Source organism: Floridaenema aerugineum BLCC-F46 (assembly GCF_041929345.1).
Classification (GTDB): Bacteria; Cyanobacteriota; Cyanobacteriia; order Cyanobacteriales; family Aerosakkonemataceae; genus Floridanema; species Floridanema aerugineum.
The window spans coordinates 57,672-112,299 of record NZ_JBHFNQ010000052.1; the positions used below are offsets into that span (position 1 = coordinate 57,672).

At 39.3% G+C, this 54,628-nt stretch carries 63 protein-coding genes and 3 pseudogenes (2 of these 66 only partly in view); 27 read left to right on the forward strand and 39 right to left on the reverse strand.

The annotated features are described in order from the left end of the window. From ACE1CC_RS06125 to ACE1CC_RS06140, 4 genes are all read right to left on the reverse strand, one after another. Window positions 1-1,554: the 5' portion of an ABC transporter ATP-binding/substrate-binding protein gene (locus ACE1CC_RS06125; protein WP_413269588.1), read on the reverse strand. Its footprint begins 480 nt before the window's first position; the window shows 1,554 of its 2,034 coding nt (coding positions 1-1,554); it begins with the start codon at window positions 1,552-1,554; its stop codon lies beyond the left edge, outside the window. 95 nt (window positions 1,555-1,649) lie between these two features. Continuing rightward, window positions 1,650-2,492 carry a nitrate ABC transporter permease gene (gene ntrB / locus ACE1CC_RS06130; protein ID WP_413269589.1) on the reverse strand — a complete coding sequence of 281 codons (843 nt, stop codon included), beginning with the start codon at window positions 2,490-2,492 and terminating at the stop codon, window positions 1,650-1,652. 101 nt (window positions 2,493-2,593) lie between these two features. Further along, window positions 2,594-3,964: a CmpA/NrtA family ABC transporter substrate-binding protein gene (locus ACE1CC_RS06135; protein WP_413269590.1), complete on the reverse strand. Its 1,371-nt coding sequence runs from the start codon at window positions 3,962-3,964 to the stop codon at window positions 2,594-2,596. Window positions 3,965-4,098: 134 nt separating this feature from the next. Continuing rightward, complete coding sequence (locus ACE1CC_RS06140; RefSeq protein WP_413269591.1) at window positions 4,099-5,646, reverse strand: ferredoxin--nitrite reductase; 1,548 nt, start codon at window positions 5,644-5,646, stop codon at window positions 4,099-4,101. 385 nt (window positions 5,647-6,031) lie between these two features. Between ACE1CC_RS06140 and ACE1CC_RS06145 the strand changes: the two are divergent. The 8 genes and pseudogenes from ACE1CC_RS06145 to ACE1CC_RS06180 form a co-directional block, all read left to right on the forward strand. Continuing rightward, window positions 6,032-6,253: pseudogene (locus ACE1CC_RS06145) on the forward strand (Mo-dependent nitrogenase C-terminal domain-containing protein); the annotation flags it as partial. 46 nt (window positions 6,254-6,299) lie between these two features. Next, the gene (locus ACE1CC_RS06150) at window positions 6,300-7,517 is read left to right on the forward strand and encodes a HEAT repeat domain-containing protein (RefSeq protein ID WP_413269592.1); all 1,218 of its coding nucleotides are present in this window, start codon (window positions 6,300-6,302) and stop codon (window positions 7,515-7,517) included. An 83-nt stretch (window positions 7,518-7,600) separates the two neighbouring features. Then, on the forward strand, window positions 7,601-7,981 hold the full coding sequence (locus ACE1CC_RS06155; protein WP_413269593.1) for a type II toxin-antitoxin system HicB family antitoxin: 381 nt from the start codon (window positions 7,601-7,603) through the stop codon (window positions 7,979-7,981). After that, window positions 7,978-8,253, forward strand: coding sequence for a hypothetical protein (locus ACE1CC_RS06160; protein WP_413269594.1), 276 nt, complete (start codon window positions 7,978-7,980; stop codon window positions 8,251-8,253). The genes ACE1CC_RS06155 and ACE1CC_RS06160 overlap by 4 nt, the downstream gene beginning before the upstream one ends. Window positions 8,254-8,299: 46 nt before the next feature. After that, the gene (locus ACE1CC_RS06165) at window positions 8,300-8,638 is read left to right on the forward strand and encodes a type II toxin-antitoxin system RelE/ParE family toxin (protein WP_413269595.1); all 339 of its coding nucleotides are present in this window, start codon (window positions 8,300-8,302) and stop codon (window positions 8,636-8,638) included. Then, window positions 8,631-9,254 (forward strand): hypothetical protein, encoded by a 624-nt coding sequence (locus ACE1CC_RS06170; protein ID WP_413269596.1) that lies wholly within the window; start codon window positions 8,631-8,633, stop codon window positions 9,252-9,254. Before ACE1CC_RS06165 ends, ACE1CC_RS06170 begins: the two co-directional genes overlap by 8 nt. Then, window positions 9,238-9,435, forward strand: a complete 198-nt coding sequence (locus tag ACE1CC_RS06175; protein ID WP_413269597.1) for a type II toxin-antitoxin system VapC family toxin — start codon at window positions 9,238-9,240, stop codon at window positions 9,433-9,435. Before ACE1CC_RS06170 ends, ACE1CC_RS06175 begins: the two co-directional genes overlap by 17 nt. A gap of 3 nt (window positions 9,436-9,438) precedes the next feature. Then, window positions 9,439-9,609 (forward strand): hypothetical protein, encoded by a 171-nt coding sequence (locus ACE1CC_RS06180; protein WP_413261907.1) that lies wholly within the window; start codon window positions 9,439-9,441, stop codon window positions 9,607-9,609. Between the two features lie 559 nt (window positions 9,610-10,168). Here ACE1CC_RS06180 and ACE1CC_RS06185 read toward each other — a convergent pair. From ACE1CC_RS06185 to ACE1CC_RS06215, 7 genes are read right to left on the reverse strand one after another with little or no spacing between them, the layout of a single operon-like run. Then, entirely contained in the window at window positions 10,169-10,756 is a 588-nt protein-coding gene (locus ACE1CC_RS06185) for a hypothetical protein (RefSeq protein ID WP_413269598.1), read from the reverse strand. 22 nt (window positions 10,757-10,778) lie between these two features. Then, the gene (locus ACE1CC_RS06190) at window positions 10,779-11,306 is read right to left on the reverse strand and encodes a hypothetical protein (protein ID WP_413269599.1); all 528 of its coding nucleotides are present in this window, start codon (window positions 11,304-11,306) and stop codon (window positions 10,779-10,781) included. Between the two features lie 14 nt (window positions 11,307-11,320). Further along, window positions 11,321-11,791 carry a hypothetical protein gene (locus ACE1CC_RS06195; protein WP_413269600.1) on the reverse strand — a complete coding sequence of 157 codons (471 nt, stop codon included), beginning with the start codon at window positions 11,789-11,791 and terminating at the stop codon, window positions 11,321-11,323. A 1-nt stretch (window position 11,792) separates the two neighbouring features. Next, entirely contained in the window at window positions 11,793-13,235 is a 1,443-nt protein-coding gene (locus ACE1CC_RS06200; RefSeq protein WP_413269601.1) for a M67 family metallopeptidase, read from the reverse strand. A gap of 10 nt (window positions 13,236-13,245) precedes the next feature. Continuing rightward, window positions 13,246-13,764 carry a ubiquitin-conjugating enzyme E2 gene (locus ACE1CC_RS06205; protein WP_413269602.1) on the reverse strand — a complete coding sequence of 173 codons (519 nt, stop codon included), beginning with the start codon at window positions 13,762-13,764 and terminating at the stop codon, window positions 13,246-13,248. Window positions 13,765-13,766: 2 nt separating this feature from the next. Beyond that, entirely contained in the window at window positions 13,767-14,021 is a 255-nt protein-coding gene (locus tag ACE1CC_RS06210; protein ID WP_413269603.1) for a ubiquitin family protein, read from the reverse strand. Between the two features lie 8 nt (window positions 14,022-14,029). Further along, entirely contained in the window at window positions 14,030-15,184 is a 1,155-nt protein-coding gene (locus ACE1CC_RS06215) for a ThiF family adenylyltransferase (protein WP_413269604.1), read from the reverse strand. A 149-nt stretch (window positions 15,185-15,333) separates the two neighbouring features. Here ACE1CC_RS06215 and ACE1CC_RS06220 point away from each other — a divergent pair, with 149 nt between their 5' ends. The 4 genes from ACE1CC_RS06220 to ACE1CC_RS06235 are packed head-to-tail and all read left to right on the forward strand — an operon-like array spanning window position 15,334 to window position 16,688. Next, the gene (locus ACE1CC_RS06220; RefSeq protein WP_413269605.1) at window positions 15,334-15,822 is read left to right on the forward strand and encodes a helix-turn-helix transcriptional regulator; all 489 of its coding nucleotides are present in this window, start codon (window positions 15,334-15,336) and stop codon (window positions 15,820-15,822) included. Beyond that, window positions 15,803-15,964: a hypothetical protein gene (locus tag ACE1CC_RS06225; RefSeq protein WP_413269606.1), complete on the forward strand. Its 162-nt coding sequence runs from the start codon at window positions 15,803-15,805 to the stop codon at window positions 15,962-15,964. Before ACE1CC_RS06220 ends, ACE1CC_RS06225 begins: the two co-directional genes overlap by 20 nt. Then, on the forward strand, window positions 15,961-16,206 hold the full coding sequence (locus ACE1CC_RS06230) for a UPF0175 family protein (RefSeq protein WP_413261899.1): 246 nt from the start codon (window positions 15,961-15,963) through the stop codon (window positions 16,204-16,206). The genes ACE1CC_RS06225 and ACE1CC_RS06230 overlap by 4 nt, the downstream gene beginning before the upstream one ends. Beyond that, window positions 16,203-16,688 (forward strand): DUF3368 domain-containing protein, encoded by a 486-nt coding sequence (locus ACE1CC_RS06235; RefSeq protein WP_413269607.1) that lies wholly within the window; start codon window positions 16,203-16,205, stop codon window positions 16,686-16,688. The genes ACE1CC_RS06230 and ACE1CC_RS06235 overlap by 4 nt, the downstream gene beginning before the upstream one ends. Before the next feature lie 290 nt (window positions 16,689-16,978). Here ACE1CC_RS06235 and ACE1CC_RS06240 read toward each other — a convergent pair whose 3' ends face one another. The 3 genes from ACE1CC_RS06240 to ACE1CC_RS06250 all read right to left on the reverse strand — a co-directional run bounded on the left by ACE1CC_RS06240 (window position 16,979) and on the right by ACE1CC_RS06250 (window position 18,854). Continuing rightward, complete coding sequence (locus ACE1CC_RS06240) at window positions 16,979-17,116, reverse strand: photosystem II reaction center protein K (protein ID WP_193983165.1); 138 nt, start codon at window positions 17,114-17,116, stop codon at window positions 16,979-16,981. A gap of 173 nt (window positions 17,117-17,289) precedes the next feature. Beyond that, on the reverse strand, window positions 17,290-18,405 hold the full coding sequence (tgt, locus tag ACE1CC_RS06245; RefSeq protein WP_413269608.1) for a tRNA guanosine(34) transglycosylase Tgt: 1,116 nt from the start codon (window positions 18,403-18,405) through the stop codon (window positions 17,290-17,292). Then, the gene (locus tag ACE1CC_RS06250; protein WP_413269609.1) at window positions 18,402-18,854 is read right to left on the reverse strand and encodes a hypothetical protein; all 453 of its coding nucleotides are present in this window, start codon (window positions 18,852-18,854) and stop codon (window positions 18,402-18,404) included. Before ACE1CC_RS06250 ends, tgt begins: the two co-directional genes overlap by 4 nt. A gap of 505 nt (window positions 18,855-19,359) precedes the next feature. Between ACE1CC_RS06250 and cobS the strand changes: the two genes are divergently transcribed. After that, window positions 19,360-20,163 carry an adenosylcobinamide-GDP ribazoletransferase gene (cobS, locus tag ACE1CC_RS06255; protein WP_413269610.1) on the forward strand — a complete coding sequence of 268 codons (804 nt, stop codon included), beginning with the start codon at window positions 19,360-19,362 and terminating at the stop codon, window positions 20,161-20,163. A 150-nt stretch (window positions 20,164-20,313) separates the two neighbouring features. Here the strand turns inward: cobS and ACE1CC_RS06260 are convergent, their stop codons facing one another. The 3 genes from ACE1CC_RS06260 to ACE1CC_RS06270 form a co-directional block, all read right to left on the reverse strand. After that, complete coding sequence (locus ACE1CC_RS06260; protein ID WP_413269611.1) at window positions 20,314-20,763, reverse strand: PPC domain-containing protein; 450 nt, start codon at window positions 20,761-20,763, stop codon at window positions 20,314-20,316. Window positions 20,764-20,898: 135 nt separating this feature from the next. Then, entirely contained in the window at window positions 20,899-21,594 is a 696-nt protein-coding gene (locus ACE1CC_RS06265; protein WP_413269612.1) for a ComF family protein, read from the reverse strand. Then, window positions 21,594-22,616: a tetratricopeptide repeat protein gene (locus ACE1CC_RS06270; RefSeq protein ID WP_413269613.1), complete on the reverse strand. Its 1,023-nt coding sequence runs from the start codon at window positions 22,614-22,616 to the stop codon at window positions 21,594-21,596. Before ACE1CC_RS06270 ends, ACE1CC_RS06265 begins: the two co-directional genes overlap by 1 nt. Before the next feature lie 287 nt (window positions 22,617-22,903). Between ACE1CC_RS06270 and ACE1CC_RS06275 the strand changes: the two genes are divergently transcribed. The 6 genes from ACE1CC_RS06275 to panD all read left to right on the forward strand — a co-directional run bounded on the left by ACE1CC_RS06275 (window position 22,904) and on the right by panD (window position 27,759). Further along, a complete protein-coding gene (locus ACE1CC_RS06275) occupies window positions 22,904-24,325 on the forward strand; it encodes an aspartate ammonia-lyase (RefSeq protein ID WP_413269614.1) in 1,422 nt (473 codons plus the stop codon). Window positions 24,326-24,510: 185 nt separating this feature from the next. After that, a complete protein-coding gene (locus ACE1CC_RS06280; RefSeq protein ID WP_413269615.1) occupies window positions 24,511-24,789 on the forward strand; it encodes a hypothetical protein in 279 nt (92 codons plus the stop codon). A 243-nt stretch (window positions 24,790-25,032) separates the two neighbouring features. After that, on the forward strand, window positions 25,033-25,995 hold the full coding sequence (locus ACE1CC_RS06285; protein ID WP_413269616.1) for an Npun_F2552 family protein: 963 nt from the start codon (window positions 25,033-25,035) through the stop codon (window positions 25,993-25,995). Between the two features lie 342 nt (window positions 25,996-26,337). Next, complete coding sequence (locus tag ACE1CC_RS06290) at window positions 26,338-26,520, forward strand: TLTLP motif-containing protein (RefSeq protein WP_413269617.1); 183 nt, start codon at window positions 26,338-26,340, stop codon at window positions 26,518-26,520. 194 nt (window positions 26,521-26,714) lie between these two features. Then, window positions 26,715-27,224 carry an inorganic diphosphatase gene (locus ACE1CC_RS06295; protein ID WP_193984409.1) on the forward strand — a complete coding sequence of 170 codons (510 nt, stop codon included), beginning with the start codon at window positions 26,715-26,717 and terminating at the stop codon, window positions 27,222-27,224. Between the two features lie 139 nt (window positions 27,225-27,363). After that, on the forward strand, window positions 27,364-27,759 hold the full coding sequence (panD, locus tag ACE1CC_RS06300) for an aspartate 1-decarboxylase (RefSeq protein ID WP_413269618.1): 396 nt from the start codon (window positions 27,364-27,366) through the stop codon (window positions 27,757-27,759). 2 nt (window positions 27,760-27,761) lie between these two features. Here the strand turns inward: panD and ACE1CC_RS06305 are convergent, their stop codons facing one another. From ACE1CC_RS06305 to ACE1CC_RS06320, 4 genes are all read right to left on the reverse strand, one after another. Next, the gene (locus tag ACE1CC_RS06305) at window positions 27,762-28,346 is read right to left on the reverse strand and encodes a molybdenum cofactor guanylyltransferase (RefSeq protein WP_413269619.1); all 585 of its coding nucleotides are present in this window, start codon (window positions 28,344-28,346) and stop codon (window positions 27,762-27,764) included. Between the two features lie 92 nt (window positions 28,347-28,438). Next, window positions 28,439-28,600, reverse strand: coding sequence for a hypothetical protein (locus ACE1CC_RS06310; protein WP_413269620.1), 162 nt, complete (start codon window positions 28,598-28,600; stop codon window positions 28,439-28,441). A gap of 28 nt (window positions 28,601-28,628) precedes the next feature. Then, window positions 28,629-29,702: an anthranilate phosphoribosyltransferase family protein gene (locus ACE1CC_RS06315; RefSeq protein WP_413269621.1), complete on the reverse strand. Its 1,074-nt coding sequence runs from the start codon at window positions 29,700-29,702 to the stop codon at window positions 28,629-28,631. 115 nt (window positions 29,703-29,817) lie between these two features. After that, a complete protein-coding gene (locus tag ACE1CC_RS06320) occupies window positions 29,818-30,783 on the reverse strand; it encodes a LysR family transcriptional regulator (RefSeq protein ID WP_413269622.1) in 966 nt (321 codons plus the stop codon). A gap of 322 nt (window positions 30,784-31,105) precedes the next feature. On the opposite strand from ACE1CC_RS06320, the gene ACE1CC_RS06325 reads away from it, so the two are divergent. Further along, window positions 31,106-31,669 (forward strand): HdeD family acid-resistance protein, encoded by a 564-nt coding sequence (locus tag ACE1CC_RS06325; protein ID WP_413269623.1) that lies wholly within the window; start codon window positions 31,106-31,108, stop codon window positions 31,667-31,669. Between the two features lie 308 nt (window positions 31,670-31,977). Here the strand turns inward: ACE1CC_RS06325 and ACE1CC_RS06330 are convergent, their stop codons facing one another. The 3 genes and pseudogenes from ACE1CC_RS06330 to ACE1CC_RS06340 form a co-directional block, all read right to left on the reverse strand. Next, window positions 31,978-32,553, reverse strand: coding sequence for a TMEM175 family protein (locus ACE1CC_RS06330; protein ID WP_459563811.1), 576 nt, complete (start codon window positions 32,551-32,553; stop codon window positions 31,978-31,980). Window positions 32,554-32,703: 150 nt separating this feature from the next. After that, window positions 32,704-33,051 (reverse strand): annotated as a pseudogene (locus tag ACE1CC_RS06335) (type II toxin-antitoxin system RelE/ParE family toxin). Window positions 33,052-33,147: 96 nt separating this feature from the next. Then, on the reverse strand, window positions 33,148-35,841 hold the full coding sequence (locus ACE1CC_RS06340) for a zinc-dependent metalloprotease (RefSeq protein ID WP_413269625.1): 2,694 nt from the start codon (window positions 35,839-35,841) through the stop codon (window positions 33,148-33,150). Between the two features lie 205 nt (window positions 35,842-36,046). Between ACE1CC_RS06340 and ACE1CC_RS06345 the strand changes: the two genes are divergently transcribed. Continuing rightward, the gene (locus tag ACE1CC_RS06345) at window positions 36,047-36,538 is read left to right on the forward strand and encodes a DinB family protein (RefSeq protein WP_413269626.1); all 492 of its coding nucleotides are present in this window, start codon (window positions 36,047-36,049) and stop codon (window positions 36,536-36,538) included. Window positions 36,539-36,617: 79 nt separating this feature from the next. Here ACE1CC_RS06345 and ACE1CC_RS06350 read toward each other — a convergent pair whose 3' ends face one another. The 3 genes from ACE1CC_RS06350 to ACE1CC_RS06360 form a co-directional block, all read right to left on the reverse strand. Continuing rightward, on the reverse strand, window positions 36,618-37,325 hold the full coding sequence (locus ACE1CC_RS06350) for an LmeA family phospholipid-binding protein (RefSeq protein ID WP_413269627.1): 708 nt from the start codon (window positions 37,323-37,325) through the stop codon (window positions 36,618-36,620). Between the two features lie 8 nt (window positions 37,326-37,333). Further along, window positions 37,334-37,852 (reverse strand): DUF29 family protein, encoded by a 519-nt coding sequence (locus ACE1CC_RS06355; RefSeq protein ID WP_413269685.1) that lies wholly within the window; start codon window positions 37,850-37,852, stop codon window positions 37,334-37,336. Between the two features lie 97 nt (window positions 37,853-37,949). After that, entirely contained in the window at window positions 37,950-39,923 is a 1,974-nt protein-coding gene (locus ACE1CC_RS06360; RefSeq protein ID WP_413269628.1) for an ABC transporter ATP-binding protein/permease, read from the reverse strand. Between the two features lie 51 nt (window positions 39,924-39,974). Here ACE1CC_RS06360 and ACE1CC_RS06365 point away from each other — a divergent pair, with 51 nt between their 5' ends. Further along, the gene (locus ACE1CC_RS06365; RefSeq protein ID WP_413269629.1) at window positions 39,975-40,355 is read left to right on the forward strand and encodes a hypothetical protein; all 381 of its coding nucleotides are present in this window, start codon (window positions 39,975-39,977) and stop codon (window positions 40,353-40,355) included. A gap of 113 nt (window positions 40,356-40,468) precedes the next feature. On the opposite strand, the gene ACE1CC_RS06370 is transcribed toward ACE1CC_RS06365, so the two are convergent. From ACE1CC_RS06370 to ACE1CC_RS06380, 3 genes are all read right to left on the reverse strand, one after another. Next, a complete protein-coding gene (locus tag ACE1CC_RS06370; RefSeq protein ID WP_413261869.1) occupies window positions 40,469-40,687 on the reverse strand; it encodes a type II toxin-antitoxin system HicB family antitoxin in 219 nt (72 codons plus the stop codon). Next, window positions 40,684-40,905 carry a type II toxin-antitoxin system HicA family toxin gene (locus tag ACE1CC_RS06375; RefSeq protein WP_413261868.1) on the reverse strand — a complete coding sequence of 74 codons (222 nt, stop codon included), beginning with the start codon at window positions 40,903-40,905 and terminating at the stop codon, window positions 40,684-40,686. Before ACE1CC_RS06375 ends, ACE1CC_RS06370 begins: the two co-directional genes overlap by 4 nt. Before the next feature lie 101 nt (window positions 40,906-41,006). Then, window positions 41,007-41,630 (reverse strand): class I SAM-dependent methyltransferase, encoded by a 624-nt coding sequence (locus ACE1CC_RS06380; RefSeq protein ID WP_413269630.1) that lies wholly within the window; start codon window positions 41,628-41,630, stop codon window positions 41,007-41,009. 112 nt (window positions 41,631-41,742) lie between these two features. Between ACE1CC_RS06380 and hemH the strand changes: the two genes are divergently transcribed. Then, window positions 41,743-42,906, forward strand: a complete 1,164-nt coding sequence (gene hemH, locus ACE1CC_RS06385) for a ferrochelatase (RefSeq protein WP_413269631.1) — start codon at window positions 41,743-41,745, stop codon at window positions 42,904-42,906. Window positions 42,907-42,971: 65 nt separating this feature from the next. Here the strand turns inward: hemH and ACE1CC_RS06390 are convergent, their stop codons facing one another. Next, window positions 42,972-44,621 carry a cyclic peptide export ABC transporter gene (locus tag ACE1CC_RS06390; RefSeq protein ID WP_413269632.1) on the reverse strand — a complete coding sequence of 550 codons (1,650 nt, stop codon included), beginning with the start codon at window positions 44,619-44,621 and terminating at the stop codon, window positions 42,972-42,974. A 38-nt stretch (window positions 44,622-44,659) separates the two neighbouring features. On the opposite strand from ACE1CC_RS06390, the gene ACE1CC_RS06395 reads away from it, so the two are divergent. Next, complete coding sequence (locus tag ACE1CC_RS06395) at window positions 44,660-45,667, forward strand: glycosyltransferase family 2 protein (protein WP_413269633.1); 1,008 nt, start codon at window positions 44,660-44,662, stop codon at window positions 45,665-45,667. A gap of 70 nt (window positions 45,668-45,737) precedes the next feature. Here the strand turns inward: ACE1CC_RS06395 and ACE1CC_RS06400 are convergent, their stop codons facing one another. Further along, the gene (locus ACE1CC_RS06400; protein ID WP_413269634.1) at window positions 45,738-46,877 is read right to left on the reverse strand and encodes a glycosyltransferase; all 1,140 of its coding nucleotides are present in this window, start codon (window positions 46,875-46,877) and stop codon (window positions 45,738-45,740) included. 142 nt (window positions 46,878-47,019) lie between these two features. Here ACE1CC_RS06400 and ACE1CC_RS06405 point away from each other — a divergent pair, with 142 nt between their 5' ends. After that, window positions 47,020-47,484: a SitI3 family protein gene (locus ACE1CC_RS06405; protein ID WP_413269635.1), complete on the forward strand. Its 465-nt coding sequence runs from the start codon at window positions 47,020-47,022 to the stop codon at window positions 47,482-47,484. Here ACE1CC_RS06405 and ACE1CC_RS06410 read toward each other — a convergent pair. Then, on the reverse strand, window positions 47,481-47,744 hold the full coding sequence (locus tag ACE1CC_RS06410) for a type II toxin-antitoxin system Phd/YefM family antitoxin (RefSeq protein ID WP_413269636.1): 264 nt from the start codon (window positions 47,742-47,744) through the stop codon (window positions 47,481-47,483). The genes ACE1CC_RS06405 and ACE1CC_RS06410 overlap by 4 nt on opposite strands. A gap of 76 nt (window positions 47,745-47,820) precedes the next feature. Beyond that, window positions 47,821-48,699: pseudogene (locus ACE1CC_RS06415) on the reverse strand (Glu/Leu/Phe/Val family dehydrogenase); the annotation flags it as partial. Window positions 48,700-48,795: 96 nt separating this feature from the next. Between ACE1CC_RS06415 and ACE1CC_RS06420 the strand changes: the two are divergent. Beyond that, complete coding sequence (locus ACE1CC_RS06420; protein WP_413269637.1) at window positions 48,796-49,368, forward strand: DUF4126 domain-containing protein; 573 nt, start codon at window positions 48,796-48,798, stop codon at window positions 49,366-49,368. A 47-nt stretch (window positions 49,369-49,415) separates the two neighbouring features. Here the strand turns inward: ACE1CC_RS06420 and ACE1CC_RS06425 are convergent, their stop codons facing one another. Together ACE1CC_RS06425 and ACE1CC_RS06430 are read right to left on the reverse strand one after the other, a co-directional pair. Continuing rightward, window positions 49,416-49,913, reverse strand: coding sequence for a NirD/YgiW/YdeI family stress tolerance protein (locus tag ACE1CC_RS06425; RefSeq protein ID WP_413269638.1), 498 nt, complete (start codon window positions 49,911-49,913; stop codon window positions 49,416-49,418). A 156-nt stretch (window positions 49,914-50,069) separates the two neighbouring features. After that, window positions 50,070-51,002: a hypothetical protein gene (locus ACE1CC_RS06430; protein WP_413269639.1), complete on the reverse strand. Its 933-nt coding sequence runs from the start codon at window positions 51,000-51,002 to the stop codon at window positions 50,070-50,072. Between the two features lie 202 nt (window positions 51,003-51,204). Here ACE1CC_RS06430 and ACE1CC_RS06435 point away from each other — a divergent pair, with 202 nt between their 5' ends. After that, window positions 51,205-52,029 (forward strand): nucleotidyltransferase, encoded by an 825-nt coding sequence (locus ACE1CC_RS06435; protein WP_413269640.1) that lies wholly within the window; start codon window positions 51,205-51,207, stop codon window positions 52,027-52,029. Window positions 52,030-52,326: 297 nt separating this feature from the next. On the opposite strand, the gene ACE1CC_RS06440 is transcribed toward ACE1CC_RS06435, so the two are convergent. The 3 genes from ACE1CC_RS06440 to ACE1CC_RS06450 form a co-directional block, all read right to left on the reverse strand. Further along, entirely contained in the window at window positions 52,327-53,556 is a 1,230-nt protein-coding gene (locus tag ACE1CC_RS06440) for a cupin domain-containing protein (RefSeq protein WP_413269641.1), read from the reverse strand. Between the two features lie 16 nt (window positions 53,557-53,572). Continuing rightward, window positions 53,573-53,824 carry a hypothetical protein gene (locus tag ACE1CC_RS06445; protein ID WP_413269642.1) on the reverse strand — a complete coding sequence of 84 codons (252 nt, stop codon included), beginning with the start codon at window positions 53,822-53,824 and terminating at the stop codon, window positions 53,573-53,575. Window positions 53,825-54,018: 194 nt separating this feature from the next. After that, window positions 54,019-54,628, reverse strand: the 3' portion of a protein-coding gene (locus ACE1CC_RS06450) for a CHASE3 domain-containing protein (RefSeq protein WP_413269643.1). It continues 953 nt past the right edge of the window; the window shows 610 of its 1,563 coding nt (coding positions 954-1,563); the start codon falls outside the window, past its right edge; it ends in the stop codon at window positions 54,019-54,021.

Below are 54,628 nucleotides of genomic sequence, written 5' to 3' on the forward strand. Positions count from 1 at the left end.
ACAAGCTTCTAACAAGGCTTTAACTAAAGCAATGTGAGTCTGAGGATTTTGATTTACCCAGTCTTCACGCATTCCTAAAACTTTCTCTGGATGTCCTGCCCAAATATCTAAATCAGTGGCAATTACATAACCCAATTTTTCATGAACTGCGCGAGAATTCCAAGGTTCACCTACACAATAACCATCAATATTTCCCGCTTTTAAATTAGCCACCATTTGCGGTGGGGGAATGACTGTTAAAGTCATGTCTAAGTCAGGATCGATGCCACCGGAAGCTAACCAATAACGCAGCATTAAGTTGTGCATAGAAGCATTATGCACCATACCCATCACATGACTTTTTTGCGGAGTTTCGGAAATTGCTTCTTTTAAATCTGCTAAAGTTCTTACTCCTTGGTCATAGAAACTTTTCTTCAATGTAATAGCATTGCCATTACGACTGAGAACTAAAGCAGTAACAATTGGTACTCCCGTTTCACCGCTTCCTAAAGTCATAGCTAAAGGCATTCCGGCAACCATTTGGGCTGCATCTAAACGGCGAGTAGCAACACCTTGGGCGATCGCTTTCCAACTAGGTTCTCTGACTAATTTGACTTCTTCAAATCCATGTTTTTTAAAGAAACCTTTCTCTTGGGCAACTACTAACGGCGCACAATCTGTTAAGGGAATAAAGCCAATTTCTAAAGTAGTTTTTTCTAAAGCTTTGCTAGAAATAAATGCTTTACCGGAAGCGGGTAATGCTGTTTTTTCTTTCTGTGTTGCCTTGCGTCTTTTATCCCGTTTCTGTTGATTTAAGAAGTAAATCATTTCGTTTCGCATCGAGTAGTAATTGGGATGATTTACAACTTCTAAACGATGGCGAGGACGGGGAATTGGTACTTCTAAAATTTGCCCAATGTGGGATTCTGGCCCATTGGTTAACATCACAATGCGATCGGACAACAACAAAGCTTCATCCACATCATGAGTTACCATTACGCAGGTAACGTGGCTTTCTTCACAAATTTGCATTAACTGTTCTTGTAAGCCACCCCTAGTTAAAGCATCTAATGCGCCAAAGGGTTCATCTAATAATAGTAATTTAGGACGAATTGCTAGGGCACGGGCGATCGCAACTCTTTGTTTCATCCCCCCAGATAATTCCCCAGGGCGTTTATCTGCGGCATTTCTTAAACCTACTAAATCAATGTGGTGTTGAACAGTTTCTTTGCGTTCAACCGCAGTTTTATCTTTTAAAACTTTGTTCACTGCGAGGGCAATATTTTGCCGAACAGTTAACCAAGGTAGTAAGGAATAATTTTGGAATACTACCATGCGATCGGGCCCTGGTTTTGTCACTTCTCGCCCTTCTAAAATGATGCCGCCTTTCGTGGGACGATCTAACCCGGCAATCATATTTAACAGGGTAGATTTACCACAACCAGAATGTCCAATTAAGGAAACAAATTCGCCCTGTTTAATTTTTAATTCGATGTTTTTTAAGGCGATGTAGCTACCGCCATTGGGTAGGGAGAAAATGCGATCGACGTGATCTACTTCAACAAATACTGACATGGTGATTGGGGATTGGGTACTGGGGACTGGGGACTAGGGTAGGGGCAATTCATGAATTGCCCCTACGACTGGGGAATTTTTTGCCTTCTGCCTTCTTATTTCTGTTCGGCTGGGACAACAATTGAAGCGATGTAGGCAACTAATCTATCTAGTAATAAACCGACAATTCCCACATAAATTAACGCTAAAATCAATTGGCTAATTTGCGAATTGTTGTAAGCATCCCAGATGAAAAAGCCAATTCCTACGCCACCGACTAACATTTCTGCGGCAACAATTGCCAACCAAGATAAACCAATTCCAATTCTTAAACCTGTAAAAATGTAAGGAACTGTCGCGGGAAACAGAATGTTTAAGAAATAATCCTTACCGGAAAGCTGCAAAACTTTGGCGACGTTTCTGTAATCTTGGGGTAACTGTTGCACACCGACCATTGTATTAATAATAATCGGCCAAATAGAAGTAATAAAAATTACGAAAATTGCTGAAGGTTCGTTTTGATTAATCGCAGCTAAGGCAATGGGCAACCAAGCTAGAGGCGGAATAGTACGCAAAACTTGAAAAATTGGATCTACTGCTTCGTAAAGAAACTTATTTGCGCCAACTACAATTCCTAAAAAGATGCCCACAATGGCAGATAAAGAAAAGCCGATCGCCACCCGTTTGAGACTTTCAAATATTTGTAATCCCAAACCTTTGTCGATACCACCGTTATCAAAAAAAGGATTGATAATGTAAGGATTAAATGTGTCATTAAAAACTTGAATTGGGCCTGGTAATCCTTTGGAACCGGGAGGACAAAGAAGTTGCCAAATTACTAGAAAAACGATGATGGCAAAGAGGGGACGAATAATTTTATTTGAGTTCTTGCGCCAAAATTTAGTAAAGCTATTCTGAGAGGGGCGGCGATAAATTGTGCCGTTAGTTCTGGATGTCATGCTATTTCCTTCGATTGGGTGATTGGTATTTGGTGATAGGTAGTTGGTAGTTGGTATTTGGTAATGGGTGTATTTTTATTACCCATTACCGAAATTAGCGATTAAGCTTTCTTAATTTTTAGACTCGTCAAGTATGCTTCAGGATTTTCTGGATCGAATGTCACACCATCGAAGAATGTTTCAATTCCGCGAGAGGTACTGGTAGGAATTTGGGCTTCGGGAACTGCGATCGCTTTTGCTGCTTCTTTCCACAAATCTTCCCGGTTCACTTTATCAATTAATTGCTTAGTGTTGGTATCAGCAGGAATATATCCCCAGCGAATGTTCTCAGTTAAAAACCACAAATCATGACTCTTGTAAGGATAAGAAGCATTATCTGCCCAGAATTTCATTAGTATTGGACTACCTTGAACCGGAGGACGACCATCGCCATAATCAATATTACCTTTAGAACGTTCAATAATGTCTTTTGCAGGTACGGAAGTCCACTTTTTCTGGGAAATAATTTGGCACATTTCCTCTTTGTTTTCTGGCTTGTCGCACCATTGTTGCGCTTCCAAAACTGCCATTAATAATGCTTTGGCTGCTTTGGGATTTTTATCTACCCAATCTTGACGCATCGCAAAAGCTTTTTCCGGGTGATCTTTCCACAATTCACCTGTTACTAATGCAGTGTAACCTAAACCTTGGTTAACTAATTGCGCGTTCCAAGGTTCACCAACACAAAAAGCTTCCATATTTCCAGTTTTCATATTAGCTACCATTTGCGGTGGTGGTACTGGAATTACCGAAATTTCTTGGTCGGGATTAATGCCACCAGCAGCTAACCAATAACGCATCCAAAGGTCGTGAGTTCCACCAGGAAAAGTCATCGCCGCTTTCAGGTCAGTTTTACCTGTAGATTTGGCTTTGCTGAACGCATCTTTTAACCCTTTGCTATCTAAACCAACTTTAAATTCTTTGTAGTTATTAGCAATAGAAATTGCTTGTCCGTTAGTGTTTAACCGCGCCAAAATATACATTGGGACTGGCTGTTTAGTTTTGGTTTGTCCCAAAGTCATAAAGTAAGGCATGGGGCTTAAAATATGTGCCCCGTCAATCCCACCACCTGCGGAACCTGTTTCTAAATTATCACGAGTTACAGGCCAGGATGCTTGCTTGAGAACTTCCACATCTTTCATGCCGTATTTGTCAAAAAATCCCTTTTCTTTGGCAATGATTAAAGGTGCGGAATCAGTTAAAGCAATAAATCCTAATTTGGCGGTTGTAACTTCTGGTGCATCAGCAGGATTTACATTTACTGCTGGTACTGCACTTGGGGCAGGAGTGTTAGTATTGCTGGTGTTTGCGGTGGTGTTGGTATTAGTATTGGTGGCAGTATTTGTACCTGAAGTACAACCATGTACTAATAAAGTTCCGGCGGCGGTAATTCCTGCGGTGAATAAGAATTTTCTTCTGGAATACTTGGACATTTGCTTTAACTCCGGTGGTGAATTAAGTGATAATGAGAGAAATTTTTCATGGGAAACTCCGGGCTAGCAAAATTTCACTAAATTTTAATTATTGTTGCTAGGGAGTTCGGTAATTTAAGATGCAGAATTAGAAATTAGGTTGAAAATTCTGGCTTGATTTCTGCATCAAAATGTTTAATTAATAACTCGCGCAATACGGGTTTTAAGTCTTCACAAGGAACACTTTTCCTAATGCAAGTTCCTAAATGGGCATCTTTGCCGACTTTGCCACCCATGTAAATATCTACACCTTCTAAAGTTTGACCATTTTTCCTGACTTTTGTACCCATTAAACCGATGTCAGCGACTTGGGGTTGTCCGCAGGAATTTGGGCAACCTGTCCAATGAATTCGCACTGGTTTGGAGAGAGTTAATTCAGTCTCTAATTCCTGCATTAACTCAACAGCACGGTTTTTGGTTTCAATGAGTGCGAAGTTACAAAACTGCGCCCCGGTACAGGAAACTAATGCCCTGGTTAATGGTGTAGGATCGATCGCAAATTTTTCGATGATTGGTTCGGTTAAAAAGGCGGCTAAACAAGCATCATTAATGTGAGGAATAATAATGTTTTGTTCAACTGTGAGGCGGATTTCTCCTTTACCGTAAACATCTGCAATTCGCGCAAGTTCTAACATATCTTGGGCAAAAAGTCGCCCGACGGGAATGTGTAGCCCAACGTAGTTTAATCCTGGTTGTTTTTGGCGATAAACACCAATCCGATCGCGTTTTTCCCAGATAATTTCGTCTTTTACTGCGGCTTCTTTCAGGGTTTTTCCCAGTTGTTTTTCCACTTCGCTGCGAAATTTGTTAATTCCCCATTCATCAATTAACCACATTAACCGGGCTTTTTGACGGTTGGCGCGAAGTCCATTGTCTCGGAAAACTTCCAAGATTACCCGACACAAGGGAACTACTTCTTCTGGTGTTACCCAAGCATTGAGGGGAATGGCTGCGTCGCAACGTTTGGCGGAGAAGAAACCGCCGACTAAGACGTTAAAACCGAAGGTTTCTCCCGAAAATGCCGGAATAAAGGCGATATCGTTGATTTCGGCATGAACGGAGTTGTCCCGACATCCAGCGATCGCAATATTGAACTTCCGAGGTAAATTAGTAAACTCCGGGTTCCCCTCACCTTTGTTGGTAATCATGTCCTGCACTTGCTGGACTAATTCCCTCGTATCGAACAGTTCCTCTGCATCGATTCCGGCTACTGGTGAACCTGTAATATTGCGAACATTATCCATCCCAGATTGTACGCTTGTCAAGCCGACACTTTTCAGTTTATGGAAAATTTCCGGGATGTCTTCCAGGCGAATTCCCCGCAGTTGCAGGTTTTGCCTAGTAGTAATGTCGGCGTTCCCATCGCTACCATAGCGCTGCACAATCTCCGCAAGAACACGCATTTGGTCAGCACTAATGATGCCATGAGGTAAGCGCAATCTTAACATAAATTTACCAGGCGTAACGGGTCGGAAGAATACTCCCAACCATTTCAGCCGATAGTCTCGATCGCCTTCCTCCATTGCTTCCCAGCCGATTTTGGCAAAATCTTCTAATTGCGCTTTGACCGCTAAACCATCTTTTTCGGACTTAATTTTTTCAAATTTATTCAGACTTGCCGTTGCTGTGGCTGTGGCTACCATTTTCTCTTCCTTTAGTTAGTTTCCTTGGTTTTAGAGTTCATATTTATTAGATTTATGCGGCAACAAATTTTGTTAAGCAATGTTGTCTTCGATTGACTGTTCGTTGCTAATAAGCTATCCGGGCTGAATATGAATTTTCGTATCAGTTTTTACAAAATTTTTTACAAAATGAAACTTTTACATTCTTAAGATGCTTTTTTTACATCGCGGATTAGCGATCGCTCTCACCATGCAAATATAGAATAGATGTGATTCGCTAATTACATCGATCGCAGATTAACGTAACAACCTATACAAAAGTTGCCAAAAAGGTGACTTACCTTGAAAGCAAAGGGATAGGCAAGAAGACCAGAGAAAATATTTTATGTTAGGTTCATCTTTACAAGTTAAAATTAAAGAAGCAAAAATTGCCCGCTTTTTATGCCGATTAATTCCAGCGCATTGTATATTTGAGCGAGATGTAAAATTATTAGGGCGAACTTTCTTTCATATTCCTGCACTCTGCAAGCTGAATCCGTTTTATACACAGTTAATGGAATTGCGTTTTCGGGCTTTATGCTTTTTGGCAGATGAATGTGGCGAAGATATTTCTCAATATTGCCAATAGCTTAATTTGAGGCATGATTATTAGCAATTAAAAGGGAGTTTGGGAAGTGGATTTTTTAGCCACAGCGACGATCGCAGCCGAACAAGAAAATTGGTCATTACTCAACCAATGTTTACAACATTTGCTACAGTCAAAAAGTTTAGTAGCAAGTAATTATCAGCAAATTCTGAATTGGGCTTTAGACAGTTTAACTTGGGGAGACTTTCAGGAACGTTGGGATGTAGCGAAGATTTTTCCTAGTTTGGGTAAACAAGCGATCGCACCTTTAATCAATATTTTAGAAGATGAAGAAGCCGATGAAGAATTACGCTGGTTTGCAGCGCGAATTTTGGGCGAATTTAATGATTCATCTGTAATTTCCGCTTTAGTTGATTTGTTAAAAAATTCAGAGAGTGAAGAATTAAGTGCAATGGCGACGACAGCTTTAGCTAATCAGGGAAAAAGTGCAATTACTGCTTTAACAGATTTGTTAGATCAAGAAGAATGGCGACTTTTAGCAGTGCGAGGACTTGCCCATATTCGCACCAAAGAAACAATTACACCTTTATTATCTGTGGTAAATGACTCAAAGGTATTAGTTAGGGCAATGGTAATTGAAGCCTTGGGTAGTTTTCACGATCCGCTAGTTTTGCCTGTGCTATTAGAAGCTTTAAAAGATGTAGCAGCGAGTGTGAGAAAGGAAGCGATAATTGCTTTAGGTGTTCGCAGCGATCTAAAAGATCGGTTAAATTTGGTCAAGGTTTTAAAGCCTTTATTGTGGGATTTTAATCTAGAAGTTTGTCAACAAACAGCGATCGCTTTAGGACGTTTAGGAACTGATGAAGCTGCTGAAGCTTTGTTTTCTTTGTGGGAATCAAAAGTCACACCTTTACCTTTACAATTACAAGCTATTCGGGCTTTGGGTTGGGTGGAAACCCCACTGGCGATCGCCTATTTAAAGCAAGTTTTTCTGCAAGATTTTGCTGGTTCTGGTTATCAGTTAGACTCTCAATTGTTGATTTGGCAAGAAGTAATTACTGTTTTAGGTCAAGTGCAAGCAGCTAATTTAATTCCGGTAGCGACACAGGTTTTAATTGAGTTGTTAAATTCCTCACATCCAGCTATTAATTTTGCAGAAATTCGCCAAAAATTAGCTAATAGTTTAGGTTTATTGGCAGATCCCCAAGCAGTAGATTCTTTGCAATCTTTGTTGTCCGATCGAGATACAGTAGTGCGGTTACACGCGATCGCCGCTTTGAAAAAATTGCTTTGTGCGATCGGCTAGTTTTAGCCTTTTTGAAAGGATTATTAATAAGTTTGAGGAAATGTTAGGTTATAATTAAAAAATCCTAACAGAGATTTTAACTCATGAAAACTAATTTGTTAAATGAGCTTGGAGAAAACTTGTCTGAATTAACTTACTCAGTAATAATTGAAAAAGAAAAAGAAGGAAAATATAAAGCTACAATATGGGGTTTGGCGGATTGTCAAGCAACTGGAAATACAAAAGAAGCAGCGTTAACAAATATTAATCAGCTTTTAACAGCAAGGTTAAAAAACGCTGAGATCGTTGTACAAGAAATGGCTTTGCCTAAATCAGAAAATCCTTGGGTAAAGTTTGCAGGAATGTATAAGGATAATCCTCTTTTTAATGATATGGTTTCTGAAATGGAAGCTTATCGAAGCGAAGTCGATGCAGAAATGGAGGAATATTACCAGAAAATTGATGCGGAGGATGACAACAAGTGAGTTTATGGATACTCGATACAGACTGTCTGACGCTTTGGCAAAATGAGCATCCATTGGTAAAACAGCAAGTCGATCGAGTTAATTATCAAGAGATGAGAATGAGAGAACCACTCGATGAGAAGACAATGCTGGAAATTCTTGAACTGGCAAAAGAAGCTGAACAGAAAGCTAGAGAAACAAGTGAGTTGGCAACTGCGATCGCATTAAAATATCAAAAGCGAATGCGGGAAATTAGGGAAGGTAGGAGAGAGAAAGTTAGTGAAATTGGGTAGCCTAGATTAGGTGCAAAATTCGGCACTGCTATTTTGAAGCCTAGATATGGAAGCGCAACCAAAAGAAATTCGGATTTACTTAACTTCAGATAATAACAGCCCTTTTTCAGAATGGCGTGATTCTTTACGAGATAGTAGAGCAAAAGCTAAAATACGGGCAAAACTCAACCAAGTTAGACTCGGAAATTTAGGAGATTACCGTTCAGTTGGAGAAGGAGTTTGTGAGTTAAGAATTGATTATGGGCCGGGATATCGGATATACTTTGGACAAATAGGAACAACGATAGTACTGCTACTATGTGGCGGAGACAAAAGTACTCAGGAGCAAGATATTCGTAAGGCGCAGGAATACTGGGTAGATTATAGGAGTAGAGACGATGCCTAGAAGCATAAGTTATCAGGAAGAATTAATTGAATCGATTAAAGATCCTACACAAGCTGCTGCCTATATAGAGGCTTGTTTGGAAGAGACAGATCCAGAAGTTTTACGATTGGCACTCAAAGATATAGTTGAAGCACATCAGAGAATGAATCAGCTATCAGAAAAAGCTAAACTTCTCTATGATAAATTTGACAAAATGTTGTCAGAAAATAAAGGGGAAGAAATCTATTGCTTGAGTGATTTACTTGATGTTTTAGGCTTTCATCTGGCAGTCAAAGTTAAGTCAGATGATGAAGAAATAGTTACCCAAACAGATTATAAGAATACAGAATCTTTACGTAAAAAGTCTCAAGTACGGAACAAACTAAATTACTCAGTAATAATTGAAGAAATAAAAGTTGGTTTATATAGTGCGACAGTGTGGGGTTTACCAGATTGCAAAGCTACTGGTGCTACCCGCGAAGAAGCGATAAAAAATGCCCGTCAACTTTTAATAGCACGTTTAGAAAAAGCCGAAATAGTTTCTTTGGAAGTGGAACTACCAAAACCCGAACATCCTTGGATGAAATTTGCGGGAATGTTCAAAGATGATCCTGACTTTGATGAAGTATCAGCTTGATTTTGACCAAGAAGCATACAGTTGTTATGCAGAACTGCTTCGTCAAAGAACTGGTGTTGGTACACAAGATTTACGGATTGCAGCGATCGCAATTTCCAAAAACGCAATTCTAATCACCTGCGATCGTCGAGATTTTGAAAGAATCCCCGGTTTAGTTTTTGAAGATTGGACAGTAGAATGAATAATGAAACAATTACCAGATGAAAAGAAACTTCTTGAACTGCTTGAACTTGCCAAAGATTTTGAGCAGCAAGCAAGAGAAATGTGTGAGTTATCGACAGAAATAGCTTATAAGTGGCAACGTCGTCTGGAATCAAGGAGATCGGCAAAGCAGCAAGTAAGTGAGGTTAAGTAGAGCTTGCTGAAAAAGTCTGTTGGTGGGGGTAGGGACACGGCATCATTAATATTTGCAATTCCTACGTTATCTCTTTCATGCCGTGTCCCTACAATTTCCTGGAAAAAGGCAAGGATGAAAGCGCCAAAAGGTCTGAAAAACTGGCACTTGTTTTGAGCAAAAAAGGCGCTTTCACCCTTGCCTATCTTACTTTTTACCTTTATTCAGCAAACCCTAAGTAGTGGGAAAAAAGAGCGATCGCAAATCCCATTAAATTTCTGAGCGATCGCATTAAAATATCAAAAGCGAATGCGGGAAATTAGGGAAGGTAGGAGAGAGAAAGTTAGTGAAATTGGGTAGGGTGGTGATGGTGCGATCGCCATTTCCAAAAACGCAACTTTAGTCACCCGCAATCGTCGAGATTTTGAAAAAATCCCTGCTTTAGTTTTTGAAGATTGGACAATAGAATGAATTCTGCGTTTGCGAAACTAAAATAAAACAATTATCAGTTGAATAGAATTCAGATAATAATTGAGTAATAATCCTAAACATTAGTAGATCGTCGGTAGCATGGACTATTTTAGCTACTTATGTCTAGCCACTGAATATCATCTTGATTTTCCCCTATTTCTTCTGAAAAGTCTTGCCATTTTACTTGGCTGATTGGATCGAGAATTACTTGGATATCTACTATCATTTCAGGCGTTAACCACGACTCACTATGAGTAGAAAATTCTTCTATGTTTGCCACATCAAAACCTAATCTACTACATTTACTAATGATTTCAGGACTTAACCCCAGGAATACTATCTTAGATTCAAATGTTTCAGACAATTTTAGTAAGCTTAACAAATAACGGTCTAGCGGGTTCCTCAGATCCATATTTTCATAGCTAGATAGAACATTTTCTAAATCGATTTCTTCATTAATAAAATAGATAGTACCTCCACTTACTGTTTTAAATACCAACAATTCAAAAGTCTCTTGTCTGTCTAAAGACTCTATCATTTTTTTCGCTGCTTCGGTAGCTGCATGAAAATTACCATCCTTAAGATAAACAAGCTGACCATAAAAATATTTAGGCAAAACAACATCTTTAGAAGTCCATACTAATAGGTCAGGGTTACTAATACTTAAATCTGGTTCTAATCCATAGAGTATATTCATTTTACCCTCGCATATTTTTTGTCTAGTTTACGCGATCGCGATTTCTTCTCATCTGTTGAGACTGTATTGAAACTGGTAGACTGTATTCTCCCGTGTGTCCTGCATTTCCACATACCGAACATTGACATCCCAACTCTCTCCAGCTATCTTCGTGATAGGCAATTTTGTGACGGCGACACAAGTAAATCCTTTCCCCTGGACGAAATACTTCCTGACTGTAAAGATCTTTTGTTCCTATTACATTAGTTAATATATTTTCCAAATCATCAGGTACACCTGGATCTAAAAAATTTTCATCTATAATAGTTTCCCCATCTCTAGCAGTAGGAGGAAGATCTACCTCAAGCTCAACCCATTCGATCTGTTCTGTTATAGGAGAAGTATTAATATTTCTTCTATTTGGCTGTTCTGGTGGAGAAATATGAATATCTCGCCATCTAATTTCGTCTGTTCTCGGCTGTATTCGTCGATAATTTTTGGACTTGGTATAAATAACTGTGCCAATACAGATGGCGAGTATTCCTACTACTATTACCAATAACCATTCCATTATTTTTTTGCCTGCTATTCAAGTTCCTTAAACTCAATTTTTAAGTCTTTGATCTCCTGTTTTTTTATCTGCACTGGAACAGGCAATGTATGCAATTTTGTATGTGCATTATTTTTACATACTATACACTGACACCCGATTTCTCTCCAACTATCTTCATGATAAGCAAGTTTGTGTCTATGGCACAAATAAACCTGTTCCCCAGGACGAAATATTTCTTGAGTTACAGGATCTTTTATTTCTCCACTACTAATGTCCATTAGTATGTTATTTAGATCGTCAGGTAAATCAGCAGGAATTGTAGAATTTGAAGAAGAAGTGTTTCGGGAAGATGAACTAGTGTTTGAAGAAGACTGTAAACTCCTAAAAATTACCCATAAAATAAAGGCAACACCCCACCACCCAGGATTCCCGAAACCAAGGAAAACGAATAGATAAAATAAGCAGCCAATACACCCTTTAGCGCTATCTGTATCGTTAGCCATTTTAATCCTGTCGAATTTTTATTTCAATTGTTCGAGTTTCGTTATTGCTATCCTTATATTCGATACTACGCGGAATATAAACTATACTTCGCACTACTCTTTTAAGCTTCTCTTCATTATTAGAAGATTCGGAAGGAGATACTTGCTGCCTGTTTCTTCTTGCTGTACTTCCCTGAGTACTACTCGTTACAGAAGAAGCTTGGTGAGAACTAAACATAGGAACAATTACACCTCCTTCTACATTTCGTAAGTCGATTGATTCTCTATTTGGGGTAACAGTGTAATTGTAACCAGACAAATTTTCTGGATTTTTCATTAAATCTCTTAATTGACTAACCTCAACATCCTCAACCTTTTCGTTATTTTGATCGGGTTGCTTAGGGGTAAGTATATCTGTAACCAACTGAAAATCATTGGCATTTTCTATTATTTTCTTGGGAATGACTAGTAAAGTTACTTCATCTCCTCCACCAATCTTTTCTCCTATCTTCACAAGTCGATAACCTAGAAAAAATTGCCGGGTTTCTAGGTGTTTAAAAACAGACAATGGTATATTTTCCATGTCTGCATCAAATGGTGATACTGGTTTGCTTATCCTATAATTTAATAGGTTATTAAGCAAAATTGAACCCATTAATCCCAGAATTATTATTAATGCAATAATTAACCAAAAAGGTACAGTAGAGCGCCTGTTTTGCCTTCTGGATCTTCCTTCATTGACTCTATTTGGTTGTTCATTATCCTTTGCAGATTGTATGTTGTTCTCATTTGAATGAAGAGAAAAGTCATTTGTAGAAGCATTCCAATCAAATTTCTCAATTGACTGCCCAATTTGCCCAAATATTGATGGGCAAACTGCTATTGCTCTTTCGCCCAAGAAATAGCCAATCTGTTTTCTTACAGGGTCGCATACAATTGATAAACACCAAGGATGATGGAAAAATGCCCTCTGTGTATTCATATCTGTTCCTGACATAAACACACCAAGATTAGGGTGAGAATGATACCAGCCAACAATGTTTTCTTGGGGATGCTGAGATCTCGCATAATTCATAATGCTTAACCAAGAGTCTGAGGTAAACTCTAGACTTGCGCCTGTTCCAATTGTTTTGGGTGCTGCAACTGCGGCGGTAATCTCCACATATATTCCATAATGCGGATCAGAATAAGCATTACCAAAAAGAATGCCACCTTGTTCTACCCTAAGATTAGATTTAAGATGAGTTTTCAAATCTTCCAGGGCATCTTCTCTGATATATACCTCTGTGTATTGATCGCTTATGCCTCGCTCATTTGTAAAATCACTAATTGATTTGAGTATTGGCTTATAAACATCCTGACTTTCTACCCAAACAATTTTGTTCTGTGATTCCGAATCCGGGCTAACTCTTTTTCCAAAATCGTTGCCCCCAGAAAAATCCGGTAAATCTGGGCCTTTTCCCATGACTATTCCTCTAAAAATCTTTGAATGAAACTTTGACTGGTAGTTCTTCCCAAACAATCTGAGATTTGAATGTTTGAGTATCAACTGGAAAACGCCGCATATTACTTGCTGCCCAAGTTTTTGCTACAGCGTTAGCTGGACTGTTCAAGTTAGTAATGTCAGTTGCATACTGGATAATTTTGCCAATTCTAATAATGAGTTCGGGAAGTGTCTCTGCCATTGTCCACTGAGAACCGAGACATATATTTAGATTCTGGTAAACATTTGGGTGGAAAATGGAAGTCAGAAATTTAGCATCAGGCTGTTCTTTTGGATAATTACTACCAAGTGAAATTTCTACTCTGTGAGTATCCCGAAAAACAGGTTCATTTCCCTGGAGCCGCTCTATACCTCGGCATCGATATTCAATAACATATTGATAGGGCGGATTACCATTTTTTGAAACAATGGCTAGCGTACCTCCTGAATTAGAAACCATTTCTGATAACGCTTGAAAGTCATTTTGAAGCCGTTTTTCCCGTACACTCATTTCTAACCAGCCTCCACAATTGGATAAACTTCTAATACATCGTTTTCTTCAACTTCCTGTGAACTGAGAGATGCAGAAGGGTTTAATTGTTGCCCAGTACGTTCCAAACGGACAGCATAGTTAAAATTAGAAGGAAGATTCCACTTTTCCTGAGTAGCTTGTAAAATCTGTGCAATGGTGAGAGTAGAAGGTATACTAATAGCTGCCTTACGAGTGCCATCAGCCATACGAACAATTACAGAAAGTGAATTAGACATTTTTACTCCTATATTTGGCAAAATTGAATTGCTATTTGTCCTTTCGACGTATCGCAGTGTAGTATCTCGTTCTTGGTTAGACACAATTCTCCTAATGTGATGTTTGCAGTAAAATCATCTAGGATCACATTTCTGATAACTTCAAAATCCCTTTCTTCATGACTACATTTGGGGCAGATTAGCTGAGATTCTGGGTATTTGCGTAGGTGTGTATTTACCTGTTCTTCATAACCGCAACTCAGACATTTCATCTTCCCTATAACTTCATTGCGAAGCCACAAAACAGGTTCAAAAAATTCTGAATTAGCCAACTGTTTTAAAACTGCTTCCAGCTTCCAATTTTGCTCGTAGTTGACACGCATTATCGGTTCAATTGATAAGTCATGAGCAATACAATCCTCTGATCTCCGAATTTGCACTTTGAAGGCTGTCCAAGGGTTTAACCCTAGAAAAACTTTTTCTCCCGGATTAATAAATCCGGTTTTACCGTGCAAATATAAAAGTGCTTGGTGAACCTGCATGGCGCTGATAATAGAAGCTATTGGGGCTGTTGTCGGCATCGCCGCTTCTGGAATATTACGTTTTAAACCCTGACAGGAATAGCGCTTGTTACGTCTTTCCCACATTTGATCGGAGATTGTACATTCATAACAAGCTGCTTCTGTTTTGGGGTCAAAAAAACTAATTTCCCCTTCAGCTACACCAATACCACCGTTTATCCAGGGAATACCTGCACGATAGGCAAGCTGATTAATTGCCCACCGAGCATTAATGCTGTCTAAACAACCAATAATAATGTTGTGTTCCCGAACATCGCCAATGCCCAGATCAAATTCTAAGTCGCCATAAATTGCCTGAATTGATATTTCTGGATTAATTTCCAAGGCGCGTTGACGGGCAACTTCTACTTTTGGCAAACCAACATCTGACTCTCGAAATAAAACCGATCGAGTTAAGTTGGTAATTGAAACAGTATCAAAGTCAATAACGGTGATATTCCCGACACCCACCAGAGCTAAATTTTTCAGCACTTCGTTCCCCAAAGCCCCAGCCCCAGCAACAAGCACATTGGCGGCTTTCAGCTTTCCTTGATCCCACCAATCAATCAAAGAGTGCCTATCGTAGCGGCTTTCTGGTTCACCACTAATTTCAAGAAATTCCATGTTTATCAATTAGCATTAACTAGTCTCGTGCATCGGATCATTTGAAGTTCTTATTTATACTTATATTAAGCTGAATCCGTTCATTAATCTCTTGATGTACATTAGGAATTTAGTTAGGATTACATCAGTAATTTTCGAGTTTTTTCACAATGGCATCTACTAACGAGCAATTTGCGGAAGCAGGAAATCACTGGGATTTGGAAACACTTTATACCGATCTAGCTTCTGTAAAAGGAAAGCGGCTGACCCCTGTCGAGAAGTTACATCTACGGGGGTTACTTTGTGGTTATAGTCCTGCTGAAATAGCTGAAAAACTGCAAAAAAATCATAAGGGTGTGGAAACTGATCTTTGTAGCACTATATATAGATACGTTAAAAATCTTTTAGATAAAGGTAATGAAAAGATAGAAAATTGGAGAAATATTGCAGAATGGTTGGAAGAGGCAGGATATAAAACTCAATCACCAGCTAAGTTACCTGTTAATAATTTATTACCTGAAAATAGTGTTGTTAATATAACGAATATAAATATTGAACAAAATCAATTAGTAATTGTTATTAACTTAAAAATCCCTACTTCAGAAATTTCAAATATGTCAGTGCCAAATTTAGATATAGATGATAAAACAGATCGGTAATCTTTGCCCGAAATTCAATTTTAAGAAAAGACAAGCAAGAGAGACGATCGCACTCCCTCCCCAATCCTTCAATCAAAGTGCGATCGCACTAATCCTCAAAACTACTAAAATACATATAAAGCAACAAACTTATCGATTATGACCCTCACCATACCCGATGACATCCTGACAGCAGCAAAAATAACAGAAGAAGAATTAAAGCTAGAAATTGCTATTCTTCTCTATCAACAAAAGAAACTCAGCATTGGTAAAGCCCGTCACCTAGCTGGAATGCACTTAATTGAATTCCAAAAAGAACTATCTCGTCGAGAAATCTGCATCAACTACGATGTTGAAGATTTGCAAGCTGATATAGAAACCTTAAAAGAACTAGGATATTTGTGACAGTTGTTAGCAATACTTCTCCCATTACCAACTTAGCAGCAGTAGGACAACTCAACCTGTTGCAACAGCTTTTTGAAACCATTATCATTCCCCAAGCAGTTTATGATGAAATGGCTGGTTTGGGATATTCAGTTCCAGGTACGATCGAAGTGCAAACTTTTCCCTGGATTCAAACTCAACAAGTCACCAATCGCATCCTTGTTACGCAACTTCAGACAGAAATTGATCCAGGTGAATCTGAGGCGATCGCTCTTGCCCTTGAATTATCAGCAGAACAACTTTTAATAGATGATTATTTGGGTAGAATAGCAGCTTCTCGGTTAGGACTTAAAATAACTGGAATATTAGGAATTCTACTCACCTCTAAACGTCAAGGATTAATTTTAACTGTCAAACCTTTGATGGATGATTTAATTACACAAGCTGGTTTCCGAATTAGCGATCGACTTTATACTAATATTTTGCAAATTGCCGGAGAGTAAAAAAGTCTGAAATAAGCGATATCGTTAGCTGCGTATTGTAAGTTAAATAGCTGGTTTCGTTCGCTCGCGTAGCTTGCCGTAGGCATATCGCACTCTCTCCCCAATCCTTCAACCAAAGTGCGATCGCATATAGAGCAATTTTCAGGTAAGTGAGGTACAAAGAAACCCGGTAACTTCTGCGAAACCGGGTTTCAGGGTGTGGTTTCTCAGTCGCCACCCCAAAAAAAACGCGACTACCCGAAAACTCCGAGTAGCCACACCAATTTTTTGAAATGAAACTATTTAACTGTTTATCTAAAACCAACCGCAGCTTGCCAAACAAAAGCCAACAGTAAGAAAAACACGGGGATAATCGGGAGAACATCCACCAGTGGATCGAACGCCGAAAAAGCTTCAGGCAATTTTGCTAATAACAGTGCCGCTTCCATCAATTAACCTTCCTTTCCAACACAGTTTTAAGAATTGCCATATATCTTAACATGACAGGGTTCTAAAGAGATGCTCAGATCTTGCAGCAATGGAGGTAGAACCTCCTTTCACCTCGTTCCCAGGTTGAACCTGGGAACGAGAAACAGAGGCTCCGCCTCTTGGTGCTCTGATCTCAGGATGGAGTTGGTGCAAGCCATTGGGCAAATTCTTCTGTAAAGCTACCACGCAAAATCGCTTCTCTAATTCTCTGGGTAAAACGCACCAACTCGGTAATATTGTGAATTGATAGCAGCGTATAAGCTAAAATCTCGCGACTTCGCACCAAATGACACAAATAGGCGCGAGTGAAGTTCTGACAAGTATAACAATCGCAAGTTTCATCCAAAGGCGTGAAATCTTCCCGAAATCGGGCGTTTTTCAAATTCCAGCGTTCCCCGCCCACCACGACTGTACCATGACGCGCCCAACGAGTCGGAATCACACAATCAAATAAGTCTATACCAGCTGCGATCGCTTGCACCATTTCCCGATAAGTTCCCACCCCCATCAAATAGCGGGGTTTTTCCGCTGGTAACATTGGCGCAGTCGCCCTAACAATCTTCTCAATTAATTCTGGAGGTTCTCCCACACTCACGCCACCGATCGCATAACCTGGAAGATCCAACTCCCTTAAAGATACCGCAGCCTCCTGCCGCAAATCTAAAAATACTCCTCCTTGCACAATCCCAAACAACGCTTGATCTTGACGCTGATGGGCACTTATACAACGTTTCAACCAGCGATAAGTCCGTTGTGTTGCTAACTCTACATCTTCCCTAGTTGCTGGATAGGGCGGACATTCATCGAATGCCATAATCACATCCGCCCCTAGCGCATTTTGAATCTGGATAGATTTTTCCGGCGTTAACTCAATGATTCTGCCATCTCGCGGAGAACGAAAAGTTACACCATTCTCAGTTATTTTACGTAATTCACTTAAACTAAAAACCTGAAAACCGCCAGAATCAGTTAATATTGGCCCATTCCAAGCCATAAACTGATGCAAACCACCTGCACCAGCCACAATTTGTTCTCCAGGTTGCAAATGCAGATGATAAGTATTCGCTAGAATCATCTGCGCCCCTGTTGCCTGCAACTGTTGTGGTGTCACAGTTTTTACAGTCGCCAAAGTTCCCACAGGCATAAAGCGGGGCGTTTCTACCTGACCATGAGGTGTCGAAAAAACTCCTGCTCTGGCTTGACTATTAGTACAGCAAGCTTGACAAACAAACGAAAAACTGCTATTCAAAATGTATCATCACCTTCATCGTCAATCTGGAGATCCCACTTTGCTGAGAGTACTTGATCTACCACTGCTTCCAAGTCAGCAGCATTTAGATTAGCACTAGAACGGTCTTGCAGCAGATTGGTAAGAGGAATCAGTCGTAAGCGGCGATGGTCTTGGACTAAATCGAAGAAAGATTCACCTTCGGCAGAAACTTTTAATTCTAAGTAATCAAAGCTATCAACATTGAGGTAAAGTGCATGATTAGCTACCAGAGTGGAGCGTTGTGGATTGGAAAAGACTTCTAAGACATAGCCTTCACCCTGACTTTGTAGATTAGCTTCTAGCAGATGTAAATAACGAACATGACGCAAATCCATCAGGACTCGCCGCATATCCAGTTTATTGACTACTATTCCGGTGTCGATAATGCAGGGGGCAGGTAGCCGTTTAGAAGATTGATCGTAACTCATAACCAAAAAGCCTCTTAATCTAATTCAGCCTTTATCTTGGCAAGGAAGTTGTATAACTCACAACAGGGGTGAAGCCCTACAGCCTTACTGAACTCTATATAAATATGAACTTTGTCACCGATGAAATTTTAGTGTTGCCGATGGGCATACTAAGTTTAGAAGCCAAGAAAATCCTGTTCAGTAACCCAACTAATTAGGTAACAATTGCCTACTACGATACCCCGTAGTAGGATTTTTCCTTAAGGATTTCCCTCAGACCTAAATTAGGTGACGAGATCATCTTATCCTAGAATTTTTCAGTAACCCATCATCATATTTACCGAATTTACCGATCGACTTTCCTCAGTAGTATAAAAGGGCAGGCGAGATGGGGAGATAGGGAGATGGGGAGATGGGGGGAAACATTCAACTACCTCTTCTACTCCCCCACCTCTTCCTCCCAGTTCCCAGTCGTAGGGGCGATTGATAAATTGCCCGTACCCTAATTACCAATGACTAATGACAAATGACTAGAAACAAACATTGGACGAAACAGGTGTGGGGATTTTGGCAGCAACAAACGGCGACGTTGGCGGCGGCGATCGCATTTTATACCTGTTTACCTGTGCCGAGTAGTTGGACGTTAGCATTTCGCGGCATCGCCCGGAATGCACCTTTGATCGGATTGATGATTGGGGGAATACTGGGATTGTTAGATTCTGGCTTGCATCTGTTGGGAATGCCAGTTTTAACTAAGTCGGCGTTAGTAATTTTAGCGGGAATTGGTTTAACAGGTGGGTTGCACCTGGATGGGGCAATGGATACAGCCGATGGACTAGCTACACCCGATCCTAAACGTCGCTTAGAAGTGATGTCAGATAGTCTGACAGGGGCATTTGGGGCAATGGCTGCGATCGCAATCATTTTACTCAAAACTGCTGCTCTGCATGACATTCAATCCCATCGTTGGTTAGCTTTAATGGCGGTTGCTGGTTGGGGACGTTGGGGACAATTAGTGGCGATTATCTGTTATCCTTACCTCAAACCTACAGGTAAAGGCGCAATTCATAAAGAATCAAATCTTTCGGCTCGCGATTTGATACCGGGACTTTTGTTACTTTTAAGTTTGAGTGGATTTTTGTTAATTGTAGATAGCGATCGCTGGTTGATGTCAGTGGGAATGGCGTTTGGTGGAAGTGCGATCGCAGTTTTAACAGGTGCTTGGTTTAATTACAAATTAGGCGGTCATACAGGCGATACTTATGGGGCAGTTGTAGAATGGACGGAAGCTTTGTTACTCTGCCTATTAGCCGGAATCTTTCCCAAATGATTACTTATCAGAAGGCACAAGGCACAAGGGAGAAGGCACAAGGCAGAAGAAAGTTTTGACGATCACCTTGTCCCCTTTTCCTTTTATCTTCCTGAACTATTTCAATTCTCAACCAATAACAAATGACTTATGACCAATGACCAATATCAATTAAATTGGTTTGAGGCGCATTACGCTTAACTTAAAATTACCTCCAGCTGTTTCGCCAAACGCACGCACCCGAACGATGTAAGTTCCCGAATCTTTAATTCGAGTAAATAACAGTGAGTTTGTGGTTCCATCTGGGCCATCATCATTTTCGACCACAGTTACACCATTTCTCATCAGGGTTACAATGGTGTCAAAATTGTCGGAACTCAGATCGATCGCGATATTATCTCCAGCATTCAATTGTATACTATAGTCTCTAGCAAATCCGCCCTGTCCTGTAGGAATATCTTTTTCGGAAAGGGAGTCGGAAACTTCGCCATTGGCTGGCAGAGGAATCGGATTGTATAGTCCCTCTTGAGCTTTGACAGTCGGGGCAGTATTTGCCAGAATCAGCAAAGTTGCAGGTAAGACGAGAAAGCAGCTAAAACGAGCTAAATAATTCTGCATCATGATGAAGCGGAGTAACCTCGCAAAAAAAGCATAAGCTTGTTAATTGTAATTGTTTTGGGGATTGGGGACTAGGAAATTGGGGACTAGGAAATTGGGAATATGAGCATTGTGGAACCAATATTTCTCTTATTTCTGTTATTTTGTTCTGGCTTGGGTTGCTCGAATTTCTGAAGTAGCGATCGCCACTATCCCACAAACTTTAATATCAGATTTTCCCAGGGTATCAGCTGCCTCTAGTGCTGTATATCCTGTCGTATAAATATCATCTAACAGCAACACTTCCGCTTTCGGATGTCGCTGCCGAAAAGCTTTGCCAATTTGAAAAGCTCCTGTTAAACTTTCTCTTCTTTCAATGGCAGATTTACCATGTAAAGCTTCGGTGTCTGAGATGCGTTCTAAGCCAGATTTTTCCAAACGTAAATTAGCGATCTGAGAAAAACTTGCTGCTAATAATTCTGCTTGGTTAAAGCCTCGAATTTGCAATTTATTAGGATGCAGGGGAATGGGTACAACAATCAAATTTTTCCCCAAGTTTAACCGAGATTTTAGCCAACTTTCTCCTAACCAAAAACCCAAAGGTTGAGCTATTTTTGGTTGTTTGTCGTATTTTAGAACTTGCAAAGCTCGTTTTAGGGAACCATTGTAAGTTCCCCAAGGGAAAAGGGGGAAATCATTTCCCCAAAACTTTTCCGGTTGAGCGATTTGACAGCGTTTTAATTGTTTTTCACAATAGGTACAAAAATCGGTTGAAGTGGGACGCTGACATAAGGGACATTGGGATTGCAGAAATAAATCTAGCAATCCTTGGTAGTAGTGTTTCCAGAATTTCATTAGCTACTCACTAACGCTTCAAAACGCTCATCTTGGCGAATTTTGTCAAAGTCAGAATCTTCTAGAGCTTTGATTTTATACTCATCATGGTTTAATTGCATAGCTGCTAACAAATTTTCAATTGCTAGTTCTACTTTGCCTTGTTGAGCATAACAACAAGCTTTGTTATATAAAGCTTTGTGTTCATTAGGTTTGTATTCTAGGACTTTATTGTAAGCTGCGATCGCTTCTTCCAATAAACCTATCTGTGCTAAAGTAAGACCTCGATTAAACCAAGTTCTGTAATCATCAAAGTCAGCCGCAAAAGTTTTATCAAAAGAAGCCATTGCTTCTTGATGATTGCCAATTTTCCAACAAGCTACACCTCGGTTATACCAAGCTGGATTAGCATCAGGTTTGATTTGTAAGGCTTTATCAAAACTGACGATCGCTTTTTCATGATATCCAACATGACTTAATGTAATACCTCGGTTATACCAACAATTAAAATCATCTGGATTAAATTCCAACGCTCTATCAAAACTATTTAACGCTTCTTCATAGCGACCGACTTTACCCAAAGCAATCCCTAAATTGTACAAAGCCCAATAAGCTTGCGGTTGTAATTTTACAGATTGCTCGAAACTCTTAATAGCTTTTTCATAATTCCCCAGATCGCTCCAGGTAATACCGCGATTATGCCAGCTATTGGCGGAATCTGGGTTAAATTCTAAAGCTATGTCGAAACTGTTCAAAGCTTCTTCATGACGATTCAATTTTCCCAGCGCTATCCCCCGGTTATGCCACACCCAGGAGGTATCAGGTTTAATGGCTAAAGCTCTATTAAAACTGATTAGTGCTTCTTCATGGCGACCTAAGTTTCCTAGTGCAAATCCTCGCTGGCAAAGAGCGCTATGATAGTCAGGATCGATGTTTAAGGCAGTATCAAAGCTCATCAGTGCTTCTTCATAGTTTCTTTTCTCACTTAAACGTAATCCATGTTGCAAAAAGAATTGGGCTTCTAGTTTAGTTGTTTGGCTCATAAAACTTGTCATCACTCTTCGGACATATTTGTCTCTTTTTTTTAGAATGCCCAAAAACTGCTAAGGAATCAACAACCAAACAAAGAAAAACCAAATGATACTGAAGAGAATTTTCCGGCTTTATCCTTGATTTAACTCGGATATCTCACGGACACTCTCTGCAGAGGGGCAGGGGAGCACAGGATGTGGGGAGATGGGGAGGTGGGGGGATGGGGGGAGACAAGTTTTAAGTTAGAAGTGGAAAAATTACAGCAAAATTGAATGAGCAGACTCACAGCTGAACAAAGATGATAGAAATAGACAATGCAGCTTACCGCATAGAAAAGGATTCTATGGGGGAACGGCAAATTCCGGCAGATGCTTACTATGGAATTCAAACTCTCCGGGCGACGGAAAATTTTCCGATTAGTGGGATTAAACCTTTAGCGACTTATGTGGATGCTGGGGTGCTGATCAAGAAGGCAACGGCGATCGCAAATGGCGAACTCGGTTGCATATCTAAGGAAATTAGTCAAGCGATCGTGCAAGCTGCTGATGAAATTCTGGCGGGGAAATTACGCGATCAGTTTGTGGTGGATGTTTACCAAGCTGGTGCGGGTACTTCCCATCACATGAATATTAACGAAGTGCTGGCAAATCGAGCGTTAGAACTTTTGGGCGACGAAAAGGGTAATTACAAACGCATTAGTCCTAACGATCATGTTAATTACGGTCAATCTACCAATGATGTGATTCCGACGGCAATTAGAATTGGCGGACTTTTGGCGTTGGAAAAAACCCTGTTTCCCGCTTTGTCGGATGCGATCGCCGCATTAGACACCAAAGCCGAACAATTCCAAGATATAGTAAAATCTGGCAGAACTCACCTGCAAGATGCGGTTCCGGTACGTTTGGGGGAAAATTTCCGTGCTTGGGCACAAATTCTCACAGATCATTTAGTTCGCATCGAAACTGCTTCAGGAGATTTAGCTTTACTCGGCTTAGGCGGAAGTGCAGCAGGTACGGGATTAAATACTCATCCCCAATATCGCTTTCGAGTAGCAGAAATTCTCTCAGAATTGATTGACATTCCGTTACGGACTGCGCCACACTTAATGGCAGCAATGCAGAGTATGGCACCTTTCGTTAATGTTTCTGGGGCGTTGCGGAATTTGGCGCAAGATTTGGTGAAAATTTCCTCTGATTTAAGGTTAATGGATTCGGGGCCAAAAACGGGTTTTAAAGAAATTCAATTACCGCCTGTACAACCGGGTTCTTCAATTATGCCGGGGAAATATAATCCGGTGATGGCGGAAATGATTTCGATGGTTTGTTTTCAGGTGATGGGTTATGATACTGCGATCGCTTTTGCTGCCCAAGCTGGACAATTAGAATTAAATGTGATGATGCCGTTAATTGCCTACGATTTGATTCACAGCATCGAGATTTTGGGTAATGCGATTTCAGCGTTGACGCAACAATGTTTAGTGGGGATTACGGCAAATAGCGATCGATGTCTCGCATTCGCTGAAGGCAGTTTAGCATTAGTCACCGCTTTAAATACCCACATTGGTTATCTCAACGCCGCTGCTGTCGCTAAAGAATCTTTAGAAACAGGTAAATCTTTGCGCCAAATCGTCTTAGAACGAGGTTTAATGAATTCAGAAGAGTTAGCGCAAGTATTAGATTTAGAGAAAATGAGTGCTATGCCCTCTAACAATTCTGATTAAAAGTTCTGGGAACTGGGGACTGGGGACTAGGGACTAGGGACTGGGATTACTTACACATTAAGCCTTTCAGAGATTAATCAATTTTACTATCACCGTAAGTAAGAGATAGCCAATTCTGTTCCCTGTTCCCTGTTCCTTTCCCTCACCCAAATGTCCCAGTTTAGACGTAGTAGGAGAGTTGAAAAATGCACAGTCAGGATAGTTCTATACAAGTAAATTTTCTGTTTCGAGATGGTCATTCCGAATCTTTCAAATTACCTATATCACCTCAAGAATTTCAACAACAATTAGAAGGTTTGTTAGCTAAACCTTGGTTAACTTTCCATTTGCGCGATCAAACAGTTGTGATTAGTACTTCCCAAATTATGAAAGTGGAAATTAAACCACCTCTATCTCAACTTGAAGGAGAAGGCATTTTTGCCAATAGCGAACGAGTAACTGCACTCAACAGAGGAGCACGTTAAAATGCAGGGATTGGGGATTGGGGACTGGGGACTGGGAAAATATTTGTAGGGTGCGTTAGTGATAACGTAACGCACCATTCCACTAGGGACTGGGAAACTTTAACTATCTGTACTAACGCACCATTCCACCATATTTAGTGCTAATGCGTAAGTCCTTTTAATGAACTTTTCCTCATCCCCAGTCCCCAGTCCCCAGTCCCCAGTCCCCAGTCCACAGTCCCCTCGCCTTTCTTTGGAGTGATTATGCAACCAACTGTAAGTTTAATTAAGGCTAATTCTTACGAGTTAAAAAATTTGCGGGAGTCGTTAGAAACTTTGTTAGAACCTTTAGGAGGAATGAGGAGTTTTGTTAAGAAGGGCGATCGCGTTTTGCTTAAACCTAATTTACTCACAGGTTCTCGTCCAACTAAAGAATGTGTGACTCGTCCCGAAATAGTTTATTGTGTTGTCCAAATGGTACGCGAAGCTGGAGGCGAACCTTTTTTAGGTGATAGTCCGGCTTTTGGTAGTGCTTTGGGAGTGGCGAAAGCTAATGGTTATTTGCCATTAATTGAAGAACTAAATGTGCCAATTACTGATTTTAGTGGCAAGCGTTACCAAACTGTTAGCGAACAGTTTAATCACTTGTTACTTTCTCCCGAAGCTATGAATGCAGATGTGGTAATTAACTTGCCTAAGTTAAAATCTCATGTGCAGTTAACTATGACTATGGGAGTGAAAAATTTGTTCGGTTGTGTACCGGGAAAAATGAAGGCTTGGTGGCATACGGAAGCTGGCAAGGATAGTGCTAGATTTGGGCAAATGTTGGTAGAAACTGCCAGAACTATTAATCCTAAATTAACGATTTTAGATGGTATTATCGGTCATGAGGGTAATGGCCCTAGTGGTGGGGAACCTCGTCAGTTGGGGGTTTTAGCGGCATCGGCTGATGTTTTTGCTTTGGATCGGGCGATCGCAGAAATTGTCAATGTCGATCCTTTGCTTGTGCCTACAGTTGCCGCTTCTATGCGGTTGGGTCTGTGTTCTAATTTAGCAGCGATCGATTTTCCCCTGTTGCAACCCCAGGATTTAAAGGTGCTAGATTGGAGGTTGCCCGATCGCATGATGCCGATCGATTTTGGCTTACCTCGTGTCCTGAAATCTACCTTTAAACATTTTTACATTCGATTTATCAAGGAACCTTTGACGGCTTACTCAAGTCGCTAGATTCTGTTGAGTATAAACACCTAGAAATAAAGTTTGTAGAGACGTTGTATACAACGTCTCTACCCCAAGTTAAATTTTGTAGAGACGTTGTATACAACGTCTCTACCCCAAGTCTGAAATTGGAAATCTAATATCGGAAGGCTTCTGCCAGAAGTGTAATATTTAGGGAATTTGAGAGCTATCTAAAGTAAATCTTAAGAAGGATTTAGGTGTAGATTGTTTTCTAAGAGACAACCTGATTGTGAAGATTAGGTAAAATGTAAATGGGGAATAATATTCCTCAAGCTTTTTTCTTATTCTTTCTGCTGAATTGACCAATAAACTCAGTTCACTTACTACTTTATGAACTCTAGTGACCCTGCTCCTTCCCCTGAACGACCGCCTCAACGGTTGGCAGATATTGTGGGAACAGTCATTGCTTTAATCACCCTGACTTTACCTTTCTTTGTAATTGCACACTACTCTTCAGACAGTGTAGAAGTTTTGCAGCAAATTACATATCCACTACCTAACCAGAGGGAATGATATCAGAGATGCCCCCGTGAGTAAACCTGTTAATGATTAAATTTTGGGGAATTCACCGAAGATGATATCTGGTGTCGGTATTCCCCTAAAATGCTACACGGGGGAGGTGAAATCTATGATTTAGGAACGAGACGTTTCATGAAATGTCTCTAAACCTCTTCCCGTAATTGCTTTAGTTTAGAGGACTTTACACAGTGGACTTATCGCTCATACCCGCCCAACCGAAATTAGGTTTGATTAACGTTTTGATTGAAATTCCAGCAGGAAGTAAGAATAAGTACGAGTTCGACAAGGATATGCAAGCGTTTGCTTTGGACAGAGTGTTGTATTCTTCTGTTCAGTATCCCTACGATTATGGTTTCGTGCCCAATACTTTGGCTGATGATGGCGACCCGCTTGATGGTATGGTAATTATGGATCAGCCGACTTTTCCGGGTTGTGTGATTGCGGCGCGACCGATCGGGATGTTAGAAATGGTCGATGGTGGCGATCGCGATGAGAAAATTCTCTGCGTACCAGACAAAGATCCGCGTTACGCTAATGTAAAATCTCTCAAAGACATTCAACAACACCGTTTGGATGAGATTGCTGAGTTTTTCCAATCGTACAAAAATCTGGAAAAGAAAGAAGTTAAAATCTTGGGTTGGCAAGATGTTGACAAAGTAATGCCTCTAGTTGAAGAGTGCGTCAAAGCCTATAAGTAACTAAAATGGTCATTGGGGATTGGGGATTTGGCGATTGGGAATGACAGGGAAGATGCCTGTCCTACAGGAATAATAACCAATAACCAATGACCAATAACCAATGACCAACAACCAATGACCAATGAGATAATCTAAATCGATGCAGCGATCGCTTCTTTTAGCCAAAATTCATAATTGCACTCTTACAGATGCAAATATTAATTACATGGGTAGCATTAGTATCGATAAAACTTTATTAGATGCTGCTGGAATATTGCCTTATGAACAGGTGCAGGTGGTTAATATTGCTAATGGGGAAAGGTTTATTACTTATGCCATTACTGCGCCAGCTAATTCTGGGGCGATCGAATTAAATGGTGCAGCGGCTAGATTGGGTGTGAAGGGCGATCGATTAATTATTATGACTTACGCCCAATTTACTGAGGAAGAATTGAAAAATTACTATCCGACTGTGGTGATGGTAGATCAAAATAACGGCATTTTAGAAGTGCGTCGTTATGTAAATGAATTATTTAAAGATTCGGTGATTGTTTGAAACTAAAACTTAGTGTTTTTTTCTAGGTCGATCGGTGTGTTGCAATTCCACAACATTTCTTGGCAAGCTTGACTAACAGGAATAGTTGCCACTTTTGTCTGTGCTAACCATTTTTGAAATGAGTTCCCACCTTGTTGAATAAACTCCTGTAAATTTGGTAAGGCGGAACGGCGATAAAAGGCGCACAAAGGTTCCCATCTTGCTTGTTGATGGGGTACTACAGCTAAAATTTCATCAGGAATTTGTGTTAAATTTTCCATCCAATTTTGCAGGATTTTAGATTGTAGTAAAGGTAAGTCGCAACCTAAGAGTAATACCCATTCTGAGGAGATTTTCTCCAGTCCTTCAGCTAACCCTAATAATGGCCCTTGTCCGGGGTGAGTTTCTGTAATAAATTGACATTTTTCGGGGACAATTTTCTGGTATTTTTCCGCCCAAGGTGTGAGAATATAAACTTGCTCACAGCATTGAGTTGCAACTTGGGAAACTCTAGTTAATAAAGGTATGCCATCCCAAGGTATGAGTGCTTTATCTTCACCCATTCTAGTACTGCGACCACCTGCTAAAATTAATGCTGAAATATCCAATGTAAAATACCCCCTGAAGCTGAATAATTTAATTTCTAATAAGCAGAACCTTTGGGAATTTTTGACGCTAAATGGTGGCGTTCCTGCAAAAATTATGACAATAAATCAAAAAACATTTCAAATCCATGAGTTTCATTGCCAGAGTAAAGTAGGATAATTTTAGCCCATGAAGCTGAGGTATTAACAGCAAATCTTTTCTGTAACCAAGGTTGAAATTCGTTTTCATCGTCATAAAATGGGGGTAGAGTTGACATTTATTGAAATTGAAAATTAAAAGATTTTTCAGGTTTTATAGGCTAGTTGCAAAGCTGCGATCGCACCTCGAATTTCCTCTAATTTTTGAGCAGCATTGTTGTTATTAATAATCTCTTTTGTAACGGCAATTCCTGCTTCCATTGTTGGGCAAATACCGCAATGCCAAAGGTAAAAAGCACCATTCCAAATGGCAGATTGCATGATTTCGGATGGTTCACCTTTTAATACTGATTCTATTTGAGTAATTAATTCGTTAGTGGTGGGGGGAAGGGGCGGGTTAATGTTACTAAAACCGTAGTCGTTGTGAGATAAATGTAGGCGTTGTAATTCGGTATTTTGTTTAATTATGCCGATAATTGCGGTGCGCTCGCGTGGTAAATCACAACTGCCTTCTAAGCCTTTAATTGTAGTTAAATAATAGGGAAATCCTCTAGTTTCTAAAGCGCCACGAAACATATTTTCGGTGGGCGGATGGACAAAACCTGAGATAATATGTGCATCTCCAGCATAAGGACACCAGATTAATTCCATTGTGGCAAAAGGCGGGCGTTTGCCGATTTGATCGCGATAGGGAACTAATCCTGCGCCGAGGGTAAAATGATTTGGGAGGTAAATAAATCCTAATCCGGTACTTTCAAATATTTGCTGAGTTTCTGTTAGGGAAAGTTTTGTCCAATCTATTCCTAAACCTTGCCAAATTTCGATTAAAGGTATGCCTTCTTTGGTGGGCATTCGATCGCCTCCGTGCATAATCACTGGCACTCCGGCAGATGTTAAAATTAAGGCGGTGATTGGGTTGATTGGTGCAGTGCGCGATCGCCCATCATAAGGTATTCCCATTACTATCACTGGGGAATTGCTGCTTTTTTTCGGTTGTAATTTTGGCCCCAATTCGTAGTAAGCATCCAACATTCCCGCTAATTCTTCTCCTGTGGGGCGCTTGATGCGGTGGGCGATCATAAATGCGCCAATTTGTGCGGGTGTTGCTTCGGCTAACAGCATCATTTTTGTGGCGGCGGCTGCTTCGGAGCGTGTTAAATTTTCTCCGGTATGATTACCGCTTCCTACTTTTTTTAACAGTTCTCTAAAAGCTTTACTCATAATTGTTTTTCGTCATTGGTTATTGGTCATTGGTCATTTGTTTAAGTTTTGACTGATGAACCATGACTTAAAATTATATATTACTTTGAATCAGAGAATTTTTTGTTTTTTGAGGTTAGATGGCGATCGCATGAGACAAGGTATTTTTGCTGTTTGGAGAAGCTACCCCTGTCATTGTATTAGCTGAGTCTATGCCTATTATTTTGTGAACTAAACTGCGGAAATGGGCAATTGGGGGTATTTGTAATCGATCGCAAGTTGTGACTAAAACTACTTGGCGGTTTAATGTTGGTTCGCTGGTGGGTCTAACTGCTAATGTGGGATCGTAGTGAGCATCAAAAAGGGCGGTTTTTGGCAATAGGGCGATCGCGTTTCCTTGGCGTACCATTCCGCGAAAAGCATCCAAAGTATTTAATTCTAAAACTGCATTTAAGTTAGCACCTAAACGCTGAAAGTGATCTTGAATTAAGCGTTGCATTCCATAGCCAATTTTAAACACTATTTGTGGGTAATTAGTAATTTCTGTCCAAGGTATTTCTTCGTATTGGGCTAAAGGATGATCTGCTGCCATTAATACTTCAATTGGTTCGGTGTAAAGTGCATCTACAATTAATTCAGGGCTAGCAGTTAAGAAGCGATTATTCATCACAATAGCCACATCTACTAAACCATCTTTTAGTACTTTCAATGCGCGATCGCTTCCTAGAGAAGTTACTCGCAATTGTACCGCTGGGTAGTCTTGGCAAAATTTATGCAAAACAGGCGGTAAGTTGTAAGCACAAATTGAAGGAATAGCTGCCACACAAAGTTCTGGCTGCTTTCCTGTTAATAATTCTGCTAATTCTTGGGTAGCACTTTGCCATTCCTGACAAATTTTTTTGGCGTGAGGTAATAGTTTTTCCCCGCCTAATGTTAGCTTCGCTTGTGTACTCCTGTGAAACAGGGATAAACCTAAGTCTGCTTCTAAGGATTGGATCTGCCGACTGATGGTAGATTGGGTAACGTTACATTTTCGTGCTGCTTGCTGAAAACTGCCCGTTTCTGCGATCGCCAAAAATGCCTGTAACTGCTCTAGGCGCATGATTAATGATGTAGCCTGAATTGCATTATGTCATGGAATGACCATAACTCATTTACAATAGCTTTTTAGTAGATTCTGATACAGCTTTGCAAGAGTTTGCCAGGAGATTGCAAAAATCTCTCTGTTGAGTAATTGCCACTTCTTAGTTCCTTTGGCACACTCTCCGGCAAATTTCATCTTTATTTTATTTTTTCGGCTTCACTATTTAATTAAGTTTTGTGTAAAAAGTTAGGTTGATTTTGGTTAGTTGACCTCTTGTTCAAAAGCAAGAATTGTAAGATAATCTCTGTTTATCTACTATGAGGAATCAAGGTGTAAAAATATGACAAATGATACAACTGGGGAAATCGATCGCGGTGTGAAAGCTGCCTTGGGTTTGGCGATCGCTTTAGGTATTTTCTTAATTATTCTGGGTGGAATTGCGATCGCTCGTCCATTTTTCGCTACTGTAGCAGCAACTCTTTTCTTGGGACTGTTATTGTTACTTAACGGAATTTTTCAGATAGTTTACTCTTTTCAAACTAATATTCGCGGCAATTTTTGGCTAAAATTTCTCGGTGGTCTGGTCTATTCTGTGGGTGGTTTGTTGATTATGTTCAATCCTCTACCAAGTTTAATAGCCTTAACTTTAGTAGTGGGAATTTCGATTTTAGTTTCCAGTATTTTCCAAGTAATTTTAGCCTTTGAATTGCGTCCAGCACGTCATTGGGATTGGGTGCTTTTGAGCGGGGTTTTAGGAATTATTCTCGGCATTTTGATTTGGCATCAATGGCCGGAAAACTCAGCTTGGGCAGTTGGGTTACTGTTAGGGATTAACCTAATTTTTGATGGTTTATGGATAATTTTATTCTCTTCAGCAGCCCGTAAAGCTTTAAGAGAAGCATAAGGGGGAAAAGGGCAAGAGGGTCAACCGATTTTAGATTTGCGATTTTAGATTTTAGATTGACTGGGCACTTAAGGGCGGAGAAAAGAAAATTTCATATTTGGGATTTTAGATTTATTCCGTCTTGAAAGACGGGGCTTGTACCAAAAAAAAATTCAAAATCTAAAATCTAAAATCTAAAATTATCGGTCAGAGGGGCAGGAAAAGTCCTTAGATTCAGAACTCAAAACTCAAACTCTGTTGTTGTTAACCTTTAACCTTTTACCCTTTGCTTTTGGTGTTGTTTCTTTGAAGATTTAGCGCGATATTTTTTAAGAAGTCAGGATTTTTTCAATGCGGCGATCGGGAATCAGCCACATAATGGCAACTAAAATATACAACAAAAAAGCCAACCATGTGTTGACAAAAGAAAGTGCAATTCCCAAAGCATAAATCACTACTGATATTTTGCCTTTAAAATCATTCCCAATTGCCATTGCTAAAGTAGAATCTTTACCGTGATGGGCAATCAACGTCAGAGTCAAAATGTAGTAAGCGATCGCAGCACAAAAAAGTACAATGCCATAAGAGGCGACTGGCAAAGCAGCTAAATGATTCTCGCCTGTCCATCCAGTAACAAAAGGAATAAGTGACAACCAAAATAGCAGATGCAAATTAGCCCACAAAACTCTACCATTAACTTGTCGAACTGCCTGTAACAAGTGATGGTGATTGTTCCAATAGATACCAAGATAAATAAAACTAAGTACGTAGCTCAAAAATACTGGAATTAGCGGACGCAATGCAGCTAAATCAGCTTCATGAGGAATTTTCAATTCCAGTACCATAATGGTAATAATAATGGCGAGCACTCCATCGCTGAAAGCTTCTAATCTTCCTTTACCCATTTTCGCTAACCTCAAACAAATCTGGTTATTTTTTACTTTAGCTTGTGGAGTGCGATCGATGTTTAAAATTATTCTACTGTCCAATCTTCAAAAGCTAAACCAGGGACTTTTTCAAAATCCTGACGATTGCGGGTGACTAAAGTTGCGTTTCTAGAAATGGCGATCATCGTCTCTACTCCTATAATCTACCCAGTATTCCTGCGCCTTACGAATATCTTGTTCCTGAGTACTTTTGTCTTTGCCACATAGTAGCAGTACTATCGTTGTCCCTATTTGTCCAAAGTATATTCAATATCCCGGCCCATAATCAATTCTTAACTCACAAACTCCTTCTCCAACTGAACGATAATCTCCTAAATTTCCGAGTCTAACTCGGTTGAGTTTTGCCCCAATTTTAGCTTCTGTTTTACTATCTCGTAACGCATCACGCCATTCTGAAAAAGGGCTTTTATTATCTGAAGTCAAGTAAATCCGAATTTCTTTTGGTTGCGCTTCCATTTTTTAGAGGACGTTATTAAAGTCAAGCACATTGGCTTCATTGAAAAACTCTACAATATCTTGTCATCCTTTATCAGCCCAGGTTACTTTATTATACTACCGAGATACCAAAGAAGCATTTAAGGTTTTAGTAATGCGATCGCTTACTTCCTCCAAGTGAGCAACAGTATAAATATCCAGCTGTTCCCCTAATTTTTTCAACTTGGCGGAAAGCGCTTTTTGTAATTGTCTTAATTCGTACCAAGCGAGTGTCCGTCCATCTTCAGGAACTTCTGTTTTTCTTAACACCATTTCTAGCAAAATGTCTAAATGTTCTCTTTGCAAGGAACGGCGAATACTGGAAATTGATATTAGTTCTTCTTTCCCTAAAATTTCTGTCCAAATGCTGTTTTGTAAGGTGTCAAATAATTCGGGAATTGTTAATGCTTCCCCTGGTAAAGTTTTTAGTTCAATGTCTAGTAAACGATGTAGACGATCGCCATCTAAGAGCGATCGCAAAATTGTACTTTGCACGCGCAAGATGCGATCGTGAATCGGATAATCAAGACGGGATATAGGTACAGGATTTCCCCAATGATTCCAGCGAGAAGGCGCTAATTGATTGAGTAACTGCGGCGAAAATTCAAACGCATCTTCCGCAAATATATACTCATTTAAAGTAGCTAAAGCTTGACGTTGTTTTGCCAAATTTGTGGGGACAAAAGCCCAGTTATTTACATCTAAAGCATAATTGCGTCTAAAAGTTTGCCCACCAATGTAATCTACTATTAAATTAGCATTGCGGAAATAGTACATTAATATTTTGTCAAAAACCGTCCGTAACTGACTGTAACTTTCTCCTTTTATGGGATACTTTTTATCAAGTTTCTGCCACATCAAACGAGCATTATCCATTTGCCATTGAGAATAAACCAATACATCATTACTCATATCCCAGACATTAGCATTAGGATTAATATCCCAGATATCTTCATCAGTAGCATAAGCTAATTCTGGTTGCTGCGAACTCCCAACTATTTGCTCTAAAAATGGTTTTTCAGCTTCGGGAATAATTGCCCCAATAGACTCAAAATTACTCGGTTTATAACCATACATAATTGCCCATTCATCATAAGGGCCAATTGTAGCCGGAAAATAATCACCTTGCGCGATTCCTTGGGGTGCTAAATTCACAGGTAAATAATCCATTACTGAACTAACTAAACCTTTAGAATGAGTTATTTCAATATTATTTAATTCTTGAGGCGATAACATTGTGCTACCATGAAAGTTGTGCCGCAAACCTAAAGCGTGACCTACTTCATGAGCAATTAAAGAACGTAAATATTGATGCACATATTCCTGCATTTTTTCGTTATCTAACGCCGAATTTTGCAACATTGAAAGTGCTGTTGCGCCAATAGCTGCTTGTAAAGAAGATTCGATTCCGTAACAACGATCGTCTTCGATTAATTGAGTGTTATAATTCGTCAGGTTACAGGAATTTTGATTATTTGAACTTCCTTCTATTAAGGTGCGATATTCTGGTTGTAAAGAACGCACCATATTGGCATCTACGATAATATCTGCATCTAATATTTCGCCTGTTAAAGGGTTGACTCTGGTTGGTGCTTTAGCAAAAAAAGCATCGATCGAATTAAACCAGCGAATCGTATTGTAACGCACATCTGCGGGATGCCAATCAGCATCATCTGGCATTTGTTGCACTTGAATCGCATTGAGAAAACCAGCTTTTTCAAATGCTTTATTCCACATTAAAACGCCTTCGCGGATAGCGTCTCGATATTCTAAAGGTACGGCGTTTTCAATCCAAAATACGATCGGTTTTTTCGGTGCAGACAAAGGCGCATCAGTAACAGATGGTTCCAAATGCCAACGGTTAATATAACGTACAAAAGATTCGGAGCTATTATAATTTGATAAATCTTGATATGCCGTGATAAAATATCCCACTCTCTCGTCAGCAATTCGAGGAATATAACCGTTATTTTCTGGTAATTGGGAAAAACTATAATGTACTTTGAGAGTTAGCGATCGACTATCCGGTAAAGTAATTAAATTTGCTCCTTGATTAGCTGAAAAATTATAAACTGAATTGATTTCGATATTTTCAGCAAAGCTATTAACTGCACCGAAATATGATTTATTTTCTGCCAATTGATAATCGGCGAATAAGGAATTTTTTAATAGGGGAGTTAATCCAGCAAAATCTTGCATTAACAAGTCACCCAAATTAATTAAAATAGCTTTTCTATGGGAAGAAATGCTCACAATGGGAACTGCATAAAGCACTGAGTCGCTAAATGAACGATTTAATGCTTTTTGTTCTGGTTTTTCGGAAGTGGCGCGGAAATTGACATTACGAATTACAAAATGTATGCTGTTATTGACGCGACGGAAGTAGAAAAGAAAGTCTTGCAAAGCAAGTCCGCTATAAATCCCACTTTCGCCAATTCCTGATTCTAATGTTACTGTACCTAAATAGTTTTTGTTTAGCTGTTCTGGCTGAATTTCTAAGTAAATTTGATCGTCTTCTAAACTGCGATAAAGGGTGAATAACCCTTCTAATTTATCTGTGTCTCTCACGACTTCCGAAAACCGCTGAAATTTTTCTAATTTGCTATCTTTGAAAAAAAAATCTGCACTACTGATGTTTTCGATCGCTGGTAGTGCGTTGAGTTGCTGCAAGTAAAAATTTACTCCTTGGGTTAATAGTAATTGATTATTTCCCAGTAGCAAATTATACAAATATACAGTGCATACAGATAATGTTGTCAACCAATGTATCATTGTCGAACATCCTTTTTTAGGCGGTTGATATGTTTACCAACCGCTTTGTTAATAACAGCTTAACCTTTTCTGTAGCCTAGATCACACCGTATTTTTACGTATGATACAAGTAAAGTATTTTGACAGTCAATAGGCATTTATTAATTTAGGGAATTTTAATAGACTTCTTAAATAAATCCTGTGTATTTTTTTACTAAAAAACAATATGTTACAAAAACACTTCCAAATGCTGGCGCGTTACAATACTTTGGCGAATCGCCGCATCTACGATACTTGTGCGTTGCTTTCGGATGCTGATCGTAAGCGAGTCAGACCTGCATTTTTCAAAAGCATTCATGGTACGCTGAATCATATTATGGTGGGCGATCGCATTTGGTTAACGCGCTTTGCTGGAAAAGAAACTCCTTCTGCTGGACTGAATGCAATTTTATATGAAGATTTTGCCGAATTAAGTGCAGCAAGAACATTAGAAGATCAACGTATAGAAAATTTTGTTGCTAATTTAACCCAGGAGTTTATCAAAGGTACGATTAAATATGTAAATAATCAGGGTAAATTGTATGAAGATCCGGTTGAGTTGTTGATTACTCACTTTTTTAATCATCAAACTCATCATCGCGGACAAATTCACGATATGCTAACTCAAACGGAAATTGCGCCGCCAGTTTTGGATATGCACAGAATTATTAACCCTTAAAAGATATCGATAATAGGTACGTTGTTGCGCTTTAGCGCTAATAAGAGCGCTGAAGCGCAACAACGTACTTTAACGTACTTTATGGAGATGGAAATTGATCGATGTTGGCGTTAGCTTCTACTGTGACTTTACCTGCTACAATCTCTATTTTTTCAATATTAAAGGTTGTACCACGATTAGCAAGATCGTTTAAGCTTAAAATATTACTTACTTGTGCGATCGCTTGATTCACAAATTCTGTAGGTGGTTCTTGATTAACAAAATTTTGTTTAATCAGCACAATTGCATTATTATTTTGCTCTATTTGGGGTGTAGTAATACAAGTTACAGACTCGATTTTTTCTGCATTAATCCAGTTGAAATGAAATGCGATCGCGCCTGCTGTTGTTAAATCGCAATTAACATTTTTAAATTTGTATACTTGTTGTTTATCGTTAAATAAATTGGTCAATTCGCTATTAAGTACCGCAGTCAATTGCTCTTGAGAAACAGCAATTTTTAGCTTCCCTTCTGAGGGATGTAACAACTCAATTTTGCGGCGAATTATTTTTTGCATATCCACAGCAGAAGTACCGATATCCAACTGAAATTCTGCCACTCTCAAATTGGGTTGCATGAGAAAATTAGACATTTGAATAGTGAGTGCATCTAGTTCACCACGCCTTAATTGTTTGAGATTACATTTAATCCGAACTTGTAGACGTTCTGCCTCTATAAATCTGGACAAAACAAACTCAATAAATTTGTTAACTGCTTGTTCTCTGAAATTAGTTTTTTCTTGGTTCACAATATTAATTATCTCCTTCCTGCTTTCCAATCTTCACCACCTGAAAGTTGAGTTAAATTCTCTGCTACAATAGCAGGTAATTCCTTAACTGAGTAAGAATAAGTCAAAGCTAATAATCTTTGTGCAATTTCGATTACTTGTGCTTTGTCCACCATTTCAGTAAATTCAAATTCATTGTAAATGCCGTTAAATGCTTCTAAACTAGTTTCACGAATAGCTTCTTCAAATTCTTCTTCTAGCGTCGATTCCCACTCATCTAGTTTAATATAATAAGAGGTTTTGTTGTCTTGGAGGTTTAATTTTTTAATTTCTCTGATTGAGTTACGAATTGAATTAGCCCAAGAATTAGTTAATCGTTGTTCGACTTGATTTTTAATTAAATGAATCAACAGAATTTTGAGATATGATTGAAGATTTCGCAGAATTGCTTGCTTGCTCATTCCCTCTAATTGATCAACAATTGCCAAAGCATCTGCGTAACGTCCCTCAAGGATACTTTTTCTTAAATCTATTAGTTCTTGAGTCATGGGATTTTTGACTGGCAGTACAGATGAATCTGGAAAGAGCGATCGCACTTCACAGAGAAATAGCGATCGCTCCAATCTTAACACTCAATCAAACTAATTAACTCTCTTGAGCAGCGTACTCTTCTGCTGAGAGAATTCGCCAACCTGACGCACCATCAATTTCTAAAACTTTTTGGTGAAAAGCTAACAAACTGGCGCGATGTCCTACGCTAACAAATGTCGTTTTACCAGTGCGTATTTGTTCGTAAAGTTCAGCCTCATTTTTCAAATCTAAAGCACTAGTAGCTTCATCTAAAATTGCATAACGAGGTGCAGTTAATAACAACCTAGCGAAAGCTAAACGCTGTTGTTCTCCTAATGAAAGAACAGTTGACCAATCTAATTCAGCATCAAATCCACCAACTCTTTCCGGTAAGTCAGCAAGATTAACTTGAACTAACACTTCCCGCAGTTTATTTTCGCTAATCTCTCGACTAGTAAAAGGATACAACAATTGATCGCGCAAAGTACCAAGAATCATGTAAGGACGTTGGGGTAAAAATAGCATCTCTTCCAGTTTTGGACGTACCAATTTTCCTGTACCAGAGTTCCATAAACCAGCAATTGCTCGCAGTAAAGAACTTTTCCCCGCACCACTGCGTCCCATAATTAATAAACCCTCACCCGGTTCAACATCTAAAGACAAATCTTTTACCAATGTTTTCTGATAGTTTGGAGTTTCCAAAGTAACGTGTTCTAAAGCTAAGTGAGAATCAATTGTCATATCAATTGTAGTTGCGCCTTCGGGACGTTCTTTTGCATTTGTAATCATTGCGTCTTCAAATTCACCTAAACGATTCACACCAGCAGCAAAAGCACTCAATGATTCAAACTGAGTAACTATCACAGATAAAGCTGATAAAACCTGACCAAAAGCAAGACCTGCTTGAGCAATTGCACCGAAATCTATTTCACCAGCAAAGTATCTGGGAGCAACAACTAAAGAAGGTACAATAATTACAAAATAATTGTAACCAGTGGTAAAAAAATCCAAGTTTCGTTGCCAGCCAATCAAAATATTAAAATTTCGCAAAACTTCAACAAACCTCTGTTTTACAGAAGCAGATTCTTGAGCTTCACCTCGATAGAATGCAATTGATTCGGCGTTATCCCGGACGTGAACTAAACCATAACGAAAGTCTGCTTCTCGGCGGAGTTGATTAAAGTTAATCCCAATCAAACGTCTGCCAATTAAAATGGTAGTAATTGTCCCAAAGGTAGCGTATAAAATTAATACCAACACTAAAGGTACAGAAATTGTCCAGAGGACACCTGTAAAAGCAATCAAATCAATGATTGAACCGAGAATGATTAGTAAGAACGTAAGGGAAGTGCGAGTAAATGAGCGAATGTCTTCGGAAATTCTTTGGTCAGGGTTGTCAATTTTACTGTTATTGTTGATGTCATAATAAGTGCGATCGCCAAAGTAATCATCTAAAAATCGATTTGTCAGCCAATCTCGCCAATTAACACCTAGTTTTTCTCGCACATAGCCATAATAAACAACTATCGGTGTACCAACTACAAAAACACTGGCATAAACAAACAAAAATCGCCAATAAGTAGGCGCATCTTTTTGCGCTAAAGCCGTTTGGAAAAATCTCCCTACATAGCTAATAACTACATTTAAACCGCTGACTGAAAGCGAGAGTAACAGCAGAACAGATAATAAAGCCCAAGGTTGCCAACGCGAAATTAAATTCCGCCGATAGATGAAGAAAATAATAACTGGTGTTATCAATACAGCGATAATCACGAAAATTGCTGGAGAATTGATCAGCTTAGTAATATTTTGGGCTAAACCGGGGGCGATGCTATTAAAAAATTCAGGAAATAAATACTGACTACCTAAGCTAACAACGGCTACTGCAACGAACAAAAGTGCTGCGAGAAATACTAACAAAAGTGCTAGCAGAATCAAAAAAGTGGCGCTAATTCTACCGGAAGTAGGATACCAATAAGGCTGTGCGATCGCGATAAATCGATTCCATAGCTGACGGTCAAAACGATTAAGCTGCTCAGATCTTGTCATGTGAATTTCTTAGAATAGAAGAAAGTTATTTGATTGCTAGGAGCAAATTAAATGATACACAAATTTCGCTTACTTTGCTTAATTATGATTTTCGCATTGGTAATTATACCTGTTCAAGTAAAAGCTCAAGTATCGGTAGGTCTAGAGTCTCGTCTTGCTAGATTAGAAGCAGAAAATCTGCAACTGCGATCGCAACTTAGTCGCATAGAATCACAATTAAACCAATCCCAAGGTAGAACTTTATCCAGACCTAATTTAAGCACTCCTGTTCGTCCGCCTACTTCTGCAACAGTTCCCTATCGGGGTAGCACATCTACTTTATCATCCGATCCCCTATTTCAAAGATTATCTACTTTGGTAATAGAATTAAAGGAACGAATTCAAGTATTAGAAGCAAAAGTCGCTGCTTCTAGAACTCAAAGAAAACCGTAAAAACAAATCTTTTTATCTAGCGATTCTCATGGCTGACCAATCAAATATTAACGGCTTTGTACCACAAATAACTGTAGAAGATTAAGTTTAACCGCGCCATAAACATAAAATATTTAAGCCGCAACGGTTGCTGGACTTGGAGGGACTAAACCTTCTTCTTGGCAATAGTCGAGGTAGCTGGCGATCGCTTCTTGAGCATTAGCGATCGCTTCTTCATAAGTTTTCCCATAAGTGCAAGGTTGCATCGCCAATTTAGCAAACTCTGGCAGCGTTACCAAATATAATTGATCCTCTTCTGACCATTGAATTAATATAGTATAGCGGTAATTCATTCCTCTGATTCCTCCGCTGCAATTTTTTCTAACTCTTGAATCGCTTGGTTTAATAGTTTTTCCAAATATAAGGGTGTATCCTCACCGTCTTTAAAAGCAATGGTAATCAAAAGTTGGAGTTGCGGATGTTTCCAGTTTTGATGACTACCTTTGCCGCGCCGCTGGACAAATCCCAATCTAATCAATTCAGCTTTGTATTCCCGAATTTTCCTGGGCATATATGCCTTTACTTAATTTACATAATTTCCCATGAAGTCGCTTTAGTTGATATTTTAGCATTGTGTTGCTTTTTGTGGATGTGGAGTGCGATCGCTTTGGTTCATTTCCTAACTTGAATTACCTGCAAACTTCCACCCGCGTACAAACGTTGCTGCAACTCCTGAAAACCAAAATAACGCAACAACCCAAGCAAATCAGTATTAATTAATTCCCAAGCAGTTTCCGTTTCAAACAACCACATAAATATAGATATCGCAGGCCAAAACAGCGGATTTGTGGGAGCATGAAAATCAACTAAAGTAAAAATTCCCCCTGGTTTTAATACTCGATAAACTTGTTGTAAAATTTGCCTTAACTGTTCGGGTTTCATTTCGTGCATTGCCACACTGGTATGCACCACATCAAAAGTATTATCTGCAAAAGGCATTTCTTCGGCAAACGCTTCCACATACTCAGCTTCCGGGACATTATTTTTTGCTCGTTGCAAAGATAAAGGAGAAGCATCTAACCCTATCACATTTTGGGAATATTGCACTAAAACTTGAGTAGCTTGACCACTACCACAACAGAGATCCAAAACTTTTGTTTGTGAGTTAATACTTAGACCTTGTAAAGCAAGTTGACGAAATCGCCCTTCGCCACCCACACTCAAAGCTGAGATGCGGGAAATAGCATCGTAAAGCCATTGATACTGGTAACTCCAGTTTCGTAGAATAGTCGCCAAAACCCTTACTCCTGCAAAATTGTGTATTTATTGTTGCTAACTGAAACAATTAAAGCGATATATTGTTAAAATCGGTAACAAATATGAAAACATTAGAAAACTTGTAATCGTTATGGGGCGTACTGGGGTATTACTACTTAATTTAGGTGGGCCAGAGCAAATCGATGATGTCCGACCTTTTCTTTTTAACCTATTCTCTGACCCGGAAATTATTCGCTTGCCTTTTCCTTGGTTGCAAAAACCTTTGGCATGGCTAATTTCTAGTTTACGCTCCAAAAAATCGCAAGAAAACTACCTAGCGATCGGTGGTGGTTCTCCTTTACGTCAAGTTACAGAAGCTCAAGCAGTAGCTTTACAAGAACACTTAAAGGAAAAAGGAGAACCTGTAGGTATTTATATCGGGATGCGTTATTGGCATCCTTTCACTGAGGAAGCGATTGCTAAGATTAAACGCGATCGCATCGACAACCTAGTAATCCTACCGCTTTATCCCCAATTTTCTATCAGCACCAGCGGTTCTAGCTTCCGTCTTTTAGAAAAACTCTGGCAAGAAGACCCCTCATTAAACCGAATTAATTACACTGTAATTCGTTCCTGGTATGAGCAACCCGGTTATCTACAAGCAATGGCGCAGTTGATCGCTCAGGAACTTGACCGATTTTCTAACCCTGACGAAGTAACAATTTTCTTTAGTGCTCACGGCGTTCCCGTTAGTTACGTGGAAGAAGCAGGCGATCCTTATCAGAAAGAAATTGAGGAATGCACAGATTTAATCATGCAAACCTTAAATCGCCCAAATCCCCACGTCTTAGCATATCAAAGTCGGGTTGGCCCTGTAGAATGGCTCAAACCTTACACAGAAGATGCCATTCAAGAACTCGCTGCTGAGGGTGTGAACAATTTATTAGTAGTACCCATTAGCTTTGTTTCTGAACATATTGAAACCTTGCAAGAAATCGACATTGAATATCGAGAAATAGCCGAAGAAGCAGGTATTCATAACTTCCGTCGAGTTCCCGCTTTAAATACTCACCCAGTATTTATTGAAGCTTTAGCAAATTTGGTAGTTGGTGCTCTCAACTCTCCCAGAGTGATGCTTTCCGAAGTCACCCAAATGAAGAAGAAAGTGAAAATGTACCCTCAAGAACGTTGGGAATGGGGTTTGACTCCTTCGGCGGAAGTTTGGAATGGACGGTTAGCAATGCTTGGTTTGATCGCTTTATTAATTGAGTTAATCAGCGGTCATGGCCCATTGCATTTAGTAGGATTGTTGTAAAGCTGAATCTAGATCCCCGACGAAAGCAGAAGTTGTCGGGGATCTGGTTAGATCTGGTTAGCATTTCAGGTAAAGGCACTATCATAAATTACTTTGCCGTAGTCGAGTTTGATAATCCGATCGCCAACCTCAAAATATTGATCGTCGTGACTAATTACTAACACTAATTTACCTTGATCTCTAAGTTTGGGCAAAAACTGCGTGTAAAATAACTCTTTAAAAATTGGGTCTTGATCTGATGCCCATTCATCAAACAGGTAAATTGGTCTGTTTTCTAAATAAGCAGTTAGCAATGCTAATCTTTTGCGCTGTCCTTGGGAAAGTGCGGTGGTGGAAAGTTTACCATTTTCCACTGTTACTTTGTGGTCTAGTTGCAGTTGACGCAAATATGTTTGGGCGACGGAATCAAGATTATATTTGGCAACACCTAAAAGTCGATCGAACAAATAAAAGTCGGAAAAAACCACCGAAAAATGCTGACGATACCACTCCCGATTTGGTTGATTAATTTGTTGATTGTCTAAACAGATTTTGCCAGATTCGGGAATATAAAGTCCGGTAATTAGTTTAGCTAACGTAGATTTACCGCTACCATTACCACCAATCAGAAATACCACTTCTCCGGGTTTAAATTTTAGGTTGATTGGCCCAAGGGTAAAGTCTAGATTTTCGCGATCGCTCCCATAACCATGAGTCACTCCCTGCAATTCTAAACTATGCCAATCAAGTTTTAAACCTTGGTTAGGAGAATTAACCAATGCAGGTGTAGCTGCTTCTGCTTCAGCGTAACTAGCCAAAGCTAAACCTAATACCTCAATTTTTTTTAAAGCCACATCTGCTTTAGTTAATAAAGGCAATCTATTCACAATGATTTCCATTGGAGAAATCAAATATGTGAAAGTCAAAACATAAACTGTGACTGTTTTCGGGTTAATAGTAATTAGATTGGGTAGGAAAAACAAAACCGCACCAATGGCGAAGAAAAAGATTAATTTACCCCAACTAGCATGAACCGCAAATAGAGACAAACCCCGAAAGTTATACCTCCGAAAATTTGCTGCTGTAGCTATTAAATCTTCAACTATAAAATCTTGCCGACGCTGATAATTTAACTTTAATTCCTTGATTCCCTCGGAAATTGTCCGGAAATTATTAAATAGGATATCCTGTTCTTCACGGGCTAAAGCTAGGATTTGTCTGCCCTTTTTGAAAAACCAATTGGAACTGGAAATGGCGATCGCTAACAACACCAAAATCATCAGCAAAACTTGTGGCGACAGCCAAGTAATATAAAGTAAACACCCACCGACGATCGCTAAATTAATACAAATCAAAGGCAAACTAAACACCGCCTGAGAAATTGCCTGCACATCCTCAGTCAAAGTTGCCAGCAATCTTGGTGTTCCTAACTTTTCCAACTGACTCAACTCCGAAGCGAGGATTTGCCGACTCAACTGCAACTGCATTTGGAATACTGCATCCAGGGCTAACTTAATTAACACCACTTGAGAGAAAATACTCGTCAGCAACACCAGCACCACCAAACCCACAAATCCCCAAGGGAGCACTGCTGAGGAAGAGTGACCATTGTTACTGACAGCATTCCCAATCAAGGCTATCAAACCCGCACTACTAGCACCACTGAGAAAACCTGTGACAATAGCCAGAGTGACCATTTTCCAGGAGGAACGCAACAGAAAATAAATTATATTCATAAGAAATTGTTAATTATGTCTGCTCGAGAATATACCTGATGGAAGATTTACAAACACCATTAATGCGGAGTTTACCTAGTTTTTCGCTCGTCCTCGAAACCGAAAATTTGGCGAACGCTAATCCCAAGGACTTAGCTAAATCTCTGAACTCCTTGGCAAATCAGGAAGTTTCTCCAAATTTAGCCAACGAAGTCTTGTTGCTTGAAAGTGGCGATACCCCTCCTGAATTACTAAAAGAGCTTTGTCAACAGTACCCTTGGATTAAAGTTCACCATACCAACGTCAAGACTAGCTATTACGAAGTCAAAATGCTGGGGGCGGAACTAGTCACAGGGGAAATAGTAGTTTACTGCGATTCTGACTGCATCTACCAAAAAGATTGGCTAAAAAATATACTGACTTCCTTTACTCAGGGGGATGACATTCAAATCGTAGCTGGAGAAACCATCTCTAGGGGCAAAGGCCCTTATGGTACAGCAATGGCTTTAACCTACATTTTTCCTCAGTATTCCCACAAAAAAAGTTTAGCTAAAACATCTCAATACTTTTTGAATAACGTTGCTTTTCGCAGAGATTTTTTGCTGAAACATCCTATTCCCTTAGATTTACCCTTGTATCGTGGCAACTGTGTGATTCATGCTTATAACTTACTTGAGCAAGGTTTCACTATTTGGCAACATCCACAAGCTAAAGCTAATCATGCACCACCATCGGGAATGTCGCATTTTTTCTGGCGTTTTTTACTCATGGGTCATGATTATTTCTGGCAAAAATCTCTTCTGAAAACCGCTATTTCAACTTCGGGGAAATCTTACTCAACTTTAATGTTGGACACCAAAAGTAAACTGCAAGCTTTTTGGGAAAGATTTAGCGGTATGTTAATTAGACAACCTCTACATTTAGTTTACTTGCCTTTTGCTATCCCAATTGTAATTAGCTCTTTGATACTAATTGTAGTGGGTTATCTAATCACTGTGTTTCAGCCCAATTACTTACTGAATACTTATCAGGTAATGCAGGGAGAAGAGTTGATTTTATCAACTTAAGGGAATAGGGAACAGGGAAAATTAATCAGTTCGCTCCAGAAAAAAATCCCAGTCCCCACTCCCCATTCCATTAACTATCGCCTTGAACAATCAAACCATCTTTTTCGATTTTCAACCATCTGCCACGCCAATATATATGTTGCCCAAAAGCGCCGAGTGTCCAAACAATTAAGCTGAAAATATCTCGGAAGGGAAGTAACCACAACCAGAGTAAAACTTTTGGACAGTTCATACTAAAGATGGCAATTAATACTTGAATGTAGCGAATGATAAAAGTTATTAGGCATAGAGCGATCGCCCAATTTTCCCATCCCGATATGAACAGTAACAAAATACTATATACAGTGCCGTAACAAAACACCATCCCATAGTATTGTAAACCTCGATTAAACCGAATTGTTCTTGCCCAACGCACCTCTCTTTGAAAGAAAGACCAAAAACTTTCGCCAGTAGTATCTGACTCTAAAATATGTCGAGAAAATTCAATTTTATAACCCGCTTCTACTGCTCGTTTAGCTAAGTTATAATCCGAGCCAATGCGGCTTAAATGCAATCCCCCAAATTGTGTTAAAGATGATTTACGAGTTACCATTGTTGGGCCAACAGCAAATTTAAAACCGCGATCGATCGCTCCTGAAATTAAAGCCGAGGGAATAAAATCAAAACACCGACCAAAAGAGGCTAAAGCTGCTACTATTGTCCGAGGATTTTTGCCCACATATCCACAAGTTACTAAGCCAGTTTTCGGATCTTTTAAGGGAGCAGTGACAATACTAATATAGTCAGGAATTACTCGAATATCACTATCAGCAAAGATAATGATTTCATGTTGAGCAGCTTCTAAAAGATAACTTAAATTGCTATCTTTGTAATTGATACCTCGCGGTTTTAAACCAATTAATAGTTTAACGCGATCGGGATATTTCGCCGCCAACTCTTTTAACAAAGGAACCGCCGGATCTTCCGGGTCTAACACTCCAAAAAGTACTTCATAATTGGGGTAATTTTGCTGACAAAATGATGACCAATTCTCCCAGGCTCCCTCATCAATACCACAAACTGGTATCATCAGCGAAACAGGGTCTTCGGAAGAATTTATCACCTGTTCTTTAGGTGCAAAAAATTTGATAGTGCAGATGGCACAGGTGATGTAAAAAGCGATCGAGCCGCTAATTAAGATTAGGAGGACAATTTGAAAAAACAGCATCATGGGTTACTTTCGCTAACTATGGTAAAGTTTCCATTATAAACATTACCTGAAAAGTACATTAAGGAGAATGTAACCCGTAGATAAATACACATAAACCAGAAAAGTTGTTGAAAAAATCCTCAAATTATCCTGAGAGGTAGAAATGGCATTAAACTATGTATTAAACTTGGAAGCTAATATTAAACCAGTAGAAACTTTGCAGATAATTTCTAAATATCTTGGTCTAAAATGGCACAAAAGAGATAGTTTAACTGGCTCAGGCGTTGTTGTGTACGCAACTCAAAAAAGTCAAATAGGGCAGGAAGTTATTGCCGAAGAGTTTGGTTTTCAACCAAGCATAGTTGTAGATTTCCGTATTAATCCGAAAGATGCTTATGAAGAAGGTAAACATACTTTAATAAAAGGTACTTTGGACTTACTCGATCGTGTTCAAGGAGATGCTGTTTTGCTATTCAACGGGGAACAACCTGTACTGCAAAGAATCAATGGAAAACTTAGACTCTACTCAGGATGGGAGGCTACATTAATAAATATACTTCACGATCGTAAACTACCTTATGAACTTTATCAGCCACAATCATCTTCAACAAACATCAAAGTTGGCTAAGAAATCGCCAGTTTCTTGAGTGATTCTACAAAAGTTTCCGTACCCACCATTGACGACTGACTCAGCGCCGCTTGTGCTACTTTACCCAATGCTTTATCTTCTAATTTTGTCAACCGTTCGATCAAATGTTGATAGGTATCAAAAGACATTATCACATGGCTGGGTTGCGATCGCTGAGTGACTAAAACTGGCTCTAAACTAGCTTGCTCAAATATTTCTTCTTGGTGATTACTTGCTTCTGTGAGAGTGTAACTACGCATAGGAATAGTTAATTTTGACTTTTTTTTACTATAGCAAACTTTTAGGGAATTGAGATTATTCTTTCTTCTCCTATCTTCAACCATTCACATAATAATCTCTCGTTCCTTTACTATTAATCGCTTCCCCTAATCGATTCAACCCATGAATATAAGCAGCAGTTCGCATTGACACGCCAAACTCTTGATAAATCCTCCAAATGTTCTCCGTTTCTTCAATCATTTTTTCTTTTAATCTTTCATTTACTTCAGTCAGCGTCCAGTAAAAACCGTTGCGATTTTGTACCCATTCAAAATAACTGACGGTGACTCCACCCGCATTCACTAAAATATCGGGAAATACATAAATTCCCTGTTGTTCTAAAATCCGATCGGCTTCTGAAGTAATCGGACCATTTGCCACTTCAAAGATAAACTTAGCTTGAATTTTATGCGCGTTTTCTACAGTTATTTGGTTTTCTAAAGCGGCTGGAATTAGTAAATCTACTTCTAAAGTTAAAAGTTCCGCATTGGTCAAAACTTGATGTTCCATAATGCTGCAAACTGTACCTTCACAGTAAACAGCTTGCATTCCTTTAATAAATTGTTTACAACGGCGAATACTGGGAATATCTAAACCTTGTTTGGCATAAATTCCCCCTTGAGAATCACTTACTGCTACTACTTTATAACCAAATTTAGCGAGTAATTCGGCTAATTCTGCGCCTGCATTACCAAATCCTTGAATCGCTACGGTTGTTTCTCTGGGTAAGCGATCGAATTTTGCCATAATATTTTCAATTACATAAAAAGCGCCTGTTGCCGTAGCAGTATTTCTGCCTAAACTTCCGCCAATGGTGACAGGTTTTCCGGTGACAACTGCGGGGGTAATTTGACGTTGAATGATGCTATATTGATCCATCATCCAACCCATAATCATTGAGTTAGTGTAAACATCTGGTGCTAAAATATCTACCTCATGAATTTATCAACAAAAAAGGTTTACAATTAAGAAACATTAAGTCAAAACTTGTGTTTCCCCTTTTCGGTTAAGAGTACAACCAGAACAGAAAATATGATTGAACTCCTTGCTGCGCTTTCTGCTGCTGCTGCGGTAGGGGTAGGGAGAATTGCCCTACCATTATTGTTAATTGGACTTTTGCAAGGAGACAATCTCTGGTCTCGCGTACCGCTACTTTCCTACATTCACCCACAAGTAGTAGTGGGAATACTCACCAGTTGGTCATTATTTGAATTATTTGCTTCCAAAAAACTCATTGGACAGCGCATCTTGCAAATTATTCATCTCCTCTTTAGTCCCTTAGTGGGAGCAATGATGGGTGCTTTTGTGGCTCAAACTGCTAACTTGGATAGATGGATGATTGTACTTATTGGTGCGATCGGCGGTTTACTAGCTTTAGTGTTGCAACTTGTACAAATAGGATGGTTTTTTCGCCTTCGGGGTTTACCCCTTTGGGTAGTTTTTATCCAAGATGCTTTATGTGTAGTTTTAGTGTTACTAGCCTTTGACGCACCCACACAGGGAGGATTAATTGCCATGATCCTACTTTGGCTGGCAATTCGCAGTTCTGGAGAATGGTATCGCTGGTACAGAAAGCAGCATCCTCCTAAGAATCACCCGGATTAGGAGCAGGGGAGCCAAGTATGACAATGCTTTCGCCTAAAATAAATTGATTAATCATCTCGATTTTCCCAAGGAGGAGGGCCTGAGCGATCGCGAATTTTGATTTGTTCGCCGTTGGCTCTAATAATCTTAAAAGCCTCAATTTCATCATCATCAAATTCACCGATAACTGTTAGCCTTTCACCCGGAGAAACGTTAATTTTTTTCCACCAACGAGGGCCAGGATCGACAATCAATTCACCTGTGCCATCATAGAGGGTAAACTCATTGCCAACCACACTTTTAACTGTGCCGGAAATAGTAATTTCGGAGTAATTTTGCTGTAAGGTGGCGATCGTAATTGGTGTTTGAGTATTTCCCGAAAATTCTATGTTGCCAGTTTTTATCGGTGTCGGAGTAACTGGAGTAGTCACACCTGATAACTCAGAATTTGAAGAAGAAATTTCTTCGATTTGAGGTGGATTTGGTGGTAATTGCAAACAACCTGCAAGCAAGCTTAAGCAAAAACTATTAACAGCCAAAATGAAGGATTTTTTGAGGTTTGACATAAGCAGTATTCTCACTATTTAGGGTAGGGGGTACGGGGTAGGGGGTAGGGTGTAGGGTATAAGGAAAAAATATTGGACAACCAAAGAGAACTTTTCCCCTTTAAGCCTGACTCTTTTCCTTACCCCCTACACCCAAATTCATCCTAATAATAGTACTTAATCTTGTCCAGGCACGCGGATTTGTGTTACTGAACCATCAGCTTTAGTAATAGTAAAAGCATCAAAATCATCATCATCTAACTCACCAAATACTGTCACCTGTTCCCCCACTCCTAAATTAAGGCGTTGTCCCCGCTCAAGGTCAGCATCAACTAATACTTGCTGATTTCCAGTAGAGAGAATAAATTCATCATCAAAAACTGCGGTTACTGTTCCTGAAATATTGCTAAAACCAAAAGGAATGCCTGGATTTATGCCAGGGAAAATTGGATCGAGCAGAGTTACATTTGTGGGATTATTTAATATAGCGAAACTTGCTGCCATTTTTTGCACCAGAAGCGGATTAGAAAAAGTACTTCCCATTCTTCCTTCTTTTGCGCCAAACAATCTGTAGTGTTCCCATCCACTAGTGAAAAATCCATTGTCTTTAGCAGCTTTTACATCAGGATTTGTTGCCAGATAAAAATTATCGTCAAATAATTCTGGCATTCGTCCTTCTAACACACCGTACTTGAGAAAATGATCTAAAGGATTCATTCCAGCAGCAGCTACATCAGAATGAAGATTTAAATATGTTGCGCCATCAAACCACTGTCCTGTAAGTGAATCAAAGGAAGAATTAGGATTTTGATTTGGTTGGTAATTTCCCAAAACTGGCGAACCGTCAGCCCTAGAAATGGCGAAAGTATCTACTTCAAAACCATCCCATTCGGCAACAACAACATTCACTTGTTCGCCTGGAATTAATCCTAGTTGACTAGCTCTTAATGGTTCGGGATCTATGATAATTTGTCCGCTACCATTGCGCTGTAAAATAAAGTCGTCGCCATTGTCTACAAATCCGATAATTGTTCCTGATATGGTCATTCCTGAATGCAGACTGTTAAGATTAAATCCAGTATTTTGTTGAGGTAAATTTACGAAATCCATAGTGAAGTTGCTGTGTGTGAGTTACTGATTGATGCTTGTGGTGAAGGCGATCGCAGATGAAACTTGACTCGCTCTTCAGCTTTCATTTATTAAGATAAAAGGAGAATATTTCAGAAAAGTGACAAGTGAATCAAGTAACATTTATGGTTATCCCATAAGATAACTATTGATGGATCGTTAACTAGGGAGAATGTTAGCCAGTATGAATGCTATTCTTAAAACAGGTGATTTATTAACAACCGATTCCCAAGGATTTATCATTAATCCCTGTAGTTTTGAAAAAATTTCCCCACCTTGGACAGAAATTATTGCCGATCTGAAAACCGCTTATCGAGAAATTTTCGGCAAAAAACTACATAGTATATATCTTCGAGGTTCTGTTCCCAGAGGAAAGGCAATTTCTAGAGTTTCCGATCTTGACAGTTTAGCTGTGATTTCCGGCAATTTAGAGAAGTCGGAATTAACAAAAATTCAGCTTGCTTGCAGAAAAATTAAACATCAATATCCGTTTTGTAAAAATGTTGATTTTCTCTGTGTTAGCTACAGAGAAATTATTGAATCAGAATCTATTTTAAAAATGTTAATCAAAACCCAAAGTTTATGTATTTGCGGTGAGGATATAACTCTGGTTTTTCCTAATTATAAACCAGGAATTGAGATGGTAAGCCATGCTTTTGAGTTAGCCGAAGATCTGAAAATTTTACAAGATGAATTACAGTGTTTGGGAAATAACAATATTTTTTATTCTAAGTTTATTAAAGATCGCTGTGCTTGGATAATGAAGCGGATTGTTAGGACGGGTTTAGAATTAGTAATGTTAAGAGAACAGGTTTATACTAGAGATTTATATCCTAGCTATCTGTTATTTTCTAAACATTATCCAAATCAACAAAGATATATGAGAAAAGCTTTAGAATTGGCAATTAATCCTTCTGATAATTTGGCGGGGTTGTTGATATTTTTAAGGGAGTTTGGCAGTTGGTTGGTTGAAGAAATTGATATTGTTTTTGCTGATTATAAATGTTGAAGAATAGATCCCCCCTAATACTGCTCGGTTAAGCAAATTTGACTCTGTAGGGGCGAAGCATTCGGGCAGAAAATCTAGGGTTTAAGCAATAAATTGTTGCCCGAATGCTTCGCCCCTACCCAAAACCCGAGCAGTATTGAGATCCCCCCTAACCCCCCTTAATAAGGGGGGAACAGGATTTAAATTCCTCCTTGGTAAGGGGAGGAACTAAATTTATTAAAGTTCCCCTTGAGAAGAAAGAAACTACATTTAAAGTCCCCCTTGGTAAGGGGGATTTAGGGGGAGCGACAACTTAAATTAGTTAGTTAAACTATCTGTTTCTACAAAGATAATTCCTGCCATGACTAACTGAGAAAGTAGGGGGATAGCTTCAGCTTCTAAGTCTAAGTCGGGTGCCCATGTTGCTAAGTCAAACAGGCTGAATTTGTGTCGATTAAAGATATTTTCAACTAATTCTAAAGGGACTCCTTTTAATGAGATTACTTGATTGTTAACTGTGATGTTGTATTCTCGATCGCTAATTTCTTCAACTCTAACTTGCTGATATTTGGGGCGGGTAAATTGGGTATCAAAACCCCGATCGAAAATCCCAAAACCTGCTTGAAATGGCAATGAGTATTTAGCTACTTGAGGAGTTAAAGTATTTAAGCGATCGGCATATTTTTTGCTCGCTTCCCGATCTTTCAAATAACCGATTAAATTACTAATTAAATCTTCTACTTTCTCCTGCAACTGAGCAGTATTTCCTTCCTGAATAATTGGCAAATTTTTGCGCCATTCTGACTCATTTAATAATTCATCAATTAACCAGTTTAAGAAATCAATTCCTGTGTGACAATCAATTCCTAAAGTTAAATGTAAAGAAGGTTGCTCTAAACTTAAAGCATAATGCCAATGTCCGCGAGGAATGTAGAGTAAATCGCCAGGATTAAGTATAACTTTTAAATATGGCGATTCGTCGGGTGGTAGCTGTTCATCAGAACGATTTTCTGGCAAGGGATACTTTATTGTATCGGAAAAAAGGTACCATTCTTTTGTGCCATGAATTTGTAAAATAAAAACTTCGTGGGTGTCATAGTGACAATCAAAACCTTGTTGTTCTGGGGGAGAACAATACAAATTAATCTGGGTTTTGTGACCAATTTCTGCATGAATAGCAGTGGTAAATTCCGCGAGTTCTGGTACTAATTCATCTACCCGATCGATAATCATTGTCGCTCCTTTTTGGAAGTGCTTTAACCAATTTTCCCCAGTTGTTTCGGGTAAGGTTTTTCCGTCCAATGAGAAGCGAATTCCGGGATAGGTAAGTTTGTGAAAATTGAGCAGGTAATTAAGTTGTTTCCACGAAAATAAATGCTGGAATTTTTCCTGATTTGGCTGGGATATAACAATGCCTTGTTTTTGCCAATTTTCTGCAAAAAACTTATCCTTTGGGTAGGGCTGAAGTAGGTAAGATAGAGTTTGCATAAAGATGACGATCGCATTTTGTACTTTAAAGTTTTGAGATGGACAAATTGCCCATCTCATGTTAAATTTGATTCAGTTAGCGGCGACGACGACCACGACCACGATCGCGATCGTAATCATTGTTAAAATCTTGATTATCACGATTAGATAAGATAATTTCTCTGGGATTTCTTTGGTTAATCTCTCTAATTTCCATCTGCATTGTTGCTCTTTCAACTTGCGAGTTACGATCGGAAGTACTTTCTAATGTGGCAGCGTTAGTAAATCCGGGAATCAGCAAGTGAGAATTTGCAGCCAGCAGCAAACTGAGTAGTGTTTTTGGATTCATCGTTATTTCCCTTTTTCTTGCTAGTCAACTGTTGTTAATTATCAAGTTACAAAGGAAATGTGACAAAAAAATGACGCACTCAAAAACATTGTACGTAGTTGCGCTTCAGTGCTAAAGAAAGGCGCTGAAACGCATTGTACGTAGTTGCACTTCAGTGCTAAAGAAAGGCGCTGAAGCGCAACTACGTACCTTTTTTACAGCGATATTCTAATTGTGAAGGTCGATCCTGTTCCTAAAGTGCTTTCGGCGCTGATTTTACCACCGTGAAGTTGCACGATTTGTTGAGCGATCGCTAATCCTAAACCAAAACCACCCGTCGTCTTTTGTCGCACTCGATCGACTCGATAAAAACGCTCAAAAATATGCGGTAAATCTGCTGACGGTATTCCCATTCCACTATCTTTTATTTGTAAGCAAACTTCCGATAAATCTGTAAATAAGCGAATGGTAATATTGCCTTGTTCGGGAGTATATTTACAAGCATTCTGCACTAAGTTAAATATTGCTTGTTCTAACAAATCCGGTGCTGCTTTAATTAACACAGGATTTTCCGGTAAATCCCAAATAATCTTTAAGTTTTTGGCGGTTATTTCTGAATGACAGCGATCGACAATTTGCCAAAGCAACTCATTTAAATTAATCTCCGTCACTGTTTCCGGTAACTTTTCGTAGCGAGCTAAAAATAATAAATTAGCAATTAAATTACTAATTGATTTCGTTAAATCGACAATTTTTTCTAATCTTTTTCTCGGCTGAATCGAGTCTTCATGAGGTGCTAATAAACCAACTTGAGCATTACTTAAA

What these genes read in the sequence shown, in the direction of transcription:
- ntrB (WP_413269589.1), bottom strand. Translation starts at nt 2,492, where the DNA reads ATGACATCCAGAACTAACGGCACAATTTATCGCCGCCCCTCTCAGAAT.
- ACE1CC_RS06135 (WP_413269590.1), bottom strand. Translation starts at nt 3,964, where the DNA reads ATGTCCAAGTATTCCAGAAGAAAATTCTTATTCACCGCAGGAATTACC.
- ACE1CC_RS06140 (WP_413269591.1), bottom strand. Translation starts at nt 5,646, where the DNA reads ATGGTAGCCACAGCCACAGCAACGGCAAGTCTGAATAAATTTGAAAAA.
- ACE1CC_RS06155 (WP_413269593.1), top strand. Translation starts at nt 7,601, where the DNA reads ATGAAAACTAATTTGTTAAATGAGCTTGGAGAAAACTTGTCTGAATTA.
- ACE1CC_RS06165 (WP_413269595.1), top strand. Translation starts at nt 8,300, where the DNA reads ATGGAAGCGCAACCAAAAGAAATTCGGATTTACTTAACTTCAGATAAT.
- ACE1CC_RS06170 (WP_413269596.1), top strand. Translation starts at nt 8,631, where the DNA reads ATGCCTAGAAGCATAAGTTATCAGGAAGAATTAATTGAATCGATTAAA.
- ACE1CC_RS06175 (WP_413269597.1), top strand. Translation starts at nt 9,238, where the DNA reads ATGAAGTATCAGCTTGATTTTGACCAAGAAGCATACAGTTGTTATGCA.
- ACE1CC_RS06180 (WP_413261907.1), top strand. Translation starts at nt 9,439, where the DNA reads ATGAAACAATTACCAGATGAAAAGAAACTTCTTGAACTGCTTGAACTT.
- ACE1CC_RS06185 (WP_413269598.1), bottom strand. Translation starts at nt 10,756, where the DNA reads ATGAATATACTCTATGGATTAGAACCAGATTTAAGTATTAGTAACCCT.
- ACE1CC_RS06190 (WP_413269599.1), bottom strand. Translation starts at nt 11,306, where the DNA reads ATGGAATGGTTATTGGTAATAGTAGTAGGAATACTCGCCATCTGTATT.
- ACE1CC_RS06195 (WP_413269600.1), bottom strand. Translation starts at nt 11,791, where the DNA reads ATGGCTAACGATACAGATAGCGCTAAAGGGTGTATTGGCTGCTTATTT.
- ACE1CC_RS06200 (WP_413269601.1), bottom strand. Translation starts at nt 13,235, where the DNA reads ATGGGAAAAGGCCCAGATTTACCGGATTTTTCTGGGGGCAACGATTTT.
- ACE1CC_RS06205 (WP_413269602.1), bottom strand. Translation starts at nt 13,764, where the DNA reads ATGAGTGTACGGGAAAAACGGCTTCAAAATGACTTTCAAGCGTTATCA.
- ACE1CC_RS06210 (WP_413269603.1), bottom strand. Translation starts at nt 14,021, where the DNA reads ATGTCTAATTCACTTTCTGTAATTGTTCGTATGGCTGATGGCACTCGT.
- ACE1CC_RS06215 (WP_413269604.1), bottom strand. Translation starts at nt 15,184, where the DNA reads ATGGAATTTCTTGAAATTAGTGGTGAACCAGAAAGCCGCTACGATAGG.
- ACE1CC_RS06220 (WP_413269605.1), top strand. Translation starts at nt 15,334, where the DNA reads ATGGCATCTACTAACGAGCAATTTGCGGAAGCAGGAAATCACTGGGAT.
- ACE1CC_RS06225 (WP_413269606.1), top strand. Translation starts at nt 15,803, where the DNA reads ATGATAAAACAGATCGGTAATCTTTGCCCGAAATTCAATTTTAAGAAA.
- ACE1CC_RS06230 (WP_413261899.1), top strand. Translation starts at nt 15,961, where the DNA reads ATGACCCTCACCATACCCGATGACATCCTGACAGCAGCAAAAATAACA.
- ACE1CC_RS06240 (WP_193983165.1), bottom strand. Translation starts at nt 17,116, where the DNA reads ATGGAAGCGGCACTGTTATTAGCAAAATTGCCTGAAGCTTTTTCGGCG.
- ACE1CC_RS06250 (WP_413269609.1), bottom strand. Translation starts at nt 18,854, where the DNA reads ATGAGTTACGATCAATCTTCTAAACGGCTACCTGCCCCCTGCATTATC.
- cobS (WP_413269610.1), top strand. Translation starts at nt 19,360, where the DNA reads ATGACTAGAAACAAACATTGGACGAAACAGGTGTGGGGATTTTGGCAG.
- ACE1CC_RS06260 (WP_413269611.1), bottom strand. Translation starts at nt 20,763, where the DNA reads ATGATGCAGAATTATTTAGCTCGTTTTAGCTGCTTTCTCGTCTTACCT.
- ACE1CC_RS06265 (WP_413269612.1), bottom strand. Translation starts at nt 21,594, where the DNA reads ATGAAATTCTGGAAACACTACTACCAAGGATTGCTAGATTTATTTCTG.
- ACE1CC_RS06270 (WP_413269613.1), bottom strand. Translation starts at nt 22,616, where the DNA reads ATGAGCCAAACAACTAAACTAGAAGCCCAATTCTTTTTGCAACATGGA.
- ACE1CC_RS06275 (WP_413269614.1), top strand. Translation starts at nt 22,904, where the DNA reads ATGATAGAAATAGACAATGCAGCTTACCGCATAGAAAAGGATTCTATG.
- ACE1CC_RS06280 (WP_413269615.1), top strand. Translation starts at nt 24,511, where the DNA reads ATGCACAGTCAGGATAGTTCTATACAAGTAAATTTTCTGTTTCGAGAT.
- ACE1CC_RS06285 (WP_413269616.1), top strand. Translation starts at nt 25,033, where the DNA reads ATGCAACCAACTGTAAGTTTAATTAAGGCTAATTCTTACGAGTTAAAA.
- ACE1CC_RS06290 (WP_413269617.1), top strand. Translation starts at nt 26,338, where the DNA reads ATGAACTCTAGTGACCCTGCTCCTTCCCCTGAACGACCGCCTCAACGG.
- panD (WP_413269618.1), top strand. Translation starts at nt 27,364, where the DNA reads ATGCAGCGATCGCTTCTTTTAGCCAAAATTCATAATTGCACTCTTACA.
- ACE1CC_RS06310 (WP_413269620.1), bottom strand. Translation starts at nt 28,600, where the DNA reads ATGTCAACTCTACCCCCATTTTATGACGATGAAAACGAATTTCAACCT.
- ACE1CC_RS06315 (WP_413269621.1), bottom strand. Translation starts at nt 29,702, where the DNA reads ATGAGTAAAGCTTTTAGAGAACTGTTAAAAAAAGTAGGAAGCGGTAAT.
- ACE1CC_RS06320 (WP_413269622.1), bottom strand. Translation starts at nt 30,783, where the DNA reads ATGCGCCTAGAGCAGTTACAGGCATTTTTGGCGATCGCAGAAACGGGC.
- ACE1CC_RS06325 (WP_413269623.1), top strand. Translation starts at nt 31,106, where the DNA reads ATGACAAATGATACAACTGGGGAAATCGATCGCGGTGTGAAAGCTGCC.
- ACE1CC_RS06330 (WP_459563811.1), bottom strand. Translation starts at nt 32,553, where the DNA reads ATGGGTAAAGGAAGATTAGAAGCTTTCAGCGATGGAGTGCTCGCCATT.
- ACE1CC_RS06340 (WP_413269625.1), bottom strand. Translation starts at nt 35,841, where the DNA reads ATGATACATTGGTTGACAACATTATCTGTATGCACTGTATATTTGTAT.
- ACE1CC_RS06345 (WP_413269626.1), top strand. Translation starts at nt 36,047, where the DNA reads ATGTTACAAAAACACTTCCAAATGCTGGCGCGTTACAATACTTTGGCG.
- ACE1CC_RS06355 (WP_413269685.1), bottom strand. Translation starts at nt 37,852, where the DNA reads ATGACTCAAGAACTAATAGATTTAAGAAAAAGTATCCTTGAGGGACGT.
- ACE1CC_RS06360 (WP_413269628.1), bottom strand. Translation starts at nt 39,923, where the DNA reads ATGACAAGATCTGAGCAGCTTAATCGTTTTGACCGTCAGCTATGGAAT.
- ACE1CC_RS06365 (WP_413269629.1), top strand. Translation starts at nt 39,975, where the DNA reads ATGATACACAAATTTCGCTTACTTTGCTTAATTATGATTTTCGCATTG.
- ACE1CC_RS06370 (WP_413261869.1), bottom strand. Translation starts at nt 40,687, where the DNA reads ATGAATTACCGCTATACTATATTAATTCAATGGTCAGAAGAGGATCAA.
- ACE1CC_RS06375 (WP_413261868.1), bottom strand. Translation starts at nt 40,905, where the DNA reads ATGCCCAGGAAAATTCGGGAATACAAAGCTGAATTGATTAGATTGGGA.
- hemH (WP_413269631.1), top strand. Translation starts at nt 41,743, where the DNA reads ATGGGGCGTACTGGGGTATTACTACTTAATTTAGGTGGGCCAGAGCAA.
- ACE1CC_RS06390 (WP_413269632.1), bottom strand. Translation starts at nt 44,621, where the DNA reads ATGAATATAATTTATTTTCTGTTGCGTTCCTCCTGGAAAATGGTCACT.
- ACE1CC_RS06395 (WP_413269633.1), top strand. Translation starts at nt 44,660, where the DNA reads ATGGAAGATTTACAAACACCATTAATGCGGAGTTTACCTAGTTTTTCG.
- ACE1CC_RS06400 (WP_413269634.1), bottom strand. Translation starts at nt 46,877, where the DNA reads ATGATGCTGTTTTTTCAAATTGTCCTCCTAATCTTAATTAGCGGCTCG.
- ACE1CC_RS06405 (WP_413269635.1), top strand. Translation starts at nt 47,020, where the DNA reads ATGGCATTAAACTATGTATTAAACTTGGAAGCTAATATTAAACCAGTA.
- ACE1CC_RS06410 (WP_413269636.1), bottom strand. Translation starts at nt 47,744, where the DNA reads ATGCGTAGTTACACTCTCACAGAAGCAAGTAATCACCAAGAAGAAATA.
- ACE1CC_RS06420 (WP_413269637.1), top strand. Translation starts at nt 48,796, where the DNA reads ATGATTGAACTCCTTGCTGCGCTTTCTGCTGCTGCTGCGGTAGGGGTA.
- ACE1CC_RS06425 (WP_413269638.1), bottom strand. Translation starts at nt 49,913, where the DNA reads ATGTCAAACCTCAAAAAATCCTTCATTTTGGCTGTTAATAGTTTTTGC.
- ACE1CC_RS06430 (WP_413269639.1), bottom strand. Translation starts at nt 51,002, where the DNA reads ATGGATTTCGTAAATTTACCTCAACAAAATACTGGATTTAATCTTAAC.
- ACE1CC_RS06435 (WP_413269640.1), top strand. Translation starts at nt 51,205, where the DNA reads ATGAATGCTATTCTTAAAACAGGTGATTTATTAACAACCGATTCCCAA.
- ACE1CC_RS06440 (WP_413269641.1), bottom strand. Translation starts at nt 53,556, where the DNA reads ATGAGATGGGCAATTTGTCCATCTCAAAACTTTAAAGTACAAAATGCG.
- ACE1CC_RS06445 (WP_413269642.1), bottom strand. Translation starts at nt 53,824, where the DNA reads ATGAATCCAAAAACACTACTCAGTTTGCTGCTGGCTGCAAATTCTCAC.